Annotated in this window: 51 protein-coding genes and 1 pseudogene (2 of these 52 cut by a window edge); 30 read left to right on the forward strand and 22 right to left on the reverse strand. The window is 59.4% G+C overall.

All coding sequences use genetic code 11. The features are described 5' to 3' along the window. From B9Z34_RS10565 to B9Z34_RS10595, 6 genes are all read left to right on the forward strand, one after another. Positions 1-524 carry the end of a CHASE2 domain-containing protein gene (locus B9Z34_RS10565; RefSeq protein WP_108428082.1) on the forward strand. Its footprint begins 1,192 nt before the window's first position, so 524 of the gene's 1,716 nt are visible here — the last part of the coding sequence; its start codon lies off the left edge, out of view; the stop codon is at positions 522-524. Positions 525-569: 45 nt separating this feature from the next. After that, positions 570-1,382: a PP2C family serine/threonine-protein phosphatase gene (locus B9Z34_RS10570; protein ID WP_158268719.1), complete on the forward strand. Its 813-nt coding sequence runs from the start codon at positions 570-572 to the stop codon at positions 1,380-1,382. 452 nt (positions 1,383-1,834) lie between these two features. Continuing rightward, positions 1,835-3,601, forward strand: a complete 1,767-nt coding sequence (locus B9Z34_RS10575) for an FtsW/RodA/SpoVE family cell cycle protein (protein ID WP_158268720.1) — start codon at positions 1,835-1,837, stop codon at positions 3,599-3,601. Between the two features lie 79 nt (positions 3,602-3,680). Further along, positions 3,681-5,942, forward strand: coding sequence for a hypothetical protein (locus B9Z34_RS10585; protein WP_146179646.1), 2,262 nt, complete (start codon positions 3,681-3,683; stop codon positions 5,940-5,942). Beyond that, a complete protein-coding gene (locus B9Z34_RS10590; protein ID WP_108428087.1) occupies positions 5,939-6,241 on the forward strand; it encodes a hypothetical protein in 303 nt (100 codons plus the stop codon). The genes B9Z34_RS10585 and B9Z34_RS10590 overlap by 4 nt, the downstream gene beginning before the upstream one ends. A 106-nt stretch (positions 6,242-6,347) precedes the next feature. Next, positions 6,348-7,610 (forward strand): FHA domain-containing protein, encoded by a 1,263-nt coding sequence (locus B9Z34_RS10595; protein ID WP_158268721.1) that lies wholly within the window; start codon positions 6,348-6,350, stop codon positions 7,608-7,610. A gap of 2 nt (positions 7,611-7,612) precedes the next feature. Here the strand turns inward: B9Z34_RS10595 and B9Z34_RS10600 are convergent, their stop codons facing one another. Then, positions 7,613-8,227 carry a glutathione S-transferase N-terminal domain-containing protein gene (locus B9Z34_RS10600; RefSeq protein WP_108428089.1) on the reverse strand — a complete coding sequence of 205 codons (615 nt, stop codon included), beginning with the start codon at positions 8,225-8,227 and terminating at the stop codon, positions 7,613-7,615. A gap of 121 nt (positions 8,228-8,348) precedes the next feature. Between B9Z34_RS10600 and purB the strand changes: the two genes are divergently transcribed. Further along, the gene (gene purB, locus B9Z34_RS10605; protein WP_108428090.1) at positions 8,349-9,749 is read left to right on the forward strand and encodes an adenylosuccinate lyase; all 1,401 of its coding nucleotides are present in this window, start codon (positions 8,349-8,351) and stop codon (positions 9,747-9,749) included. Positions 9,750-9,876: 127 nt separating this feature from the next. Next, complete coding sequence (locus tag B9Z34_RS10610) at positions 9,877-10,437, forward strand: YaeQ family protein (protein ID WP_108428091.1); 561 nt, start codon at positions 9,877-9,879, stop codon at positions 10,435-10,437. 52 nt (positions 10,438-10,489) lie between these two features. On the opposite strand, the gene B9Z34_RS10615 is transcribed toward B9Z34_RS10610, so the two are convergent. Both B9Z34_RS10615 and B9Z34_RS10620 read right to left on the reverse strand, forming a co-directional pair. After that, positions 10,490-10,957, reverse strand: coding sequence for a DUF3717 domain-containing protein (locus B9Z34_RS10615; RefSeq protein WP_108428092.1), 468 nt, complete (start codon positions 10,955-10,957; stop codon positions 10,490-10,492). Between the two features lie 49 nt (positions 10,958-11,006). After that, complete coding sequence (locus tag B9Z34_RS10620) at positions 11,007-12,521, reverse strand: M48 family metalloprotease (RefSeq protein WP_369907640.1); 1,515 nt, start codon at positions 12,519-12,521, stop codon at positions 11,007-11,009. Positions 12,522-12,612: 91 nt separating this feature from the next. Here B9Z34_RS10620 and moaC point away from each other — a divergent pair, with 91 nt between their 5' ends. The 4 genes from moaC (at position 12,613) to B9Z34_RS14485 (ending at position 17,221) form a co-directional block, all read left to right on the forward strand. Beyond that, positions 12,613-13,098, forward strand: a complete 486-nt coding sequence (gene moaC / locus B9Z34_RS10625; RefSeq protein ID WP_108428094.1) for a cyclic pyranopterin monophosphate synthase MoaC — start codon at positions 12,613-12,615, stop codon at positions 13,096-13,098. An 81-nt stretch (positions 13,099-13,179) separates the two neighbouring features. Beyond that, positions 13,180-14,163, forward strand: coding sequence for an integrase (locus B9Z34_RS10630; RefSeq protein ID WP_108428095.1), 984 nt, complete (start codon positions 13,180-13,182; stop codon positions 14,161-14,163). A gap of 302 nt (positions 14,164-14,465) precedes the next feature. Continuing rightward, positions 14,466-16,643: an AAA family ATPase gene (locus B9Z34_RS10635; RefSeq protein ID WP_108428096.1), complete on the forward strand. Its 2,178-nt coding sequence runs from the start codon at positions 14,466-14,468 to the stop codon at positions 16,641-16,643. 128 nt (positions 16,644-16,771) lie between these two features. Beyond that, positions 16,772-17,221, forward strand: coding sequence for a hypothetical protein (locus B9Z34_RS14485; RefSeq protein ID WP_146179647.1), 450 nt, complete (start codon positions 16,772-16,774; stop codon positions 17,219-17,221). Between the two features lie 411 nt (positions 17,222-17,632). Here B9Z34_RS14485 and B9Z34_RS14815 read toward each other — a convergent pair whose 3' ends face one another. Next, entirely contained in the window at positions 17,633-17,863 is a 231-nt protein-coding gene (locus tag B9Z34_RS14815) for a helix-turn-helix transcriptional regulator (protein WP_199220111.1), read from the reverse strand. 1,206 nt (positions 17,864-19,069) lie between these two features. On the opposite strand from B9Z34_RS14815, the gene B9Z34_RS10660 reads away from it, so the two are divergent. The 6 genes and pseudogenes from B9Z34_RS10660 to B9Z34_RS10675 form a co-directional block, all read left to right on the forward strand. Next, complete coding sequence (locus B9Z34_RS10660) at positions 19,070-20,173, forward strand: hypothetical protein (RefSeq protein ID WP_158268722.1); 1,104 nt, start codon at positions 19,070-19,072, stop codon at positions 20,171-20,173. Between the two features lie 12 nt (positions 20,174-20,185). Further along, positions 20,186-20,503 (forward strand): hypothetical protein, encoded by a 318-nt coding sequence (locus tag B9Z34_RS14490; RefSeq protein WP_146179649.1) that lies wholly within the window; start codon positions 20,186-20,188, stop codon positions 20,501-20,503. A 59-nt stretch (positions 20,504-20,562) separates the two neighbouring features. Beyond that, positions 20,563-20,946, forward strand: coding sequence for a hypothetical protein (locus B9Z34_RS10665; RefSeq protein ID WP_146179650.1), 384 nt, complete (start codon positions 20,563-20,565; stop codon positions 20,944-20,946). Beyond that, a complete protein-coding gene (locus tag B9Z34_RS14495; protein WP_146179651.1) occupies positions 20,936-21,196 on the forward strand; it encodes a hypothetical protein in 261 nt (86 codons plus the stop codon). Before B9Z34_RS10665 ends, B9Z34_RS14495 begins: the two co-directional genes overlap by 11 nt. Before the next feature lie 109 nt (positions 21,197-21,305). After that, on the forward strand, positions 21,306-21,776 hold the full coding sequence (radC, locus tag B9Z34_RS10670; protein ID WP_108428101.1) for a DNA repair protein RadC: 471 nt from the start codon (positions 21,306-21,308) through the stop codon (positions 21,774-21,776). A 180-nt stretch (positions 21,777-21,956) separates the two neighbouring features. Further along, a pseudogene (locus B9Z34_RS10675) lies at positions 21,957-22,097 on the forward strand (cyclic pyranopterin monophosphate synthase MoaC); the annotation flags it as partial. Between the two features lie 128 nt (positions 22,098-22,225). On the opposite strand, the gene B9Z34_RS10680 reads toward B9Z34_RS10675, so the two are convergent. After that, the gene (locus B9Z34_RS10680) at positions 22,226-23,521 is read right to left on the reverse strand and encodes a solute carrier family 23 protein (protein ID WP_108428102.1); all 1,296 of its coding nucleotides are present in this window, start codon (positions 23,519-23,521) and stop codon (positions 22,226-22,228) included. 132 nt (positions 23,522-23,653) lie between these two features. On the opposite strand from B9Z34_RS10680, the gene upp reads away from it, so the two are divergent. Further along, positions 23,654-24,307 carry a uracil phosphoribosyltransferase gene (upp, locus tag B9Z34_RS10685; RefSeq protein WP_108428103.1) on the forward strand — a complete coding sequence of 218 codons (654 nt, stop codon included), beginning with the start codon at positions 23,654-23,656 and terminating at the stop codon, positions 24,305-24,307. A 49-nt stretch (positions 24,308-24,356) separates the two neighbouring features. Here the strand turns inward: upp and B9Z34_RS10690 are convergent, their stop codons facing one another. The 5 genes from B9Z34_RS10690 to sucC all read right to left on the reverse strand — a co-directional run bounded on the left by B9Z34_RS10690 (position 24,357) and on the right by sucC (position 29,363). After that, positions 24,357-25,835 carry a PglL family O-oligosaccharyltransferase gene (locus B9Z34_RS10690; protein ID WP_108428104.1) on the reverse strand — a complete coding sequence of 493 codons (1,479 nt, stop codon included), beginning with the start codon at positions 25,833-25,835 and terminating at the stop codon, positions 24,357-24,359. A gap of 61 nt (positions 25,836-25,896) precedes the next feature. Next, positions 25,897-26,379, reverse strand: a complete 483-nt coding sequence (locus B9Z34_RS10695; RefSeq protein WP_108428105.1) for a pilin — start codon at positions 26,377-26,379, stop codon at positions 25,897-25,899. A 65-nt stretch (positions 26,380-26,444) separates the two neighbouring features. Further along, the gene (locus B9Z34_RS10700) at positions 26,445-27,161 is read right to left on the reverse strand and encodes a TerC family protein (RefSeq protein ID WP_108428106.1); all 717 of its coding nucleotides are present in this window, start codon (positions 27,159-27,161) and stop codon (positions 26,445-26,447) included. A gap of 130 nt (positions 27,162-27,291) precedes the next feature. Beyond that, on the reverse strand, positions 27,292-28,188 hold the full coding sequence (sucD, locus tag B9Z34_RS10705) for a succinate--CoA ligase subunit alpha (RefSeq protein WP_108428107.1): 897 nt from the start codon (positions 28,186-28,188) through the stop codon (positions 27,292-27,294). A gap of 14 nt (positions 28,189-28,202) precedes the next feature. After that, positions 28,203-29,363 (reverse strand): ADP-forming succinate--CoA ligase subunit beta, encoded by a 1,161-nt coding sequence (gene sucC, locus B9Z34_RS10710; protein WP_108428108.1) that lies wholly within the window; start codon positions 29,361-29,363, stop codon positions 28,203-28,205. A gap of 186 nt (positions 29,364-29,549) precedes the next feature. On the opposite strand from sucC, the gene argC reads away from it, so the two are divergent. Further along, positions 29,550-30,473 (forward strand): N-acetyl-gamma-glutamyl-phosphate reductase, encoded by a 924-nt coding sequence (gene argC, locus B9Z34_RS10715; protein ID WP_108428109.1) that lies wholly within the window; start codon positions 29,550-29,552, stop codon positions 30,471-30,473. A 204-nt stretch (positions 30,474-30,677) separates the two neighbouring features. Here the strand turns inward: argC and recX are convergent, their stop codons facing one another. After that, a complete protein-coding gene (recX, locus tag B9Z34_RS10720) occupies positions 30,678-31,133 on the reverse strand; it encodes a recombination regulator RecX (RefSeq protein ID WP_108428110.1) in 456 nt (151 codons plus the stop codon). Between the two features lie 24 nt (positions 31,134-31,157). Beyond that, positions 31,158-32,195, reverse strand: coding sequence for a recombinase RecA (gene recA, locus B9Z34_RS10725; RefSeq protein WP_108428111.1), 1,038 nt, complete (start codon positions 32,193-32,195; stop codon positions 31,158-31,160). 140 nt (positions 32,196-32,335) lie between these two features. On the opposite strand from recA, the gene B9Z34_RS10730 reads away from it, so the two are divergent. The 3 genes from B9Z34_RS10730 to B9Z34_RS10740 all read left to right on the forward strand — a co-directional run bounded on the left by B9Z34_RS10730 (position 32,336) and on the right by B9Z34_RS10740 (position 35,131). Then, positions 32,336-32,839 (forward strand): MarR family winged helix-turn-helix transcriptional regulator, encoded by a 504-nt coding sequence (locus B9Z34_RS10730; protein WP_108428112.1) that lies wholly within the window; start codon positions 32,336-32,338, stop codon positions 32,837-32,839. Between the two features lie 103 nt (positions 32,840-32,942). Continuing rightward, positions 32,943-33,617, forward strand: a complete 675-nt coding sequence (locus tag B9Z34_RS10735; RefSeq protein WP_108406347.1) for a response regulator transcription factor — start codon at positions 32,943-32,945, stop codon at positions 33,615-33,617. A gap of 50 nt (positions 33,618-33,667) precedes the next feature. Further along, positions 33,668-35,131 (forward strand): sensor histidine kinase, encoded by a 1,464-nt coding sequence (locus B9Z34_RS10740; RefSeq protein ID WP_233249554.1) that lies wholly within the window; start codon positions 33,668-33,670, stop codon positions 35,129-35,131. Positions 35,132-35,202: 71 nt separating this feature from the next. Here B9Z34_RS10740 and B9Z34_RS10745 read toward each other — a convergent pair whose 3' ends face one another. From B9Z34_RS10745 to B9Z34_RS10760, 4 genes are all read right to left on the reverse strand, one after another. Continuing rightward, entirely contained in the window at positions 35,203-35,862 is a 660-nt protein-coding gene (locus B9Z34_RS10745; RefSeq protein ID WP_108428113.1) for a glutathione S-transferase family protein, read from the reverse strand. Positions 35,863-35,908: 46 nt separating this feature from the next. Then, positions 35,909-36,187: a hypothetical protein gene (locus tag B9Z34_RS10750; protein ID WP_108428114.1), complete on the reverse strand. Its 279-nt coding sequence runs from the start codon at positions 36,185-36,187 to the stop codon at positions 35,909-35,911. Continuing rightward, a complete protein-coding gene (locus tag B9Z34_RS10755; RefSeq protein ID WP_108428115.1) occupies positions 36,184-36,963 on the reverse strand; it encodes a biotin--[acetyl-CoA-carboxylase] ligase in 780 nt (259 codons plus the stop codon). Before B9Z34_RS10755 ends, B9Z34_RS10750 begins: the two co-directional genes overlap by 4 nt. Before the next feature lie 126 nt (positions 36,964-37,089). Beyond that, positions 37,090-37,776 carry an SET domain-containing protein gene (locus tag B9Z34_RS10760; RefSeq protein ID WP_108428116.1) on the reverse strand — a complete coding sequence of 229 codons (687 nt, stop codon included), beginning with the start codon at positions 37,774-37,776 and terminating at the stop codon, positions 37,090-37,092. Positions 37,777-37,872: 96 nt separating this feature from the next. On the opposite strand from B9Z34_RS10760, the gene B9Z34_RS10765 reads away from it, so the two are divergent. Next, positions 37,873-40,797, forward strand: coding sequence for a DNA topoisomerase III (locus B9Z34_RS10765; RefSeq protein WP_108428117.1), 2,925 nt, complete (start codon positions 37,873-37,875; stop codon positions 40,795-40,797). A 25-nt stretch (positions 40,798-40,822) separates the two neighbouring features. Here B9Z34_RS10765 and putA read toward each other — a convergent pair whose 3' ends face one another. After that, entirely contained in the window at positions 40,823-44,653 is a 3,831-nt protein-coding gene (gene putA, locus B9Z34_RS10770) for a bifunctional proline dehydrogenase/L-glutamate gamma-semialdehyde dehydrogenase PutA (protein WP_233249555.1), read from the reverse strand. Between the two features lie 197 nt (positions 44,654-44,850). Between putA and B9Z34_RS10775 the strand changes: the two genes are divergently transcribed. Next, entirely contained in the window at positions 44,851-45,324 is a 474-nt protein-coding gene (locus tag B9Z34_RS10775) for an Lrp/AsnC ligand binding domain-containing protein (RefSeq protein WP_108428118.1), read from the forward strand. Positions 45,325-45,347: 23 nt separating this feature from the next. Further along, positions 45,348-45,737 (forward strand): thiol-disulfide oxidoreductase DCC family protein, encoded by a 390-nt coding sequence (locus tag B9Z34_RS10780; RefSeq protein ID WP_108428157.1) that lies wholly within the window; start codon positions 45,348-45,350, stop codon positions 45,735-45,737. A gap of 10 nt (positions 45,738-45,747) precedes the next feature. On the opposite strand, the gene B9Z34_RS10785 is transcribed toward B9Z34_RS10780, so the two are convergent. Both B9Z34_RS10785 and gap (B9Z34_RS10790) read right to left on the reverse strand, forming a co-directional pair. Next, positions 45,748-47,055 carry a leucine-rich repeat-containing protein kinase family protein gene (locus B9Z34_RS10785; protein ID WP_108428119.1) on the reverse strand — a complete coding sequence of 436 codons (1,308 nt, stop codon included), beginning with the start codon at positions 47,053-47,055 and terminating at the stop codon, positions 45,748-45,750. A 112-nt stretch (positions 47,056-47,167) separates the two neighbouring features. Further along, positions 47,168-48,169: a type I glyceraldehyde-3-phosphate dehydrogenase gene (gap, locus tag B9Z34_RS10790; protein WP_108428120.1), complete on the reverse strand. Its 1,002-nt coding sequence runs from the start codon at positions 48,167-48,169 to the stop codon at positions 47,168-47,170. A 362-nt stretch (positions 48,170-48,531) separates the two neighbouring features. Here gap (B9Z34_RS10790) and B9Z34_RS10795 point away from each other — a divergent pair, with 362 nt between their 5' ends. Beyond that, positions 48,532-49,803 carry a hypothetical protein gene (locus B9Z34_RS10795; protein WP_108428158.1) on the forward strand — a complete coding sequence of 424 codons (1,272 nt, stop codon included), beginning with the start codon at positions 48,532-48,534 and terminating at the stop codon, positions 49,801-49,803. 249 nt (positions 49,804-50,052) lie between these two features. Here the strand turns inward: B9Z34_RS10795 and gap (B9Z34_RS10800) are convergent, their stop codons facing one another. The 3 genes from gap (B9Z34_RS10800) to B9Z34_RS10810 form a co-directional block, all read right to left on the reverse strand. Further along, positions 50,053-51,060, reverse strand: coding sequence for a type I glyceraldehyde-3-phosphate dehydrogenase (gene gap, locus B9Z34_RS10800; protein ID WP_108428121.1), 1,008 nt, complete (start codon positions 51,058-51,060; stop codon positions 50,053-50,055). Positions 51,061-51,199: 139 nt separating this feature from the next. Beyond that, a complete protein-coding gene (gene tkt, locus B9Z34_RS10805; protein ID WP_108428122.1) occupies positions 51,200-53,251 on the reverse strand; it encodes a transketolase in 2,052 nt (683 codons plus the stop codon). A 92-nt stretch (positions 53,252-53,343) separates the two neighbouring features. After that, complete coding sequence (locus tag B9Z34_RS10810) at positions 53,344-54,438, reverse strand: aromatic ring-hydroxylating dioxygenase subunit alpha (protein WP_108428123.1); 1,095 nt, start codon at positions 54,436-54,438, stop codon at positions 53,344-53,346. A gap of 123 nt (positions 54,439-54,561) precedes the next feature. Between B9Z34_RS10810 and B9Z34_RS10815 the strand changes: the two genes are divergently transcribed. The 3 genes from B9Z34_RS10815 to B9Z34_RS10825 form a co-directional block, all read left to right on the forward strand. Further along, positions 54,562-55,341: a nucleotidyltransferase family protein gene (locus B9Z34_RS10815; RefSeq protein ID WP_108428124.1), complete on the forward strand. Its 780-nt coding sequence runs from the start codon at positions 54,562-54,564 to the stop codon at positions 55,339-55,341. A gap of 63 nt (positions 55,342-55,404) precedes the next feature. Continuing rightward, on the forward strand, positions 55,405-56,793 hold the full coding sequence (locus B9Z34_RS10820) for an aminopeptidase P N-terminal domain-containing protein (RefSeq protein ID WP_108428125.1): 1,389 nt from the start codon (positions 55,405-55,407) through the stop codon (positions 56,791-56,793). A gap of 7 nt (positions 56,794-56,800) precedes the next feature. Further along, positions 56,801-56,976, forward strand: partial view of an MOSC domain-containing protein gene (locus B9Z34_RS10825; RefSeq protein WP_108428126.1) — the start only. It continues 430 nt past the right edge of the window; 176 of the gene's 606 nt are visible here — the first part of the coding sequence; its start codon is at positions 56,801-56,803; its stop codon lies off the right edge, out of view.

Consider the following 56,976-nt stretch of genomic DNA (forward strand, 5'->3'; position numbering starts at 1 on the left):
CGGCCAGTTACACCCATTACTTGATTGATCTGTCTGACAGCATGTCGTTTGGCTTGAGCGTGTTTGCGGCCATCAAATTGGTGCAAAGCATGGACGATCGTTGGTCACGTGCGCGTCCTGGCTTCCGCAAGGCGCGTCCAAGTCAGATCAAGGGGCAATTGTTGTTGCTCGGCTTTCTGGACCACCGCGTCAATGCCAGTCAAGTCAAGACATTACAAAACGCCGCAGAGCGGATTGTGGGCTTGCCCAATGTGGTGCGTGTGGATGATCTGTTTGGGGGGGAGAGTTTCATCAAGTCACAATGCGCACACTTCAAAGCCTTGTTGGTCAATGTTGCCGACAATCAGGCTGAAGCCATGCAATCGCTGCTGGCCTATGAAGACTATGCGAAAGTAGATGTGGCAACGTACGACATGACCCACATGTGGGACCCGGAAAACAAGGATTTCACTGCGGAAGTGGCACCGCTCATTTTGACCAGTGCGGCCAGGCTGCTGCACGTCGATTGGGCGACCAAGGCCTGAAGCTGTGGGGCATCCTTGAGAACACCTCACCGGTCAATCCATGCCTTGCAGGAACTGTCGCTGGGTCTACGGCAAAACCGTTTGCGTTTCAGCGCTGCGTCATTGCCAGGCCTGGGCGCTGCGCTCAACCAAGACAGTTATGCCTGCCGCGCGCCAGATTTTTTCGGGGTAGCTGATGGCGTCGGTGGTGGTGCTTTGGGTGAGGTGGCCAGCGCCATGCTGGTTCGACAACTTGGGCAGCTGCAAGCGCCACAAGCTGAAGTGGTTAATCAGGCCTTGCGAGACGCCGATCTGGCGATTGCACAACGGTTGACGCAAGAGCGTCAAGGTCCTGGAGCGGCTGTTTGTGCCGCGGTTTGGTTGACCGATGCCAAAACTTCGACATGGCTGGCCATGAATGTGGGTGATTGCAAGATCTTGGTGGCCAATTGGAGTGGGTCTGCCTGGCGCATTCGCTGGGCATCTACCAATCAGAGTTATGCACATTGCGGCATCACGCCACCTCTTGGCGTGTCTGTTGATGCGCCTGCCAACATGGTTGGTTGCGGCTTGCATTTGCCAGCCCAGTTTTACCCCATCACATTGGCAGCGGGTGAGCGACTGATCTTGTGCAGTGACGGTTTTTACAACGCGTTGAACGTCGAGGATATACAAAAAATTTTGAACGAAACCCCTCAGCCATTGAGCCTTTCCAGCGCACAAACCTGGTGTGAACGCGCTCAGGAAAATGGTGCACTCGATGATGTGACCGTGATCTTGGTGGAGCCTGTCGCCGTGCCTGCTGTCATATCGATGTGGTGGTGGACTGTGGCCTTCGTTTTGGCCATGGCGATCGCATTCGGATCGTGGGACTGGTGACGATGACATCGCGAATCGCCATGGGCAGAGCGGGGGCGTTTGGCGCTGTGACATGGGAGCGGATTTTTTTTGTACTGGCACTGCTGTTTGTGCTTTGGGTGGGGCAAGGTGTTCAGCAATATGCGCAGCAGGGAGAGTTGCGCTGGCAGAGGGATCGCCATGCAGGCATGGTCTTGGCGGACACGGCAATGCCTGAGCCCCTCACTGTTTTGTGGTGCCAGCGTGATACCGATTTCATCCGCCAAAATTTAGACTCGGTGGGCGAGGCGCGCTGCCGATCAGATGTTTGGAAATTTGTCTGGTCGTGGTTGAAAAATGCACCCGAAGTTCATGGAGGGGCTGCCGCAGAACCCCGACGAGTTTTGCAACTTTGGCAAAGAGAGGTGGCTCTGCGCACGCAACAGTGGCGACTTCGATGGTCTGCTCAGGATGCGGCCCAAATCAAGGCAGTCATGGCTGCAGAGGCACAGACGGTGACCGATACGTCTTCTGCTCCATCTCTGGGGACCGGTCAGGCAACAGTGTCGCTAGAGCAGGAGTTGCCTGCGGAAGTGGTGCGATTGCAGGCTTTGTCCAACGAGCGACTGATGCAATGGGATCAGTGGGTGAAAGACAGCATTGAGCCTCTGATTCAATCGCCCGTCACTGAAATTCAAGCCGAAGCTTTGTGGGCTGTGGCTCAATCGCTCGAAGGCTCAGGGTCTGATGTGGTAGCCCGTACGGTACGTCAGGCAGTCAAGGCGCATGACTATGCGACACGTGCAGGATATTTGCAAAATTTGATGACGCACTTGCCTTGGTTGTTGACGGGGCATTGGTTGTTGACTGTGCTGGTCACGTACTGGTTGCGTGCGCGTGTGAGACCTTTGCAACAATTGAATGGTTTGATCTTGATGGCGATGGTTTCTTGGTTGGGTGCATCTTCCTTGGGCGTTGCACCCTCGCCATTCAAGTATCCCGTTCTTATGATCATCTTGGGTCTGTGGATGGTGCTGTCATGGGTGACTGCACATTTTTATGCGCATGCTCTGCCTGCGCCGATTTCGGCTGAACCGGTCAATTCGAGCTGGCTGCCTGGATGGTGGCTGTTCACAGCTACAGGTTGTCTGCTTTTGCTGGACCAGTCATTGCATTTTCATGAACGGTTGAGGTTTTTGGCATTGGAGCAGTGGTGGGCTTGGTTCGTCAGTGCGCTGTTGTTGCCGCTGGCGGCCTGGGCTGCACCCTGGTTGCTGGGGGGCGTTCGCTGGCTGGGTTATGCCTTGTGGGGGCATCGCTCATATGGAGGTATTGCGTTGCGTTGGCTGGTGGGCGCTTTGCTGGTACTTGGTTTTCATATGGCCCATCGACTGAATATTCCCCAGCATGTGACGGGTGAGTTGTTGAAGGCGGTTTTTTTGGTCGCCTTATGCGGTTGGTGTGTCTGGAAAATGCCATTGGCAGCGCAGTTGTGGCACGCAGGGCATGCCCTTAATTCGGTGCGTTATCTGATGGGGGCCGTGACCTTGATGGTCTTGGTGGCCGTTGCGGCGTTTGCCACCTCGGACAAGGGCCCTTTGCTGGTCATGGCTTTGTTGATGGCGGTCTTGTTGGCGACGGTGTTGGGCTGGACCGGCGGTATGGGGCTACTCGTCTTGGGCTTTGGGACCATCTTTCTCATTGGTGTTGATCTCGACGTGGTGGGTGAGCGCTTGCAGGCTTGGCAGGACCCTTTCACGGCAGACCGCGATGACATGGCCCGTTTGATGTGGTTCCAGTCCGAAGCGGCCCGTTTCGCCTGGGGCTTTGGGGTGGGGCAGGTGCCCTGGTGTGGCAGTTCGCGGCTGGATGTGTGTCATGGCCTGCCCTTGCAGTTGCAAAGCGATTACACCTTCACCGCAATCATGGGCTGGTGGGGACCATGGGGCGCCTGGTCTTGGCTCTTGTTGTTCAGTGCGTATGCCTACCACGCCTTGATGTACTGTGCCAGGCGCAGTCCATCGATTCTGACACCAGGGATGCTGTTGCAACCGGGTTCTGTCAAAGAGGCTTTGGCCATGCACTTGCTCTTTTTGTTTGCGGTGCTGATGCTCATGCAAACATGGATCACCGTGGCCGGTAATTTAGGATGGCTGCCCCTCACAGGTTTGACATGGCCTTTGCTCAGCTATGGCAAAAGCAGTTTGTGGGTCAGTACCTTTTTTGCAGGTGCCTGGGGCATGCGGAGGCTGCATGCTTGAACAAGCCCGTTTCAGCTTGGCCAGGGCGGGTGTCATGGTGGGCTTGTGTGGTTTGGTCGTCTTGGGCGCCGGTTGGGTCATGAACAGCCGTGACGGTGTTAAAAACAAGGCGCCTGTGCATTTCAGTGCCCGCACCTGGCAGGATGTGCAGTGGGTCTTGCGTTACGTTACGCCGCTTGCTTCGCCGATTGAGACGACCATGTCAGAACTTTCGGGCCCAGGCTGCGCTGCTGGTCGGCCCGGCCATGAGCGCTTGCGAAAAGCGGTCGAGACGCTCAACCAGAATCTGGAACATTTGAACCGTACCAGCTTTGTCCGACAACACTACCGGTTGAATATAGACGGGCTGCTGTTGGATGCGGGTCGACCGGATCAGACTTGTGCGCAAATACACCGCCCAGTTCAATGGCTCAATGACCGGGTACGACAACAAGGTGTGCAATTCCTGCAATCCCTTGTTTGGAAAGAAAGGTCAGGAACGTCTGTACAGGCACGATTCGAAACCACTACTTGGGTCGCCTTGCCCAAGCAGATGCTCACATCCCGATCAGCCTGGTCGGGTTTGCCAGGCTGTATTTATGGAACCGATGCGATCACAGGACAGCGCGTGGTGGCCGACGGAGATTCTGTCGTTTCGAAGTTTTGCCAGACACAAGCTGCAGCGGATCAAGCCTTACGCTCCCCAGTTTCTTTGTGGGACCAAGTGCCTGGCTTGCCGTCTTTGCTGGAGCCCTTGGCGGCCTGGCGGCTGCCTCAGCATGTGCAATACAGCGACCGAGTGGGCGACGACAACCATGTCGTCGTGGCAGGTCGAAAACAGACAGTGGGGCAGCATGTCCAGCTCAGCATAGACCCGACTTGGCAGGCAGGCTTGCAAATCTTGGCCGAATGTTTCAGTGGCAAAGTGTCGCCTGTTTGCGCGGCTTATGCCACACAGGCAGAAGGTCGTTTTGAAAATGCCCGTGTACGCATGGCGGGGATTGCAGTGATCGATGTCGCGACCGGTCGCTTGGTGGCTGCAGCCAGCGCCAACAGTCCGTGTTATGCCCATGACAAAACCCGGGCAGGCGCGCGACCCTCAGACTGTCCGGCGGTGCCGGATGACACGGTGCACAGACCTCGTATTCCTCAAATGTTGAGCAATCATGCGCTTTTCACCCAGGCACCTCCGGGTTCTCTGGTCAAACCTTTGTTGATGACGGGCATCGTGTCGTATGTGTCCCCCCAGACCAGTCTGGCAGGACTCGAACAGGCCTTGCAAAGATCTGATTCCCAGCAATTTCTGGATGCTTTTCTGTGTCGTCAAAAACTGGGACAAGGTGGGTTCGCGGCACGCTGTGATCGGCCCGCGCTCACACAAAAAAATGCCCATCAATTGGGCTGGAACAGTGGATGCGATGGCCTGTCCGATCTCGCTCGCTCCCAATGTGGCATGGTTGATTTGATCGAAGGTCGACCATTGGTGCAAAAACCTGCCCATCAAAACGCCCCGGGCACTGCGGCGCGGCATTCACCAGCCTTGCCCGTTTTGATGGGGCAGACCTTGGTCATGCCTTATCGATCTGGCTCGGGCGTATCGGGTTACCAGGACATGCCCTGGCCTGATAGCCTGCCCGGCGTTGAACAACGCCAAACCTGCGCCCAGTCGGGCGTCAAAGGTTATGTGCGCTGCGGCGGTCCACAGATGGCGATCATCAGTGAGGCCTACGGTCAAGGCAATTCTCTGACCACGCCTGCAGGTGTGGCCAGTTTGCTGGCCACATTGGCCAATTCAGCGCAGGGCCAGGTGACGCATTACCCCCATGTTTTGGTCGATCGGGTGCGTTCTGATGGTCAGAGTGATTCCAGCATCGAGATCATGATACGCGCAGCGTCATCACAAGGTCCTGAAGGTGTCGATTCTGTGGTGGCACGTCGGGTGCTGGGCGCCATGGAAAGAACCCTTCTGCCCGGCGGAACAGCCCATGCCGCTTGTGTTCGTGCCTTCGGGGCGGCGGGTTGCCTGATCCCTCGGGGTGTAGCAGGAAAGACAGGCACCCCTGGCGATGCCGATGAGCGAAGTCTGTCGCAGGTGGTACAAGACATGCGCTCACGCGCACAATGCTCAACGCGTTCATCAACAGACTGTGCCCGACAGTACCCTTTGCCCAGACCGCGTTACCGTTGGTATGCCGCCGTTTTCAAGTCTCAGGGCTCGGACCGTTACGACAAAGCCATTGCGGTGCTGGTGCACAGCAATTGGCGTCGATCTGACGGACGCTATGCGGACGATCATAATGCCGCTGCAGAAATAGCCATGCTGGCCATTCGGCAATTTCAGACAGCGCCTTTGAAACCATGATTGCCAACGTGCACCAAATGGAAGTTTTATTGCCCTGGGCACAGGCTTGGGTGCAAATGCAGTGGGAGATTGCCTTCTGGGTCGCAGAGCACGGTGATCGGGCTCGGATTCAGGTGGTTTGGAATGAGGAGCGTCTGAGCGCCGAGGTGGATGTTGCAGAATTTCAGGCGACCACGACACCCTTTTACAAAGCCTTGCAGCAACGCTTGGCAGATGGTTGTCAGTGGCAATTCAAAAAACAGGAGGGATCGACCGGGCACCGGTTGGTCCTGGGTCTATCCGCTTCGCAAGGGGCATGACTGAGCGCAGACGATGAAACAATACTGGACGCCTTTGGCCAAATGGTTGGGCATGTCAAAAGCACACAGCGACAGCGAGTCGATAGTTGATACACCTGCTGAACCCATGGGTTTGTCCGCTGCTGATGTTGTGCACAGTCCTTGGCCGGATCTTTACAAAGCCCTGCGTGAACATGCACAGAGCGAGTGGGTGGTGCGCAGTCAGCGCCATGCCGATATCAATCCAGATGAGCGATTGGCCGTGACGCGTTTGGAAATTCGTGCGACATCGCATGTGCTGGATACACAGCTACAGCAATGGTTTGCTGAAAGCGATGTGCCTCATTTGATCCAGTGGATGGCGCGTGGACCTTTGAAAACGGCCGCCATTGAGCGCTGGGTGGTGCTTGACACCTTGAGCAGTCTGGACGTGTTGCCTTTACCTCAGGCAGCAGGCCAACCCGTCAGTCCCTACGATGTTGCGGCTACGGCATCGAAATCGGAGACAGGCGGTTACGAATTTGTGGCTGAAACCCGATGGGTACCTAAGCCTGCAGGGGCAGACAATGCACAAACCTTGCCGCCTCTGGAGTTGCAGATTCATGATGCTTTGGGTGAACGGCGCGTTCATGTGATGCAGACGCTGGTGGTGTTGGGCGCTGAAAAAACCCTGAAAGCACCCGATGGTCAAAAGATCCGTTTGATTGACCAAAGTCCTGTGCCATGGCAGGGCGAAACAGCCTGGTTTGTGGCCCTTGCTGCGCAGCATGTATCAGGCATGCACCTGGTTTTGCGCTTGCATGAACACGGTGTCGATTGCCTGGACGCTGGCTCGACCAACGGCAGCTATGTGAACGGAAAAAGGCTGAATCCCGGCAACTGGCATGAGGTCAAGCATTTGGAGACGGTGTTCCTGGGTGGGCCTGAAAGTGATCCCCGCAGTCACACCGCTTGTGTTCAATTGCGTGTCGGTCATCAAGCCGTGGCCTGGGTAACGGACAAAACGCCTTTGCGCACGGCAGCGTATGAGAACATGCCACCCAAGCTGGTGCTACAGCCCTTGGAGGCTTCGGGCATGGCATCTGTGCCCGTGCATGCCCTGCCTTTCACCATTGGACGCGAGGCAGATTGTGACTGGGTCATCCCGGCCCGTTTTGAAATGGTTTCCCGTCAGCATCTGGTGATCGAAGCGGTGGACACAGCGCTGCAGCAAGTGAAGTTGCGTGACCTCAGCCGTCAGGGATTGACCGAGAGCCGTGAAGGTTGGCGTGGATCGGCTGCTCAAGGAGTCTGGGTGTCCTGCGCGGACACCATCACCTTGGGTAAAAGCTCTCGCCATCCAGGCTTGAGCTTTGGGTTTTCAGGACTTTTCCCAACTCAGACGAATTGAGTTCAGCCCGGCAAGCTGTCCACAAAGCTGGGCCGTTGCGCCAGTTTGTCGTACAGCTTGTGCAGATTGGGATAAGGCGTGCGCCAATCGATCTGTGGGAAGCGGAAGTCCAGATAGCCCAGCGCACAGCCCAAGGCGATATCGGACAGGCTCAGGTGGATGCCGGAGCAAAAGGCCTTGTCACCGAGACCGTGGCTCATGGCCCGCAGCGCGTGCTGGATTTTGTCCAGCTGGCGGTCGATCCAGGCTTGGCTGCGCTGGTTGTCTGCGCGTTCGGTCCATACCGCTTCCATGCGAGCAAGCAAGGCGGCGTCCAGCAGACCATCGGCCAGGGCTTCCCAGGTTTTGACTTCAGCGCGTTCGCGCCCGGCCGAGGGGATGAGTTTGCCGACAGGCGACAAGGTGTCCAGGTACTCCACGATCACACGCGAGTCGAACACCGCTTCTCCACCTTCCATGATCAGGCAAGGCACCTTGCCCAGAGGGTTGGATTGGTGGATGGTGGTCTGCGCCGACCAGACATCTTCCGTCACGTGCTGGTAGTCCAGCTTCTTCTCGGCCATGACGATGCGCACTTTACGGACATAGGGACTGGTGTAGGAGCCGATGAGTTTCATGGTGTGGAGAATGTCTGAACAGAATGGCTGCTGATTCTAGAGCTTACAGGGTGCTCGATGCTGACAGCCATCCCGATCGCCCTTGTCCTGGCGGTTTGACCCTGCCAATTACAATCACAGGATGAATTTCACCCCCATTTCCGCCCTGTCGCCGCTGGATGGCCGTTACGCCAGCAAACTCAATGCCCTGCGTCCGCTCATGAGCGAGCAGGGTTACATGCACCGCCGCGTTCAGGTCGAAATCGCCTGGTTCATCGCCTTGTCCGATGCCGGGTTTGCCGAATTCAAACCCCTGTCGCCCGGTGCACGCAGCTACCTGACGGGTTTGGTCAAGAACTTCAGCGAAGCGGACGCGGTGGCCATCAAGGAATTTGAAAAGACCACCAACCACGATGTGAAGGCCGTGGAGTACTGGATCAAATCCAAGTTCAAGGACCGCCCTGAACTGGAAAAAGCCGCCGAGTTTGTGCACTTCGCCTGCACCAGTGAAGACATCAACAACACCAGCCATGCCCTGCAACTCAAGGGCGCACGCGCCCAGGTCATCCTGCCGGGACTTGACGGCCTGATCGCCAAGCTGCGCGAGATGGCCCACGCGTTTGCCGAGGTGCCCATGCTCAGCCGCACCCATGGCCAAACCGCCAGCCCCACCACCGTGGGCAAGGAAATGGCCAACGTGGTGATGCGCTTGAACGGTTGCCGTGAAAAGATTGCCGCCGTCAAACTCATGGGCAAGATGAACGGTGCCGTGGGCAACTACAACGCCCACCTGTCGGCCTGGCCTGACTTTGATTGGGAAGCCTTTGCACGCCAAGTGGTCGAGACCCCCGAGCTGGGCGAAACCCAGGCCAGCCAATGGGGCTTGGGCCTCACGTTCCAGCCTTACAGCATCCAGATCGAGCCGCACGACTACATGGCCGAGTTGTTTGATGCCGTGGCGCGCAGCAACACCATTTTGATCGACCTCTCGCGTGACATCTGGGGTTATGTGAGCCTGGGTTACTTCAAGCAGCGCTTGAAAGCCGGTGAGATCGGTTCGTCCACCATGCCGCACAAGGTCAACCCCATCGACTTTGAAAATGCCGAAGGCAATCTGGGGCTGGCCAACGCCGTGCTCAAGCACCTCTCCGAGAAGCTGCCGATCAGCCGCTGGCAGCGCGATTTGACCGATTCCACCGTGCTGCGCAACATGGGCGTGGGCCTGGGTTACACCGCGCTGGCCTATGCCTCGCTGATGACTGGCCTGAACAAGCTCGAACTCAACGAAGAAGCGCTGGCCGCCGACCTGGACGCCGCCTGGGAAGTGCTGGCCGAGCCGATCCAGACGGTGATGCGCCGCTATGGCGTGCAAGGTGCTTACGAAAAGCTCAAGGAAGTCACCCGTGGCAAGACCGTCACGGCGGCCGACCTGCATGGCTTGATTGCGGCGCTGGAGATCCCGCAAGCTGACAAGGACCGCTTGCTGGCCATGACGCCGGGCAGCTACATCGGCAAAGCCGCCAAGCTGGCCCGCCGGGTTTGAAGTCGTCGTCTCAAATTTTTTTATCACCCCCGTGAAAACGGGGGTTCATGCCTGCTTCCAAGATGGATCCCCGCATTCGCGGGGAAGACATCCAACAGGTTCTCACCGTGTTCTGGACGTCCTCACCATGGCCCTCAAATCCACCATCTACAAAGCCAACCTGTCGATTGCCGACATCGACCACAGCTATTACGAAGACCACCAGCTCACGCTGGCGCGGCACCCGAGCGAAACCGATGAACGCATGATGATCCGTCTGCTGGCGCTGGCCATCAATGCCTACAAGCTGCAAGCGGTGTGCAACGGCGACGGTAAGCTGGCTTTTGGTGCGGGCTTGTCAGACCCGGACGACCCGGACGTCAGCCTGCGCGATTTCACGGGCCAGACTCGCATGTGGATCGAAGTCGGCCAGCCCGAAGACAAACCCATCATGAAAGCCTGCCAGAAGGCCGACGAGGTGCTGTTGTATTGCTTCAACCACGCCGCCGAAGTCTGGTGGAAAGGCATCGAGACCAAGCTGACGCGCCTGGACAAGTTGCAAGTCTGGCGCGTGCCTACCGAGCGCTCACAAGAGCTGGCCCAACTGGCTGAGCGCAGCATGCAGCTGCAAGCTACGGTGCAGGAAGGCGCCGTCACTTTCAGCAGCGACAAGGGTAGCGTGCACATCGAGTTGCAACGCTGGAAGTAAAGCAAACCCACAAGCGCTACAGCTCATTCCGGACTGGATCCGGGGGCATGGCTCAATCCGCAGCTTTCAGGTCCAGCTTGCTTTGCGCATCTGCCGCTGCTTTGGCCCATTGGCGATCTTCCGCGGCGCGTTCGGCATACCGGTTGAAGCGCCATGAGGTGCCGTCAACCGTGATGCGTCGCCAGACGGCCCGCTTTTCTCCGGCGCTCATCTCGGTCCACAACTGCACTTCCTCAAAGCTGCGGCCGCAACCTTTGCAGGTTTCATCGCCCTGGCTGGTCGAGCAAATGGCAATGCACGGCGTATCGGGGGTGCTGGCGTACCAGTCCTGCCAGGCTTCTGCCGCGGCCAAAGGCAGGGTGAACTCGTCGGCCAACTCTTGTTTGTAATAGACCATCAGGCCATACACCTCGGCCAGTGCACGCAATTCACGTGGCAAGGTGACCCCGTCGGGCGAGGGGTTCTTGAGGCGCCAATGGTTGATGGCGGCTTCGATGTCGGTGATGTGGATTCCGGCCATGGTGTGTCTGCAGAAGGAGCGCGATCATAGCGCCTTCGGGGCGAGCGGCTCAGCGTTCGGCTTGCATGTCCCGTATTTGCGCTTGTGCCAGCCGCAAACGGGTGTCCACAATCGAGGCCTCGATGTGGTCGCCAGCTTGCAAGCGGTTGTTTTTGGCCCAGTCTTGTGCGGCCCGAAAGCGGTCGACCGCCCCGGTCCAATCCATCCGGGCCATTTGGGCTTCCCCTTCGGCTCGCAGTGAGGCCAGCGTCTGCCCCTGCAAGGCCAGCATGCTGGCCAGGGTGTTCCAGGCCTGCGCATCGTGTGGGGCTTGTGTGACTTGTTCACGCAGTTTTTGGGTGATGCTGGCGCGTGCCGGATGCGGTGGCAGGCGCAACAGGGCTTGTGCCGTGGCGATCAGTTCGGGTCGTGGCAATTGGGCCTGGTTCAAGCCCTCGAGCACTTGCAGTGCCAGGGCAAAACGCTCTTGCTTGGCGGCCACCTCGGCCTGCAGCAAAAGCGTCAGCCGTTTGGCTTCGGGTGTGGACGACGTCAACTGCGACAGCCGCTGCCAGCTGCGCTCAGCCGCTGCCATGTCCCGCAGCTGCAGGTGCGCCAGCGTGGCCGCATACAGGGCCCCCGCCTGGGCTTGTGGCGATGTGGCTTTGCCATCTTGGGTCCAGGCTTTCAAGGCTTCCACGCTGTTTTGCGACATCACCCGGGCGCGAGCGGCCAGCATGGCTTGCACCATGTCACCGCTTGCACGTGGGCTGGCGCTGTTCAGCTGCAAGCGCGCCTGCATGTCGGCGATGCGTTCGGTGGTCAAAGGGTGGCTGCGCAGGTACGGAAAAGCGCCGTTGTCGTTCACGCCTGCAGCCTGCTGCAGCTTGGCAAACATGCCTACAAAGCCTTGTGGGTCATAACCCGCGTCGGCCAGGATGCCGTAGCCCACCCGATCGGCCTCACGCTCCATGTCGCGTGAATAGCTCAGTTGCGATTGGATAGCCGCCGCTTGTCCGCCCACGATCAGTCCTTGCGCGGCCTGCGGGTTCTTGCTGACTGCGATGGCGCCCAAAATCATCGAGCCGATCACCCAGGGCGTCATCTTGGCCTGTTCGTCGATCGAGCGGGCGATGTGGCGCTGGGTGACGTGGCTCAGTTCGTGCGCCAAGACCGAAGCCAGTTCGTCGTGGGAGGTGACCACCGCGATCAGGCCTAAATGCACCCCCAGATAACCACCGGGCAAGGCAAAAGCGTTCACCGAACGGTCGCGGCCGAGCAAGATGCGCCAGGCAAAGCGCTCTTGCAAATCGGTGGTCAGCTCTCCACGGGCAGCGGCCGCTTTGATCAGCGGGGCCCACAAGCGCTGGATGTATTCGTCCAGAACCGGGTCTTCAAGGTAATCCGGGTCGCGGTACAACTCCCGTGCAATCCGGTCGCCCAGTTTGCGTTCGGCCCCCAGGGAAATGCCCTCGCTGTTGCCCAAGGACGGCAAAGCCTTGGACTGGGCCCAAGCCGGCTGCAGGCCCAAAGCGCCCAGCAGCAAGAACAGCATCAGTTGGGAAGGTCGCAAGAGGTGTTTCAAGGTGATCGATGTCCTGTGAATGGGTCGGTTGATGGCCGTATGATGCGCCATTCTTGTCAACCTTTTGTAAATGGTTTTAACCAGCACAGCCATGACCCCCTCTACCGATGTCTTGACCCATTTTGACGCCCAAGGCCAAGCCCACATGGTGGACGTGGGGGGCAAATCCAGCACGCGGCGCATCGCGGTGGCTACCGGCCGCATCGAGATGCTGCCGGCCACGCTGGCACTGATCGAGTCGGGCACCGCCAAAAAAGGCGATGTGCTGGGCATCGCCCGCATCGCCGGCATTCAGGGGGCCAAGAAAACTTCGGATTTGATCCCCTTGTGCCACCCGATTGGCCTGACCCGCGTGGCGGTCGAGTTTGAGGTCTTGAGCGCCCAATCGACCGTGGTCTGCACCGCCACCGCCGAAACCATCGGCCAGACGGGCGTCGAGATGGAAGCCCTCACGGCCGTGCAAGTGGCCTTGCTGACCATTTACGACATGTGCAAAGCCGTCGACCGCGGCATGACCATCAACGGCGTGACCTTGCTGGAAAAGCATGGGGGTAAGTCGGGGAGCTGGACTGCGTGATAGTTGGCACTGACAAATCAATAGCTTAGGAGCACGGAAAACAGTCGTTTGTCCAAGTCCTGTCCAACTGAGGAACAGGAAATGGCTTCTTTTAGGCAACGTGGCGGCAAGTGGCAGGCGCGTGTCCTGCGTAACGGATATCCCGATCAGACCAAAACCTTTGAAACCAAGGCCGATGCAGAAAAATGGGCACGGTCGATTGAGTCCGAAATAGACAAAGGGCAGTTCGTCAACGTCAACGAGGCCCAGCGCACAACCTTAGGTGATCTGATCAAGCGGTATCTGGCGGAGGTGACGCCCTCAATGAAGGGGGCAGCGGAAGACACGATTCGGCTCAAAGCCATCATGCGCAAACCAATCGCACAGTGGAGCATGGCGAACCTGAGCGCAGCTCGCATTGCAGCGTATCGAGACGAGCGACTTAAAGAGGTCAGTGCGGGAACAGTTATCCGGGAACTGGCTTATCTGTCAGCCATCATCAATCACGCTCGGCGAGAATGGGGGATCAATGTGCTAAACCCTGTGCAGATGGTGCGAAAGCCTCAAAGCCCTCAAGCGCGGGCACGGGTGTTAACCGACGAGGAAGTTGAAAAGCTGTTGCTGGCACTTGAACCCGCAGGGCGCAGGAGTCACTGGACCAAACCTGCTGTGCAGCTTGCGCTGGCAACGGCAATGCGTCGAGGTGAACTGCTGTCTATTCGGTGGGAGCATGTTGACTTGCAAAATCGGACGGCGTTCCTGTCAGACACTAAAAACGGGGAGTCGCGGACAGTGCCCCTGTCCACTGCGGCGGTGCAAGTGTTGGCGGAGTTGCCAAGGCATATCAGTGGTGTTGTGATCCCGGTGAAGTTCTTCACGTTAGATGCTGCATTTAAACGAGCTCGAAAACGTGCTGGGCTTAATGATTTGCGGTTTCATGACTTGCGGCGCACCGCTATAACACGCATGGCGGAAAAGCTTCCGAACGTGATCGAGTTGGCTGCCGTCAGTGGGCACAAGAGCTTGATGGTCCTGAAGAGGTACTACCGTCCGACGGCGGCGGAGCTGGCGCAAAAACTGGGATAAGCACGGAAAGGCCTTGCATTGCTTGTGCGGCTTCATTTATCATTGACATTGCCTTGCGACGATTAGCGAGCTGGACCGTGATGTGCCGCACACGGAGACCATAGCCAAAATCGTTGGTTCTTAAGGCCAATACCGACCGTACCTTCACCACTAGCGGCAAGTGGTGTCCTTAAGGTAGCTGGAGTCTTGACTGTAGCGTGTAAGAACGCTGGGTCGAGGCTCGCAAATTCTTCCCGGTAATTTCCTTCTCATACTGAGGGGGTGCTCTTGCACGTTGGCTTCCATGAATTTTGGAGATAACGATGCTTACAACCGAAAAAACCGACTCAGATGGGCAGTCTAGGAGGTGGCAGGCCCACTTCGCGAGTTACGAAAATTTGGTGGCTGGTCTGAGGGCGTTTGCTGGGAAGACGCAATTTTCAACTTGGAAATTGATTCAACAGACTGGCAAGGCCAAGCCCAGTAAGGTGCCTTTCACGCGGGATGGGAAACGTTTAACTGGCAGCTTCAGTGATCCTATGTTGCCTGCGAATCTGATGAACCTTGAGGAAGCAATCGCAGCTGTGCAGCATCGAGGGCACCATGGAGTTGGTCTTGTTTTTACGCCGAACTGCGGGATCGTTGGACTTGACCTTGATGCTTGCATTGTCGCTGGGCAGTTTATTGGAACGCCCACACAGCAGGAAGCCCTAGCTGTTTTTGAAGCGCACTCATTTGTGGAGCATTCACAGTCAGGCAACGGATTGCATGCTGTTGCACTTGGCAACGCTGCTACCAACAAACATGACGGTGAACTGGAGTTGTTTGGGGATAAGAACTTTCTTGCTTTAACAGGCTTGAATGGGCGTGGCATGGCAAGTGAAATACCTGCTTCCACTATCGACTTAGTGAACTCGTTGGTTTGCCATTTGAAAGGTAATAAACAGCGAAATCGTGTTCTAGATGCGAACTTGAATTCGGATTTGACAGCCCACCTAAAGGGTTCGGAGGGGCAGGCGTCCATTGACACTGTTATGTCAGCGCTGCACCACCTCGACCCCGGGATGCCTCGAGATCAGTGGCTTATTATGGTTTGGGCTGTTCGGCATGGATTGGGTGACACCGATGAAGGTGTGGACTTGGTCGACCGCTGGTCACAGGGCGATTTTTCGGCTGAGGGCAAGATGCCTGATAACTACTCAGGCCGTCCAGATGTCGAGCAGGTGTGGAATTCATACGACCCCAACCACCTAGATCGGGTTACGGTGGGCTCCTTGTTCAAGATGGCGACTGACAATGGGTGGGTCGGACCGGGCCATACAAAGGAAGACTGCAGTGACCGTTCCCAACATCAGTCAGAGTCTGCAACTGAATGCTCGGGCGCTTTTAAGTTGACAGACGGGGATGTCCAAATCTCGCAAACGCCTCCGGCCAAGCGTAGTTATGTTTTTGCTGACACCGTGACAGCAGGTACTTACAACGTATTAGCTGGATCAGGCGGCACCCTTAAAACGATGCTCATGCTGATTTCCGCAGCTTCTATGGCAGTGGGTGATGACTTCGGTGATGTGCGAATCGCACAAGGTGCTGCAATGCTTTTTCTCGGTGAAGAGGATCGTCCCGAAATCAGCCGTCGCCTCAGCGCAGCAAGCATGCACTATGGATTTGACCCTGCTGTGGTTAGTCGACTTGTGAAAGCATTTCCTGCTGCTGGAGTTGATCTACGCCTTACCCGGGAGGTGAGCGGATCGATTGATGAAAGTGCGCTTGTACAAAATGTGATCAGTTTGGCTCAACAGCACGCACAAACTTGTGGTTGCCCCGTACGCTTGATTGTGTTTGATCACGCGAGGTTGGTTATGGACGGCGACCCTGATGCTGCTGCAAATGTAACGCAACTGACTAGGGTTCTAACGCAGATAGCGGTCACAACAAAGGCTGCAGTCTTTCTGCTGGCACACAGCCCAAAAACAGTTTTGAGGCAGCAGGCAAAAGAGATGAGCATCGCAGACGTGGCGGGTTCCAGTGCTTTTTCGGACAATGCCCGAGCGGGTTTCATCATGTACGGGATGCGGGACGATGATGCAAAAGCACTTCAAATACCTGACGCTGAACGCAAAAAGTACATCAAGCTCGAATGCGCTAAAGCCAACTATGGCCCACAAGGCACGGAATGGTGGTTTGAGAAGGTCACGTTGGATGACTGGCAAGTACAAGTTCTCAAGCCTGTGTCTTTGATCAAGCCGATGTTCAAGCCAGGACAGGCTAAGCAGCAACTGCGTCAGCGGATTTTGGATTTGCTCACTAGTGCACCTCTATCGGCCAGAGCCATACGCGACCGTGCAGGTCAACGCAGGTCACTTGGTGCGTCAGAAAAAGAGGTGCTATCTGCGGTTACCGCCTTGCTGGAGGATGGCCGTATTGAGCGGCGTAAGCCTGTGCCAGCTGAAGTGCAGCAGTACCGGTTGCAAAAAGGGCGAGAGTTTTTATTCATCGCCTGACCTACCTTGAAACAGTGGTGTGGGGAAATCCACACCACACCGAGCACCGGAAAAGTCTATGTAAATCAACAAGTTACGCACTTTGATGTGGCGTCGAATTTTGACGTTAAAAAACAAGGAATTCTTCAATGAAATCAGCAACTTACGTGGAGTTTTACTCCCCCCCGTCCCTATCGGGACCTTTGGGTGTCCCGAAGGATAGTGACACCACAGTAGCTGTCAAATCAAAAAAGATCTTGCCGCCACCAACCTCAGGGCATGTACCGTTGCGTGTGCAGCTTGAACAATTAAGGCGAAATACAGAACGGGGTATTCATACCAAGCAAGTTCGGTATGCAGATCGTTTGCGTGAGCAGATCAAAACATGGGCTGAATCCATGACGCCAGATCAACTCACTCGCCGGTTTTCGACAGAAGAGATCGAACGTTTAGCTGGACTTGTTGGCAAGCACGGCGGTCGTGCTGCTCACCATCACATGGCGCAGGCCCTAAGGGCTATTGGTTTTATCTCATGCCGTGACTGGACCGTTGCCGGTCGAAACAAACGTTTTTGGAAATTTTCAGGAGAAATGAAATGACCGCTCCCTTGTCAACTCAAATGTGCGTTCTTATCGACGAAGCCATACAACTTGAAATCGCTTGCGATTGGTACGATGACCTTGATCTCCAGTATGGGGGGCCACCGAATAAAGACCAATTATCGACAATGGCCTCGCGCCTTAGGACTGCATACATGAACATGGCGCTCCTCACAGGGGTAGACCCGTGCGAACAACTACCGTCAACGAAGGATCGACTGAAGCGAATAAGAAGTGCCAAGGGTGCTTAGTGATGAGCAAGCAGGGCTAATGCTCCAACGTTAGCCCGCTCAAACTCAACAAGGGTACCCTGGTGCAACTCGCTCAAAATCAGGGTCATGCACGAACGTATTTTCATGGCATCCATCTGCCAAAGATTTTGAATCGAGTAGGTGTATGTAGGCTGCGCAGCTAGGCCGCGCAATCGCTAAGTAAGTCGATCAGCGTCAAGTCTAATGCGTCGGCAACCTTGCAAAGAACTGTAAGTGAGGGGTTTGCTATGGCGCGCTCCAATTGACTTGCATATGTGCGGTCAATTCCGGCACGGTCAGCTAGCTCTTCTTGCGTGATGCCCATGGCTTTGCGCTGCACCTTGATGGCGCGGGCTATGTTTTGAGCGATGTGGGCTGCTGTTGAAGACACCCAGTGAGAGTGCTAGGATTGAGACCACTAATCCACCGACTATTTTCTACAAAAAGTATTGTTTGCGCATCACCGTGATTTGGGAGCGGTCCACTGTGTGATCAAAGGAGCAATGTTCTATGAAGATCAATGAAGAGCAAATTAAGAATAAGTACAAATATTACAAAACCGATATGCTTCTATCTGTTTTGAAAGAAAATAAAAAACTTTTATCAGAAGAGGTGGCAATAATTCAGGGAATAATTAATGAGAAAAACCTCCAAATCAATTCTGACAGAGAAAATAAAGACAGAATAATTTACGGCGTCTTAAAAGATAAAATAATAATAGCCACGTGCTGGCATATATTGATATTTGCAGTCAGCATTTTCGTCTCCTTTTTATACAGGCAGAGAGATTATCCATGGCACTGGATTGAGGCATTTGTTGCATGCCTTACAGTTCTAGTTTTTGGTCTCTTTAGTGCATTCATGATGTTGATTTTTTTCACAGAGAGATCCAAAGGCTTGTTCTACAAAAACTACATTAGATTCTCATTGATTGGTGTCGTAGTTCTTTGGATCACCTATTGGAATCATTGCAGAATTAGTTACACATGCAATTAAAAACGTACTTGAACCTCTAAAGAAGTGCTCCTGATTTAAGTAAATTTCTTTTTAGAAAGGCGCTCCACTCAACCCATAGGGCCCCACGACTCTTCTGTCGTTATCGGCATTAGTCCCTATCGGTCAGGCATGTCTAGCTGTAGCCTGATTACGGTTGATCAAAGACGAAAATGAAACATCTCTATATCAAAGAGGCCCTGAAATTGCTGGCTTGTGATACACGGCAGACCGATAGCTACGTGCGCCATAAAGGGGGTGTAGTTCAGTCTTAATCACAAAGAGTTCCCAAATACCAGCAGGCATATTGCGATCGCCTGCCTCCCATAATTGCCAAGCGCGCAGACTGCAATGGACCATCTCTGCAGATTCTTTCTGAGTGAAGCCCAGAGCCTTGCGCGTTACTTTGACTTGATCCGGTTGTGGCGATTTGAGCATACGCGGTAAATTATACGAACACTGTTCGTAAAGTAGCGGAGCAACCAGTATGGTGAAGTCATAGGTGACCTCGATTACCAAGGTTGCCTAGACGGAAACCCCTTGTTTTGCCATTCATTCCGAGAGCCGGAAATTTGGCTGATTGCACACTACAAAAGGAAAATTTATGCTGCCAGGCCCGTCCTACGTCTATCAATGCGAGTCATGTGAAGGTCTCTTTGAACGCCGGAGCATTTCATCTGGAAACACCAGTCGGGCCAAGTTCCGATCTGATGGACAAATGAGTGCTCCAATGTTGCCAACAACGCCGCTACTGGCAGCTTGTCCTCATTGCAAATCTTCAATTTTCTGGCCCACTGCAAAAGAAGTTGATTCGTACGAAACGTATGACATGACGGGTTTTTTCGACGTGGGCCTGATAAGCCCTGAGAATCTGGCAATTAGGGCCGAGAAGAAAACGAAAAAGCTCAAGTACAAAGATGTGGCCAGGTATGAGCAGGCTTCTCCCGAGCAGATTGTTGAGGTCATTCAAGGAGGTCGTTTTGACAGTTCGTACGAATTGCCATTGCGCTTGCTGTTTTGGCAGCGTTGCAACGATGAACGCTTAGAGGTTGGACGTGTTGGATTGAAGTTCGATGAGCGGGAGAACTTGCAAAAATTGTTGCTGTTAATCGATCAGAACACTGATTCGCATCTGTTGCTTAAGGCTGAAATTTTCAGACAGCTTGAGCAGTTCGATGAAGCTCGCTTCATGTTGGATCATGACTTTGATGAAGAGATGGCCCCCCGTGCTGAGCAATTAATGCTCGCCATTGAGAGGAAAGACACTTTGCCTTTCCAGTTCGTCGGACGCGATGATGAATATGACTATGAGACAGCTTGGCTAGCTCGAAGGTATGCGCCTGAAGACCCCACAAAGTTCAATTTTGCGGAACTGACTCCACCAGTTTTTAAGATCAGCAACCGTGATTGGTGGGTCAAGGTACTTGGTATGTTGCGCCATAACTGGGCGCTGATCGAGAGAAATGATGACGACACTGCAACCGTTTACTTTTTCCAAGATCAAGGTGGCAAAGACCGTCCGGCCATCATCGATTCACTCAGCTTCGCGGATGTCAGGGAAGCCAGGCAGGGGCTGAAAGAAAATGGGTTTGAATTATTGAAGACTTATCCGGGGCCATGGATGGGTTGCGAACCCAAGGGCTTCATCTATGATAACCGTGGCGCTGGTAATTTTGTTTATTCACAACGTGGATTTTGGGTCAAATAAAAGGAGCTGATCATGCGAGTTGGTAGTGCAATTTTTGCAGGGATAGTTGGAGCCCTTGTTGGATTTTTCGCTTCCCTAATTGGTTCTGGCGTGGCTACAGGTGTCCTTGTTGGTGCTATTGCAGGGGCAATAATTGGATTTTTATATTCAATCCCACCTCGAGATTTTGATGCTCCAAGTATTGCGATTGAGTCACTGTCGCCTGCAGGATTTGTGGCTGGTATTGCTGCGTCCGCTGCATGTGGTACGGGTTTATTTTGGGGGGCATTTTTTGCTGCTATGGGATGGATTTTTGGAATAATTATTATTGCAATTATTCAAAATTTATAATTAAAGGAAAATAAATGATTGATTTTTCTAAATTTTTTAATTAAAGGATTAAGATGTCGATGTTCGGTTTTTTAAAAGAATGGGGTTCTGGAGCTGCGCGAATAAATAACTCCGATAGAATTATTGAAAATCTTGTCGGGGTTAACCCAAAGTCATATCATCCCGATATATACAAGGGGATATTGCAAGAGGCTCTCAATTATGAAAGTTCGGAGATTAGTGATGAGAAGCTCAATGCTGTGGAATTTTCTGCTGTCAGGATGGGTTTGTTTGCGTTGATCGCGGAAAATGCAGAAGATTACGAGGTGGTGAAAATATATGCAAAGGCCCTTGGAAGGCTTTCCAGAACTTGTTCGAATGAAATCAGTTCAAAAGTCCGTGTAAAAATATTGAAATTTACAGATGATTTGAGTTTTGGAAATTATTTTTTCGATGAAAATTAATAAATTACAAAAGAAAATCATCGCCATTGCCGCTTTGATTATTACCTTGATGCTAATATTTCCGCCTTACAGAATCTATGGGTTTGGAGCTAGTAGTCAAGCCGTACTCGAAACAGGCTATTCATTAATATTTGAACTCCCGATGAGAGCATCTATTGATGGAGTGACATTAATTGTTCAGTGGCTAGGAGTATGTTTAGTCGGAGGGCTAATTTACAAAGTTTTTGATGGTGATGAAAGCAGTAGGTGACATACACACGTCTTGAAAAATTGCTCACTCACTGAGAGGCACTGGTCCAATGTGCCCCCACCCCCCCACCCCCGTGGGGGGCCTCCCCGGGGGGTAGCAAGCCAGCCATATGTACAACCTCAAAGGAGTACGAATGGCCAATTACGCGGAGCACCCCATCATCCGGCAAGCCCTGGAATTGCTTGCTTGTGAAATTCAACATACCGACACACTTCAGTCACCAGATGCCGTCAAAGACTATTTGAGATTGAAGTTGGGCGACCGACCTCATGAAGTCTTCGCCGTTGTGTTTATGGACTCACAAAACCGAGTCATTGCATACGAAGAGCTTTTCAGGGGTACTTTGACTCAAACCTCTGTCTATCCGAGAGAGGTAGTGCTGGAGTCGTTGAAGCGGAACGCTGCCGCAGTCATCTTGTGTCACAACCATCCAAGTGGTTCACCTCAACCATCAAGGGCAGATGAAACACTCACACTGACTCTGAAAAGTGCGCTTGCGTTGGTGGATGTGCGTGTACTTGATCACATGATCGTCACACGTTCTAAGGTCCTGAGCTTTGCAGAGGAGGGTTTAATCTGAACGTACGAACCGATTTTGAGCTTTATAGCCTCACTTGGCCTATACCGCATCATAAATGCGTGCGGCAACATCGAGGTAAACTGAAGTGGGCAAGAATTTTTGTCCAAATTTTGTCCAACTAAACACACAGGATCAGGCTAAACGATGGCATGCCGTGTGCTGTAACTTGTTGATTTGTATGACTCCCTCACGGCCGTGCAAGTGGCCTTGCTGACCATCTACGACATGTGCAAAGCCGTCGACCGCGGCATGACCATCAACGGCGTGACCTTGCTGGAAAAGCATGGGGGCAAGTCGGGGAGCTGGGTCAGCGAAACCTGAAGCCTTACTTGGCTGTTCCCCCCTGTGTCGTCATGGCCTGACTTGATCGAGTCTGGGGAAATGGATCCTCGGGTCAAGCCCGAGGATGACAAATCACAAGCGCCTGAGATGACCACAGGGCGTGAATCTCAGCGTGAAGAGCGGCCGCGAGAGAGCAAGGCGTACAGCAGGATCGCCCCAAAGGTGGCGGTACCGATGCCGCCCAGCGCAAACGGGCCGAACTTGAGGGTGAAGTCCCCTGTGCCCAGCACCAGTGTGATGGCGGCGACCAGCAGGTTTTTGTTGTCTGAAAAATCCACCTTGTTGTCCACCCAGATCTTGGCACCGGCCACAGCGATCAGGCCGAACACCACGATGGACACGCCGCCCATCACGGGCAGCGGAATGGCTTGGATGAGTGCACCGAATTTGGGCGAGAAGCCCAGCAGGACGGCCATCAGCGCTGCGACCAGAAAGATCGCGGTGGAGTAGATGCGTGTGGCGGCCATCACGCCGATGTTTTCGGCATAGGTCGTCACGCCAGTGCCACCGGATGCGCCGCTGACCATCGTGGCCACGCCGTCGCCGATGAAGGCACGGCCCATGTAAGCGTCCAGGTTTTTGCCCGTCATGGCGGTCACCGCTTTGATGTGGCCCAGGTTTTCGGCCACCAAGATGATGGCCACAGGCGCGATCAGCAGCATGGCGCGGCCGTCGAACACCGGTGCGGCGAACGTGGGCAGGCCGAACCAGGCGGCGTTCGCCACACCCGAGAGGTCCAGTGGTTTGCCCAGGCCCAGGCCATTGGTCAGGACGGCGTAGATGATGCTGGCAAGAATCAATCCCACCAGCATCAGCAGGCGCTGCACCATGCCGCGTGAATACACCGCAACCAGGCCCACGCTGACAAAGGTGACCAGCTGCATCCAGGCATCAAAGTCGCCCGCAGCCATGTTCTTGATCGGTATGCCTGCCAGATTCAGGCCGATCACGGCCACCACCGCACCAGTGACCACTGGGGGCATCATCCGCTCGATCCAGCCGGTGCCAACCGCCTGCACGACCAGGCCGATCAGTGTGTAGAGCGCGCCACAGGCGATGATGCCGCCCAACGCTACGCCCATGTTGGCGTTTGGCCCTTTACCTGCGTACGCGGTGGCCGCAATGACCACGCCGATGAAGGCAAAGCTCGAACCCAAGTAGCTGGGCACCTTGCCGCCGGTGATGACAAAGAAGATCAGCGTGCCGATGCCGCTCATCAAAATGGCGATGTTGGGGTCAAAGCCCATCAGGATGGGGGCCAGTACGGTGGCACCGAACATGGCAATGACGTGTTGCACGCCCATGGCGGCGGTGTGCGGCCAAGGCAGGCGCTCGTCGGGGCCGATGGTGCCGCCTTGCAGCAGCACATCGGGGCTTTGCGTTTTCCATTGAAACATCGACATACCAATCTCCCTGAGTGAAATGTGGGGGCCATGCTAACGCAGTTTGGCGCCTCATTCCGATGCCTTGGTGACCCGGTGCTGCAGGCACAATCGTGCCTGTCTGTTTCCCATATTGCGAAGAAGGAACCCGGAATGACCGCCATCAACCCCGCCGAACGCGGCCAAGTGCACCTGATTGATCACCCGCTGGTGCAGCACAAGCTCACGCTCATGCGCAAGAAGGACGCCAGCACCAGCAGCTTTCGACGCTTGCTCAATGAATTGGCCAGTCTGATGATTTACGAAGTTTGCCGCGACATGCCCTTGCAGGACGTGCAGATCGAAACCCCACTGGAGACCATGACCGGACGCGTGATCGACGGCAAGAAGCTGGTGTTCGCCAGCATCCTGCGCGCTGGCAACGGCATTCTGGACGGGGTGTTGTCGGTGGTGCCTGGCGCACGTGTCGGTCACATCGGCTTGTACCGAGACCCGAAAACGCTGCAGGCGGTGGAGTACTACTTCAAAATGCCCAAGTCCATGAGCGAGCGTGATGTGGTCGTGGTCGACCCCATGCTGGCCACTGGCAATTCGGCAGCTGCCGCGATTGCGCGGCTCAAGCAGTGTCAGCCGCGTTCAATCAAGTTCCTGTGCCTGTTGACCTGTCCCGAGGGCATCAAGACCTTGCACCGCGAGCACCCCGATGTGCCGATTTACACCGCCGCCATCGACCGCGAACTCAATGACCACGGCTACATCTTGCCCGGCTTGGGTGATGCGGGGGACCGTATTTTCGGGACGCAGTGAGCGCGTCGACCTGCGGGCATCTGTTCATGCCAGGTGCCCGCTGAGCGCTTTAAAGGGTCGGCAGGGGTGCTGAAGGGAAAGCCGCCCGCCACCTTGCCGAGTGAAGCGCCACCAAATCCTGCCTGCCCAGCATGTGGGCGCTCAAGATCAGCTGCCTCACCACTTGGGGCTCGGGTGAGTAGTGCAGCATCTCCAGGCTGGTGGCCAGCACCCATGGGGCGTTGTCCGGGGTCACGCGGGTCAGCGTCAACTCGGCAAAGGTGGCCGATCGCTGAAAAAACCAGCTGCTGCGTGCCGCGCCCAGTGGGTCGTCACGCCACACAGGCCAGCGTTGTGCAGCGGGCATGTAAATTTGCCGCACGCGGGCATAGTCTGCGCCCACCAGGCAGACGGTAGCCAGCAGCAAGCCGCCGATCAGCGGCAAGCTGCGCGATGAACGAGCTTGCCAGCCTGTGCTTGGCATCCGCAGCAACACGCCGCACAAAAGCACAGCCATCTGAAACGGACCGTACCAAAGCGGAAACTCCAGCAGGCTGTGCAGGCCGATCACCGCCAGCACCGACCAGGCCAGCTGATGGGTTGGTGATGCACTGGTCCAGGGCTGCGCCCAAGCCAGTGCGGCCAGCAAGGCCAAACCCAAAGCGGCGGTGACCGGGAGGCCCAGCGTCACGGCCAGGTGCAAGGGCAAGTTGTGGGCATTGCCCAGAATCTCGCAGAACCTTTTCTCGGGACCACCCTCGTATGCGGTGATGTAGTGGGCGTATTTAAGCTCGCCCCAGCCCCAGCCCGTCCAGGGCTTTTGACCGATCAGCTCGACCACGTTGGCCCACAGCACACGGCGGCTGCCACAGCCTTCGTTGTGACCCATGCGGGTCAGGGCGTCGATGACGTCTTGCCCGGTCAGCAGGCCCAAGCACCAGGGCAAGCCCCAGTTGGCCAACAGGTACATCGCCAGGGTCCAACATGCCAGACGCGGGGACAGCCTTGGCATGGGCGAACGGCTGCGCCAGGCCCAGAACATGACCAGACCGCAGACCAGCAGCATGTGCAGCAAACCGGTGCGTGATGTTGTGGCCGCATTGCCGATGGCCAGCAAGGCGAGCATCCACAGCGCGTGCCGGGTCCGCAGCCCGTGGGCTTGCCACCACAGCACCGCCAGCATCCCGATGGCGAGCAAAGTGGCAAGCTGGTTGCGTTGGCGCAAGTTGGCGTTCGCTTCGCCCAGTGCCGCCACATGCAGCCAAGGATTGAAGGCTTCGGCGGCCCCAAAGTATTGGATGAGCCCCATGACGCTGCTGACCAAGGCTGCCACAGCCCACGCCCGGGCCACGTCCAAGGCTTGCAGGCGCGGACTCCACAACAGCAGCAAGCCGATGCAGGCCCAACTGACCAGCAAGGGCACCGTGTTGGGTTGCGGCGAAGGCGACCAGGGTGCAAGCCAAGGCAACACCAGCAGGACACCCAGCGTGAGCTCGGGTCCCCACGCAGGCGTGCTGACGGGGCGGCGTCCGGTGGTGTTCAAACCCATGTAACTGCCACCAAGAAAAACGCCCTGGGTTCAGCAGGGCGTCGGGGTGTGCGAAAGACGTTCAGGACGCTTTGCATGAAGCGGGCAGATACTTGACCGGCAAGCCGTTGCTGCTGGCCGGACCGCAGCGCCAGCCGGAGATGGTCTTGCCGCCGTCGGTGCTGCCGTTGACCGGGGTGTCGCCGGTTTGCAGCGGGGTCAGGGCAATGGCATTGGCCGATGCGCTGGTGCTGCCGCGCAGTGCTTCATGCTTGCCGACCACAGTGATCACGCCATTGCCATCCACGGCCACGCTGGCGACGTATTTGCTGGTCTGGCTCTCACAGACTTTGGGCAAAGCCGCCGACACATTGGCATCCGACGATGAGCTGAGCGCCTCGTTGACCGCGGTCTTGCAGCCATTGGCCGCCAACAGCATTTCGGACACTTTGGCCCGGATGGTGTAGTCCTGGTAAGCCGGCAAGGCCAGCGCACCCAAAATGCCGATGACCGCGATCACGATCATCAGCTCGATCAATGTCAAACCTTGTTGGTTTTTTGGCATGGTTTTCCCCCTGGTGAATGGCCCTCGATGGTAAATCATTCACCCACCAAAGGCCTGTTTTCAGCTCAAGAGGCAGCGTTGTCGCTGTGTGCAGGACGGCGGGACATGATGAATTTGCCCAGTGCCAGCACCAGCAAAGCGCCTGCAATGCCCAAACCGTAGCCCCAGGCCTTGTCTTGCGGCAGGTAAGCCACTAGGCCAGGATCGGTCTGGATCATGGTGCCTGCGATCCAGCCCAGCAGCATGCCACCAGCAGTGATGATGATCGGGAAGCGGTCCATGAGTTTGAGCACCAGCTGACTGCCCCAAACGATGATCGGGATGCTGACCAGCAGGCCGAAGATGACCAAAGGCATCTGGTGGTCGGCGTTGCCCGAAGTCTGGGCGGCACCGGCGATGGCGATCACGTTGTCCACGCTCATGACCAAGTCAGCAATGATGACGGTTTTGACCGCGCCCCAGAGCTTGTCGCTGCCCTGGATGTTGCTGTGGTCGTCTTCCTCATCGGGGGTCAGCAGTTTCACGCCAATCCAGATGAGCAAGACCGCTCCCACAAACTTGAGGAAGGGGATGGCCAGCAAAGTGAGCGCAAAAAAGATCAGGATGACGCGCAACACGATGGCACCAGCGGTGCCCCAGATGATGCCTTTGGTGCGTTGGTGGTCCGGCAGCTGGCGGCAAGCTAGCGCAATCACCACGGCGTTGTCACCGCCCAGCAAGATGTCGATCATGATGATCTGGCCGACGGCGAACCAGAAAGCAGGGGTCAGAAATTCTTCCACGGTATTCCTTTGGTCACAGGCATGAAGCCGGTGAAGCATGAGTTCAAAAAAACGGAAAGCCGGATTGTCCCGCAGGACATCCGGCTTTGGCATTGTGGCTAACCACAGCCGCCCGTAAGCGGCCTGAAGTTTACTTCAGCTGGGCTTTGAGCAGTTTGCCCAGCTCAGACGGGTTGCGTGTCACCACGAAACCGCACTCTTCCATGATGGCCAGCTTGGCGTCGGCTGTGTCGGCGCCGCCGCTGATCAGCGCACCGGCGTGGCCCATGCGCTTGCCGGGAGGAGCCGTCACACCGGCGATGAAGCCGACAACGGGCTTCTTCATGTTGGCCTTGCACCACTGAGCGGCTTCGGCTTCGTCCGGGCCACCGATTTCACCGATCATGATGACGGCGTCGGTGTCTGGATCGTCGTTGAAAGCTTTCATCACGTCGATGTGCTTCAAACCGTTGATCGGGTCGCCACCGATACCGACGGCGCTGGACTGGCCCAGACCCACTTCGGTCAACATCGCCACGGCTTCATAGGTCAAAGTGCCCGAACGGGACACCACGCCGATGCGGCCTTTGCGGTGGATGTGACCGGGCATGATGCCGATCTTGATTTCGTCAGGGGTGATGAGACCTGGGCAGTTGGGGCCCAGCAGCAGGGTGCGCTTGCCGCCTTTGGCTTCCTTGGCCTTCATCTTGTTGCGCACTTCGAGCATGTCACGCACGGGAATGCCTTCGGTGATGCAGATCGCCAGGTCCAGATCGGCTTCCACAGCTTCCCAGATCGCATCGGCTGCGCCTGCTGGGGGCACGTAGATCACGGACACGGTCGCGCCGGTTTGCTGGGCGGCTTCCTTGACGGTGGAATAGATCGGGATGTTGAAGATGGACTCGCCCGCCTTCTTGGGGTTCACACCCGCGACGAAGCAGTTCTTGCCGTTCGCGTATTCCTGGCACTTCTCAGTGTGGAATTGACCGGTTTTGCCGGTGATGCCTTGGGTGATGACTTTGGTGTCTTTGTTGATATAGATCGACATGTGGTTCTCCTGGCTTACTTAACAGCAGCAACAATCTTGGTGGCTGCTTCAGCCATGGTGTCTGCAGCAATGATGGGCAGACCGGATTCGGCCAACAGCTTCTTGCCCAGCTCTTCGTTGGTGCCCTTCATGCGCACGACCAGTGGCACGGACAGGTTCACGGCCTTGCAAGCGGTGATCACGCCGGTGGCGATGGTGTCGCACTTCATGATGCCGCCGAAGATGTTGACCAAAATGCCTTTGACATTCTTGTTGCCCAACATGATCTTGAAGGCTTCGGTGACCTTCTCGGCTGTCGCGCCGCCGCCCACGTCCAGGAAGTTGGCAGGCTCGCCGCCGAACAGCTTGATGGTGTCCATGGTGGCCATGGCCAAGCCAGCGCCGTTGACCAAGCAGCCGATGTTGCCGTCCAGGCTGATGTAGGCCAGATCGAACTTGGAAGCTTCCACTTCCGCGGGATCTTCTTCGTCCAGATCGCGGTAAGCCACGATTTCGGGGTGACGGAACAGGGCGTTGGAGTCGAAGTTGAACTTCGCGTCCAGAGCCATCACGTTGCCTTTGCTGTCGCGGTTCAGTGGGTTGATTTCCACCAAGGAAGCGTCGGTTTCCATGTAGCACTGGTACAGCTTCTTGAAGATGTCCACGGCTTGCGCGGTGGAGTCAGCAGGCATGCCAATCGCATCAGCGATCTTCTTGGCTTGGGCATCGCCCAGACCGGTTAGGGGATCGATGAACTCGGTGATGATTTTCTCGGGGGTGGAGTGGGCCACTTCCTCGATGTCCATACCGCCTTCGCTCGAAGCGATGAAAGCGATCTTTTGTGTGGCGCGGTCGGTGACCACGGACACGTAGTACTCTTTGTTGATGTCAGCGCCGTCTTCAATATAGAGGCGACGGACTTTCTGGCCTTCGGGGCCGGTCTGGTGGGTCTTGAGCTGCATGCCCAGGATCTCGCCAGCCAAACGCTTGACGTCGTCGATGGTTTTGGCCACTTTGACGCCGCCGCCTTTGCCACGGCCACCGGCGTGGATCTGGGCCTTGACCACCCACACTGGGCCGCCCAGTTTTTGAGCGGCTTCAACAGCCTCTTGAACGGTGAATGCCGGGATGCCGCGAGGAACGGGCACACCGAATTGACGCAAGATTTCCTTGCCTTGGTACTCGTGAATCTTCATGAGGTCTTCTCTCAGAGGGGTGGTAATTCGACCGGTCTGCCGGGGTGCCTGAATCAAGCCGGGCACGTCAGCAGGCTCTGGACACTGCAGCCTGCGACTGTATCATGCTGCAATGCACCAATCCTGAGCCTTGCGTCTTACATTGACTTGACGTGCAGGCCCGGAATTCTTCAGAAAGTAATACCCATGGCCAAAATATTCATCGATGGCGAAGCCGGAACGACCGGTCTGCAGATCCGCGAGCGGCTGGCATTGATGCCCCAGATCGAGGTGCTCAGCATCGACCCGGCCCGTCGCAAGGACCCCGAGGCCAAACGCGAGTTGATGGCCGCGGCCGATCTGGTGGTGCTGTGCCTGCACGACGATGCGGCCATCGAATCGGTGGCCATGATCGACAGCCTGCCGGGTAAAAAACCGCGCATTGTGGATGCCTCGACCGCGCACCGCTGCCATCCCGACTGGGTCTTTGGCTTTTCTGAACTGGCCGCCGACCAACTGGCCGCCGTGCAGAAGGCCGAGCGGGTGGCCAACCCCGGCTGCTACGCCACGGGCGCGATCGCCATCTTGCGGCCTTTGGTCGACGCCGGGCTGCTGCCCCATGATTTTCCGGTGTGTCTGCCTTCAGTGAGTGGTTACTCCGGTGGCGGCCGCAGCATGATCGAGGACTACGAAGCCGGACGCGCACCCTTGTTTGAGGCCTACGCCCTGGGCCTCAAGCACAAGCACATCCCGGAAATCATGCGCTACACCGGGCTGACTTGCCGCCCCTTGTTTGTGCCGGCGGTGGGCAATTTCCGCCAGGGCATGCTGGTGCAACTGCCCCTGCACCTGGACAGCTTGCCGGGCAAGCCCGCAGCGGCTGACCTGCACGCGGCCTTGCAGGCGCACTACGCGGCCAGCCAGGCTTCAGGCGGCTGGGTGAGCGTGTTGCCGCCCACGGACAACCTGAAACTGGACGCCACGGCCCTGAATGACACCAACCAGCTGGAGATCCGGGTGTTTGCGAATGAAGAGGCTCGCCATGCCGTGGTGATCGCTCGCCTGGACAACCTGGGCAAGGGTGCCAGCGGCGCGGCGGTGCAAAACATCGCGTTGATGCTGGGCTTGTGACGGGTGAGATGCAGGCTGTGTGACACAACACACCGTCACGCCCCGAATTCTTCAAGATACTGAAGCCATCGACAGAGCCCTCTGGCGGCTCTCTCCAGCTTGAAGTGCCCCTTCGGGAGCAAGAGAAAGCAAGGTGGTTTCCCTGGTATCAGGGAGGTTCATTGGGGGGAGCCCTCAGAGGGCTTTGTGGGCTGTGCCTTCAATTCAGTCTTCGTCGGCGCCTTGCACGATCTTGCGCACCACCTCGGCGTTGAACCCGCGGGTCATCAAAAAGCGAATTTGTCTGGCCCGCTCGTTCGGGTCGACGGCTGGGCGGTCAAACTTTTTACGCCAAACGGCCAAGGCGCGGCTGAACTCGGTTTCGCGTAGGCCCTCCATCGCGGCGCTCACGGCCTCACCCGACAAACCTTTTGCAGCCAGCTCTTGCTTGACCCGCGCCGCACCCAGTTTGCCCGCACGGCGGTGGACCACCGACTCGATGGCGCGGCTGTCGTTGATGAAGTCCCGCGCCTGCAACTCATCGAGGGCTTTGGCCAGCTCGCCGGGCACTTCTTCGTGCTGTGCCAGCTTGCGCTCCAGCTCGGCACGCGAGTGTTCCCGCTGGCTCAAAAGCCGCAGGGCGCGGCCTTTGAGCGAGGGCTGAAAGCCGGGCTTGTTCAAGGCTTGTCTCCGCGCAATGGCCTTTTATTCGCCTTTGGGTTCGGCAATCGCCGATTCGAGCAAACGGATGCCCAGCGATTCGCGCACCTTGTTCTCGATCTCGCGGGCCAGGGCCGGGTTCTCGCGCAAAAATTCGCGGGCGTTGTCACGGCCCTGGCCAATTTTTTCGCCTTGGTAGGCGTACCAGGCGCCCGATTTGTCGACGATCTTGGCGGTCACACCCATGTCGATGACCTCGCCTTCGCGGCTGATGCCCTCGCCAAACAGGATGTCGAACTCGGCCGTCTTGAAGGGCGGAGCCACTTTGTTCTTGACCACTTTGACTTTGGTCTCGTTGCCGATGGCGTCGTCGCCCTTCTTGATGGTGCCGGTGCGGCGGATGTCGAGGCGCACCGAGGCGTAGAACTTGAGCGCGTTGCCGCCCGTGGTGGTTTCGGGGCTGCCGAACATGACGCCGATCTTCATGCGGATCTGGTTGATGAAGATGACGGTGCAGTTGGTTTTCTTGATGGTGGCAGTCAGCTTGCGCAGGGCCTGGCTCATCAATCGCGCTTGCAGGCCAGGCAGGCTGTCGCCCATATCGCCTTCGATTTCGGCCTTGGGGGTCAGGGCTGCCACCGAGTCGACCACCACCAGGTCCACCGCACCCGAACGCACCAGGCTGTCCACGATTTCGAGGGCCTGTTCGCCGGTGTCGGGTTGGGAAATCAGAAGATCTTGCAGGTTGACGCCCAGGTTCTGGGCGTATTGCACGTCGAGCGCGTGTTCGGCATCGACAAAGGCGCAGGTGCCGCCCAAGCGTTGCATTTCGGAGATGACTTGCAAAGTGAGTGTGGTTTTGCCCGACGACTCGGGGCCGTAAATTTCGATCACACGGCCGCGCGGCAGGCCACCCACGCCCAAGGCGATGTCCAGACCCAGGGAGCCGGTCGAGACGACCTGGATGTCTTCGATCTGCTCACCTTCGCCCAGACGCATGATGGTGCCTTTGCCAAATTGTTTTTCAATCTGGGCCAGGGCGGCTTGCAGGGCTTTGGACTTTTCGCTGTTGTCGTCGATCATGGGAATCTCCTTGAATATCAATGGGTTGGGGCACCGGTTTCAGCGAGAAGCTGTGCTTACTGGATGCGTAAACAGTACTGTAAACGAGCTGTATAAATATGTAAACACTATTTTTGGTCAGTTTGCCTTATCATTTGAGCATGTCAGAAAACACCCATTCAACCGCCTTGAGCAGCCCGGCGCTGCAGGATGACCGCTGGCGGCAGACGCATCTGGGCCGTTTGCTGGGCCATGCGATGCGGCGTTTTGACGAGCGCGTGCTGCATCTGATGGCGGGCAACGAGGGGGTGCCTTTGGCTTTGGCCAATCTGGCCTCGCGTGACCAGATCAGTGCCGCGCATGTGCACATCACGCGCCACCTGGCGCTGGACGGCTCTCGGCTGACCGATCTGGCCCGCGCTGCCGGCATGAGCAAGCAGGCCATGGGCGATCTGGTGGACCAGTGCGCCGCCTGGGGTTTGGTGCAGCGCGAAGCCGACCCGCTGGACGCGCGGGCCCGGCGCGTGGTGTTCACGCCCGTGGGGCTGGCTTGGCTGCAAGCCTTCAAGGACGCGGTGGCCCAAGCCGAGACCGAGTTTCGCGAGGCGGTGGGCAAGGACGTGGCCACGGTGGTGGCCCTGGGGCTGGAGGCCTATGCGCATTGAGCGGTTGTGCTGGCGAATGGGCTGGCCAAGCGCAAACCTGACACTAGAATCACAAAGCCGGGACAGAGCGCCCGCGCTGCAGCCACAACAACAGGAGACAGACATGCGCATTCTGATAGCCGAAGACGACCAGGTGCTTGCCGATGGTTTGTTGCGCACATTGCGCAGCGCGGGGGCGGCGGTCGACCATGTGGCCAGCGGCAGCGAGGCCGATGCGGCCTTGATGACCAACAACGAATTCGATCTGCTGATCCTCGATCTGGGCTTGCCCAAAATGCACGGTCTGGAAGTGCTCAAGCGATTGCGCGCCCGGGGCTCCACCCTACCCGTGCTCATCCTCACCGCGGCCGACAGCGTGGAAGAACGCGTCAAGGGCCTGGACTACGGCGCCGACGACTACATGGCCAAGCCCTTCAGCCTGCAGGAACTCGAAGCCCGCGTGCGCGCCCTCACCCGTCGGGGCATGGGGGGTGCCACCTCGCAGATCAAGCACGGCCCGCTGATCTATGACCAGTCCGGCCGCGTGGCCACAATCGACGGCAAGATGGTCGAGCTGTCGGCGCGGGAGCTGGGTCTGCTCGAAGTGCTGCTGCAACGCGCGGGCCGTCTGGTGAGCAAGGATCAGTTGGTCGAGCGCCTGTGCGAATGGGGCGAAGAGGTCAGCAACAACGCGATCGAGGTGTACATCCACCGCCTGCGCAAGAAGATCGAGAAGGGCCCGATCCGCATCGCCACCGTGCGCGGTCTGGGCTATTGCCTGGAAAAGATCCCGGGCTGATCAGCTGACGGCTTGAAGCTCGAGCAGCCTGAACGCCGCACCATCAACCCATGAAATCCCAAGGCTGGAACGTGCGCATTTTCAAGCGCGAGCAACGTTCATTGTTCGGGGAAATCCTGGACTGGATGCTCACCCCGCTGCTGCTGCTCTGGCCCATCAGCCTGGCCCTGACCTGGCTGGTGGCGCAGGGCCTGGCCAACAAGCCATTTGACCGGGCACTGGTCTATAACGTGCAAGCCCTGGCGCAACAAGTGCGTCTGGGCGTGGACAACCGAGTGCAGTTCAGCCTGCCCCAGCCTGCCAGCGAATTGCTGCGGGCCGACGAGACCGATCTGGTTTACTACCAGGTGCGCGGTGGGCGTGGCGAGCACCTCAGCGGTGAACGCGATCTGCCCATGCCCCCGCTCGATGAAGACAAGGGCAGCAGCTATGAAGTGCACATCCGCGATGACGAGATGCGTGGGTTGGAAGTGCGCGTGGCTTACACCTGGATCCGGCTGGATGCCGAGGGCAAAAACCCGGCCCTGGTGCAGGTGGCCGAGACACGAGAAAAGCGCTCGGTGCTGGCCGCCGAGATCATCAAAGGCGTGATGTTGCCCCAGTTCGCCCTTTTGCCTTTGGCTGTGCTGTTGGTCTGGCTGGCGCTGGTGCGCGGCATCAAGCCGCTGTCTGAACTGGAAGAGCGCATCCGTGCCCGCAAGCCCGACGACCTGAGCCCCTTGGACGACAAAGCCGTCCCCATGGAAGTGGCGCCGCTGGTGGTGTCGGTGAACGATTTGCTGGACCGCTTGAAGGACTCCATCGTCACGCAAAAACGCTTTTTGGCCGATGCCGCGCACCAGCTCAAAACGCCTCTGGCAGGTTTGCGCATGCAGGCCGATCTGGCGCAGCGCTCTGGCTCCAGCGAAGAGGAGCTGAAAAAATCGCTGCAGCAAATTGGCCGTGCCAGCGTGCAGGCCACACACACCGTGAACCAACTCTTGTCGCTCGCCCGTGCGGAAGGTGGCGGGGTGCACTTGACGCAACAAAGCTGCGACATGGTGGTGCTGGCCCAGGAAGTGTTGCAAGACTGCCTGCCCCGTGCCATGGACAAGGGCCTGGACATGGGCTACGAAGGGGTCGATCCCGACACAGCGGGCGCACAAGTGCAGGGCAACCCGACTTTGCTCAAGGAAATGCTGCGCAACCTGGTCGAAAACGCGGTGCATTACACCCCCAGCACGCCAGAGCGCCAAGGCGTGGTCACCGTGCGCGTGTTGGTGGACCCGTACAGCAAAGCCCTGGTCATCCAGGTTGAAGACAACGGCCTGGGCATTCCGGTGGCCGAGCGCGATCTGGTGTTTCAGCCTTTTTACCGGGCGCTGGGTACCAACGTGGACGGCTCAGGCCTGGGTTTGCCGATCGTCAAGGAAATCGCCCAGCAGCACGGGGCATCGATCACGGTGGATGCCGCCCACCCCGGACAGACCCCACCGGGGGCTTGCTTCACGCTGCGGTTCAACGCAACTGCTTGAGCACCCGCGCTGCCCAAGACTTTGTGGGAGGCTGCCCCTGCGGCCGAATGCCTGAAGGGGCGTTGTGCGCCTTAAGCGGGCTTGCCCATGTTCAGCTGCAAACGTTCGCGCTCCATCACGCGTGCCACGGCAGGTTCAGCGGCCACTTTTTGCACAAAGACCCACAACTCGGGGTGTTCTTCGGGCGCGATACCGGCAATCGTGCCCCAGCGGGTGAGCGTGAGGCTGTAGGCGTCCAGAGGGCCGAAGCGTTCGCCGCTCAACCAGGGCTGGCCCTTGGCAGCAGCGGCTTTCACCAAAGCTTGCAACTCGCCGAGCATGCCCCGGAACAATTGGGTGTTGTAGGGCTTGAGCGCCGCTTGCACTTCGGGTTGATCCGAAAACTTCTGCGGCATGAAGATGTGCGTGAACGTCGGGTGCACCGTGTTGTTCATCCAGGCCAGCGTCGAGAGGGCTTGTGCGCGGGCCAAAGCTTCTGTGGGCAAAAAGCCCATCTGCGGGAAGAGCTGGTCCAGGTGCAGGACGATGGCCACAATTTGCGTGATGGGCTGGCCGTTGTTCACCAGCACGGGCACCTGACCGCGTGGGTTGATGGCTTTGTAGTCGTCGCTGTTTTGCTCGCCTTTATGCAGCTTGACCATGCTGGGTTCAAATTCGGCACCGCTCATTTCCAGCAGCACGTGCGGCACAAAAGAACAGGCGCCGGGGGCAAAGTAAAGTTTCAGGCTCATGGGTGGGGTCTCCAGAAAAAAATCAAGGGTGAGCGGTTTTCGGCGTTTAGCCTGCGTCAGGGACAGCAGCACCACTGACCGGGGCAGTCGGCTCAGCGGCTGCAGGGGGCGTCGCTGCAGAGGGGCTGGCTGCAGACGAGGCTTCAGCTGGCAAGGGTGCCGGTGGGATCTCTATTTTCAGGGCTTCGGGCCGTATCTGTTTGCGCAGGCGTTCAGGTTCCTGCTGGGTGTGCGGGCCCCAACCCCAGCGGGCAAAGGCGTCCCATTGCCAGGCGAGTGTGGCCAGGTTCAGAACCAGCAGCAAGGCGATCAGCCAACGCATCATCGGGACGTCTCCTGCACCCCAAACGGGCGAACGCTGATTTCGGCGCTGTGGATGTCCTGCACGCCTGCATCGGTTTGCAGACGCAAAGCCCCCTGTGGGCTCACGTCCAGCGCTATGCCTTGTTGGCCGTCGCTGGTGTGCACGCGTCGGCCTTTGAGCGCATCGCGTGCTTCAAAGCGGGCTTGCAGCGGTGCGAAGCCTTCGCGCTCAAAGGTCAGCAAGGTCTGGACCAGTGGCAAGGCCACGCGAAGCAGGGCTGCCGGGGCGGTCAAGTCGGGCAACAGCTCGGTCAGGGCTGCTGGCGCTGTGTTCAGACCTTCTGCAGGACGTGCCCGGATGTTGAGGCCCACACCCACCACCACCTGGCTGCGGCAGCCCATGCTGGCCGCCTCAACCAGGATGCCGCCGAGCTTGCGGTCCTGGAACCACAAATCATTCGGCCACTTCAGGCCCACATCGGGGTGCAGGCTTTCGGCCAGGCTCAGGCCCACGGCCAGCGACAGGCCGGACCAATCCTTGGGCTGGAGGGACAAGCTGAGAGAAAAAGTGAGCGAGTCGCCAGGCTGGCTTTGCCAGACGCGCCCCATGCGGCCCCGTCCTGCGGTCTGGCGCTCGGCCACGAGCAGCGTGGCTTCGTGCTGGCCTGCGCGCGCCCGGCGCATGAGCTCGCTGTTGCTCGAATCGATCTCGGGCAACACCTCGACTGTGAATTCGGGCAGCAGCGGGCACACCTGCTCCCAAACAGCTTCAGCAGGCCAAGCGGTGGGCGTGATCATGGTGGCGGTGGCTCAACGGGCTTGTTGTGGGGGCGAGCCCCTGCTCGCGAATGACTGCCGGAGCCATTTCCACATTCGGCCGCAGGGGTGGCCTCTTACAGGGGTAACGCTGCAGGCCAGCATGCGTCAGCCTTTTGGGGTGCCCGCCTTCTTGGGCTTGCTTGCCTTTTTGGCTTTCTCCGCTTTCACGGGCTTGGCCGCCTTGGGCGCTTTGCCCTTGGCTTTCACCTTGGCATCGGCCTTGGCCTTGTCTTTGGCGGACTTGTCCTTCGATTTGGCCTTGGCATTTTTCTGGCTTGGAATCTTGGGCGTGTCCTTGCGCTCTTTGGGCGACAACAGGGTCCCGCGGCAATTGGCGCTGCCGCACCAGCAAGGGTATTCGGCCTTGAGTTTCTTGGTGTAGGGTTCGTCGATGATCAGGCCGTAGTCGTAGCTCAGTTCTTCGCCCGCCTTGATGTTGCGGATGGCCTTGATGAAAATTCGGTCGTTTTCTTCGTCGGCTTCGCAGTTGGGGTCGCAGCTGTGGTTGATCCAGCGCGAAGAGTTGCCGCCGTGCAGAGCGTCGATCACCCGGTCTTCGTTCACATGGAAGTAGAAGGTGTGGTTCGGGTCGTTCGGGTCGTGTGGGTGGCGGTCCTGTGCTTCGTCCCAGCTGATGATTTCGCCCACGTACTCGATGACGGTCTCGCCTTCGGCCAGGTCTTGCAGGGCAAAGACGCCCTTGCCGTGCACGCCGGAGCGGCGGACCTGGATGCGTTTGCCGGAAGCGCTCGGTGCGGTGCGGCTGGGTGAAGAAACAGGGGTTTTGGCCACGGCGTTAAAAATTTGTTATGGTGAATTCATGTGGGCGTGCGCGTGAGCGCGTGCCCGGGCGCGTGCGCACACGCGAGACAACGGGATTGTAATGACATGAAGACATTGGTAATTGCAGAGAAGCCTTCGGTGGCTCAAGACATCGTCAAAGCCTTGACGCCGACCTCGGGCAAGTTCGAAAAACACGACGACCATTTCGAGAACGACCGCTATGTGGTCACCAGCGCCGTGGGCCACCTGGTGGAGATCCAAGCCCCCGAGCAGTACGACGTCAAGCGCGGCAAGTGGAGCTTTGCCAACCTCCCCGTCATTCCGCCCCACTTTGACTTGAAGCCGGTGGACAAGACCAAGAGCCGGCTGAGTGCCGTGGTCAAGCAGGCCAAGCGCAAAGACGTGGACGCCCTCATCAACGCCTGTGACGCGGGCCGCGAGGGTGAGCTGATCTTCCGCCTGATCGAGCAGTACGCCGGGGGCAGCAAACCGCTGAACAAGCCCGTCAAGCGCCTGTGGCTGCAGTCCATGACACCGCAGGCCATCCGCGACGGCTTTGACAGCCTGCGCAGCGAGCAGCAAATGCAGGGTTTGGCCGACGCCGCCCGCAGCCGCTCCGAGGCCGACTGGTTGGTGGGCATCAACGGCACCCGCGCCATGACCGCATTCAACTCGCGCGACGGCGGCTTTTTCTTGACCACCGTGGGCCGGGTGCAAACGCCCACGCTCGCCGTGGTGGTCGAACGCGAAGAGCAAATCCGCAAGTTCGTGAGCCGCGACTATTGGGAAATCCACGCCGAGTTCGCCGCCGCTGCCGGGACGTATCCGGGCAAGTGGTTCGACCCGGCCTGGAAAAAAGAAGAAGACGCCGAGAAGAAAGCTGACCGCAAATGGACCGCCGCCGAGGCACAAGCCATCGTCGACGCGGTGCGCGGCCAGACGGCCAGCGTGACCGAAGAGGCCACGCCCACCACGCAAGCCAGCCCCGGCCTGTTTGACCTGACCAGCCTGCAGCGCGAGGCCAACGGCAAATTTGGTTTCTCGGCCAAGACCACGCTGGCGCTGGCTCAGAGCCTGTACGAACGTCACAAGGCCCTGACCTACCCGCGTACCGACTCGCGCCACCTGCCCGAAGACTATGTGCCCGTGGCCAAACAAACCTTCGAGATGCTGGCCGACAGCGGCATGCGCCACCTGGCCCCGCACGCGCTCACGGCGCTGAACAACAACTATGTGCGCAAGATCCCGCGCGTGTTCGACAACAAAAAGGTGTCGGACCACTTCGCCATCATCCCCACGCTGCAAGCGCCGAGTGGCTTGTCTGAGGCGGAACAAAAGCTGTACGACCTGGTGGTGCGCCGCTTCATGGCGGTGTTCTTCCCCAGCGCCGAATACCAGGTGACCACCCGCATCAGCGTGGCCGCAGGCCACAGCTTCAAGACCGTGGGCAAGGTGCTGGTCAAACCCGGCTGGCTCGCCATTTACGGCAAGGAAGCGGCCAACGAAGTGGAAGACGCCAAAGACGGTGACAAGGGCCAAAACCTGGTGCCGGTGCAACCGGGTGAGCAGGTGGGTGTCGAGTCGGTCGAAGCCAAGGGCCTGAAAACCCGCCCCCCCGCACGCTATTCAGAGGCCACGCTGTTGGGCGCCATGGAAGGCGCAGGCAAGCTGGTGGACGATGACGAGCTGCGCGAAGCCATGCAGGAAAAAGGCCTGGGCACGCCAGCCACCCGCGCCGCGATCATCGAAGGCCTGCTGAATGAAAAATACATGCTGCGCGAAGGCCGCGAGATCATCCCCACAGCCAAGGCCTTCCAGCTCATGACGCTGCTGCGCGGCCTGCAGGTGGAAGAACTCTCGCGCCCCGAACTCACGGGCGAGTGGGAGTACAAGCTCGCGCAAATGGAGCAAGGCAAATTGAGCCGCGCCACCTTCATGGCCGAAATCGCGGCCATGACCGAGCACATCGTCAAGAAAGCCAAAGAATACGACCGCGACACCGTGCCCGGTGACTACGCCACCCTCTCCACGCCCTGCCCCAACTGCGGCGGCGTGGTGAAAGAAAACTACCGCAGGTATACCTGCACGGGCGCCGACGGCGCGAGCGAAGGTTGCGGCTTCTCGTTTGGTAAGTCGCCTGCGGGCCGCACCTTTGAGCAAGCCGAGGTCGAGCAGTTCATGCGCGACAAGAAGATCGGTCCGCTCGACGGCTTCCGCTCCAAGGCGGGTTGGCCCTTTGTGGCCGAAATGGCGCTCAAGTACAACGAAGAAGAAAAGAACTGGAAGCTCGAATTTGACTTCGGTGACGACAAGAAAAACGAAGACAGCGGCGAGATCGTCGAGTTCAGCGACGAGGCCTTGGGCGCTTGCCCCAAGTGCGGCAGCCCGGTGCACGAGCACGGCAGCAACTACGTGTGCAGCAAAGCTGTGCCGACCCACTCACAGCCCACCCCGAGTTGTGACTTCAAGACCGGCAAGCTGATCTTGCAGCAGCCGATCGAGCGTGATCAGGTCGTCAAACTTCTGGCCAGCGGCAAAACCGATGTGCTCGACAAGTTCGTCAGCAACCGTACCCGCCGCAGCTTCAAGGCCATGCTGGCCTGGAACCCTGAAGAGGGCAAAGTGACGTTTGAGTTCGAGCAGCGCGAAGGCGGCAAGAAATACCCGCCGCGCAAGACGGCGGCCACCAAGACGCCGTTTGGCAAAGTCGCCGCCAAAAAGACGACCGCCAAAACGGCCAAAGCCCCTGCGGCCAAAAAAGCCGCCAAGACCGCCGCTCCCAAAGCGCCTCGCAAAGCCGCTGTGGGCACTTTGAAGCCTAGCGCCGCATTGGCCGCGGTGATCGGTGACGGCACCTACGCCCGCACCGAGGTGGTCAAGAAAATCTGGGACTACATCAAGGCCCAGGGCTTGCAAGACCCGGCTGACAAGCGCTCGATCAAGGCCGACGGCAAGTTGCAGGCCGTGTTCGGTAAAGACAGCGCCACCATGTTCGAGCTGGCTGGCATCATTGGCAAGCACCTGAGCTGAGCCTACCAGCCCAAAGGCTGGCTGATCACAAGCTCAGTGTCATCAGGCTGGCGTTGCCGCCTGCGGCGGCTGTGTTGGTGCTGATGCTGCGCTCGCTCACCAAGCGGGCCAGCGGCACGGCTGTGTCGCCCGGGCGCATGGCCGTGAGCGTGACGATAGCCCCGGGGCGCTGCGCCAGTTGCTTTTGCCAGTGCAGGGCAGTGGCTTCGTCGGCGTGCAGCAGTGCCGCGTCCACCGCTTCGCCTTGCGCAAGGTCTTGCAGCGTCACCTGGCTTTGCACCCCAGCAGGCAGCTGCGCATGCAGCGCCTGTGCAGACAGCGGCCATACCGCGTGGCTGCCCACGGCCAGCACGGCGGCCAGCTGGGTCAGGCGGTCGGCATCGGCGCTGGGCTGATCGCCCGTGAGACACAGCACCTGCGCACGGGCCTGCACGCGGTAGACATTGCGCTCGCCCGTTGGGCCTCTCAGGGTGGCTTGCAGGCCTGCCGGGCTGGCCGCCGCGAACTGCGCACAGGCATGCGCCAGGGGCAAACGGCCTTGCGCCACCGCCCAGTCGTGCAGGGCTTGCAGCGCAGGGGTGGGCTGCGGCAATGCCGCTGCACCGCTGGCCTGCACACTGCGTAAAGCCGCATCGGGCGGGCAGTGCGCCAGCAGGCGCAACAGGTAAAGCGGCCCACCTGCCTTGGGGCCGGTGCCTGAGAGGCCTTCGCCACCAAAGGGCTGCACGGCCACCACCGCGCCGACCATGTTGCGGTTCACATAGACATTGCCCGCGTGGGTGTGGCCCACGACTTGCGCGATGGTTTCTTCGATGCGCGAGTGCACACCCAGCGTGAGCGCGTAGCCGGTGTCGTGGATGCTTTGCAGCAACTGAGGCAATTCACTGCGGGCATAGCGCACGATGTGCAGCACCGGGCCAAACACTTCGCGCTTCAGTTGGGTGATGCGGTCGATCTCGATCAGCGTGGGTTGCACATAGGTGCCTGCGGGCAAGGTGTCCGGCGCTTTGGCGCGGTGGATTTGGCAGCTGCGTTGCGCCATGGCGCTCACATGCGCTTCGATGCCCTCACGGGCCCGTTCGTCGATCACCGGACCCACGTCCACCGCCAGTTGCGCGGGCGCACCCAGCGTGATTTCGGCCATCGCGCCTTGCAGCATCTCGACCAAGCGGTCCGCCACATCGTCCTGCACGCACAGCACACGCAGGGCCGAGCAACGCTGGCCTGCGGCTTCAAAGGCCGAGGCCACGGCATCCTGCACGACCTGTTCCAGCAGGGCCGACGAATCCACCACCATGCAGTTTTGGCCACCCGTCTCCGCGATCAGGGGCACCACCTGGCCATGCGCGTTCAGGCGCTCGGCCAGCGCCGCTTGCAGCACGCGGGCGGTCTCGGTGGAGCCGGTGAATAGAACGCCTTGCACGCGGGCATCGCGCACCAGCTGCAGGCCCACCTCACGGCCCTCACCCGGCAGCAGTTGCACAGCGGCCCGGGGCACGCCCGCTTGCCACAAGGCCTGCACCGCCAGCGCGGCCACGGCGGGTGTGGCCTCGGCGGGCTTGGCCAGCACCGGGTTGCCTGCGGCCAATGCAGCGGACACCTGCCCCACAAAAATCGCCAGCGGAAAATTCCACGGGCTGATGCAGGCCACCGGGCCCAGCGGCCTGTGGGTGCTAGGGTCAAAGTCGCGGCGCACCTGCGCGGCGTAGTAGCGCAAGAAGTCCACCGCCTCGCGCAGCTCGGCCACGGCATGGGCCCAGGTCTTGCCTGCTTCGCGCACCAGCAAAGCCATCACGCGGGGCTCGTCCGCTTGCAGCACATCGGCGGCACGCTCCAGCATTGCAGCGCGTTGCGCGGGGGGCGTGGCGGCCCATGCGGGGGCGAAATCGGCGGCGGCTTGCAGCGCGGCATCCACATCGCTGGCGCTGGCGTATTGCACTGTTCCCAGCACATCGCTGTGGTCGGCGGGGTTGCGCAGGGTGATGCGCTCAACGCCTGCAAAAGGGGCCGCCATCAGTGGGGTCACCGTCACAGCTTGCACATGCGTCTGCATATCCAGCGCCAACTGGCGCAGTGTGGGTTCGTGCGCCAAATCCGGCCCGCTGGAGTTGCGTCGCGCCGCGCCATACAGCTGCGCGGGCAGCGCGATTTGCGGGTGAGGCTGGCCTGGGGGGCTGTCTTCGCGCTGGGCATCTTCTTCGGTGCGCGCCACCGGGTCTTGCACCAGGTCGCCAATGGACACGCTGGCGTCGGCCATGCGGTTCACAAAAGAGCTGTTGGCCCCGTTTTCGAGCAGGCGGCGCACCAGATAAGCCAGCAGGGTTTCGTGTGTGCCCACGGGCGCGTAAATGCGGCAAGGCCGCTGAAACGGTGTACCCCCACGCAGGCTCACTTCGTGTAGCCCGCTGCCCCCCGAGGGGGTGCTCGCGCCTTGGGACGGCCCGGCGGCGCTCGCTCGCCCCACCACCTGCCGGTAAAGCGGCTCGCCCATGCCGTGCAGGCACTGGAACTCATACTGGCCTGGCGCATAGTCGCCGTGCAGGTCTTGCGCCAATTGCACGACGGCCGCCAGCGTGTGCGCGTTGTGCGTCGCAAATTGCGGGTACACCGCATCCGGCGCGGCCAGCAGCTTTTGCGCGCAGGCCAGGTAAGACACATCGGTGTGGTGCTTGCGCGTGTAGACCGGGTAGTCGCTTTGCCCATCGAGCTGGGCGCGTTTGATCTCGCTGTCCCAATACGCGCCTTTGACCAAACGGACCATCAAGCGGTGCTGGGTGCGACGCGCCAGATCAACCACGAAATCGATCACGAAGGGGCAACGCTTTTGGTAAGCCTGGATCACAAAGCCGATGCCGTGCCAGCCCTGCAAGCTGGGCGCGTGGCACAGCGCTTCGAGCAGGTCGAGCGAGATGTCCAGCCGGTCCACTTCTTCGGCATCGATGTTCAGGCCAATGTCGTAGTGCCGGGCCAGCTCGGTCAGCTTCAACACGCGGGGCAGCAACTCGCCCATCACACGCTGGTGCTGGGCACGGCTGTAGCGCGGGTGCAGTGCCGACAGCTTGATCGAGATGCCCGGGCCGTGGATGACGCCCTGCCCGTTCGATGCCTTGCCTATCGCGTGGATGGCGTTTTCATACGAGCGGAAATAGCGCTGCGCATCGGCTTCGGTCAGCGCCGCTTCGCCCAGCATGTCGTAGGAGTAGCAAAAGCCTTGCGCTTCCATGTCGCGAGCGCGGTGCAGCGCCTCGTCAATCGTCTCGCCCGTGACGAACTGCTCGCCCAGCATCTGCATGGCCAGTTGCACGCCCTGGCGGATCAGCGGTTCGCCGCTCTTGCCGATCAAGCGGGTGAGCGAGGCCAGCATCGCGCCCTCGCTGTGCGTGGCCACCAGCTTGCCTGTGAGCAGCAGGCCCCACGATGCGGCGTTCACAAACAGCGAGGGGCTGCGGCCCACATGCTGGTGCCAGTCGCCCTGGCCAATCTTGTCGCGGATCAGCGCGTCACGGGTTGCGGCGTCGGGGATGCGCAGCAGCGCCTCGGCCAGACACATCAGCGCCACGCCTTCTTCGCTGGACAGCGCGTATTCCTGCATCAGGCTTTGCACGCGGCCGGCACGGCCGGCCTGCTGTGGACCCTCGCGCATGCCTTGCACCAGTTGGCGGGCCAGCGCGTCGGTGCGTTCGGCTTGCGCGGGGCGCATGCGGGCGGCGGCCAGCAAGGGGGCCAGGGCCTGCGCTTCGGGCAGCCGGGTGGCGCGGGCGATGGCTTCGCGCAGGGCGCTGCGCTCGGGCAAGGGGCCGCCGGGGGTGAAATGGGCACCTGTGGGCGAGGTGTTTGGGGTCATGCGTGCGTTCATGGGGGTGGCCTTGCGGATTCAATCGGGGTGGTGCAGCGGTCATGTCGGGGCTGAAGCCGCCGACCTATGGAGACAGGTTCTTGTAGGTCGGTGGCTTCAGCCCCGACATCTTTCCGGAACTACATGAATCGCTATCATCCGGATATGAGACTGAATATTTCGCCAAAATAGAATCAATCGACCGGATAAAAATCAATATGACCACCGAAACCCCGGACATTGACCGAACTGACCGACGCATCCTGGATGTGCTGCAACGCGACGGCCGCATTAGCAATCTGAAGTTGGCCGAAAGCGTGGCGCTGTCCCCCACGGCGGTGCTGGCGCGGGTGCAGCGCCTCACGCGTGAGGGCTTCATCCTGGGCTACGAGGCGCGCCTGAACCCGCTCAAACTGGGCGCAGGGATGATGGTGTTTGTGGAAATCCTGCTCGACCGCACCAGCCCCAATGTGTTCGAGCAGTTCAAGGCGGCGGTGCAGGTGCGCCCCGAGATCATGGAGTGCCACATGGTGGCCGGGGGTTTTGACTACCTGCTCAAGACCCGCGCCGCCGATATGAACGCCTACCGCGAATTTGCGGGCACTGTGCTGTGGCAACTGCCCGGCGTGCGCGAGACGCGCACTTATGCGGTGATGGAAGAAGTCAAGAACACAACGGCGTTGGCGCTGTGAACATGCCCGCTTCAACCCCCAGTTTGATCGTGGTGTTTGACGGGCAGTGCCTGCTGTGCAACGCCTGGGTGCGGTTTTTGCTCAGGCACGACCAGCGCGGTGTGTTTCGCTTCGCTGCCATTCAGGGCCGCACGGGTCAGGCCTTGCTGCAGCAAGCGGGTTTGCAGCTCGAGGGGCTGCAAACCCTGTTGCTGGTCGATGGCGCCAAGAGCTGGCAACACACGGCCGCGATCTTGCGCATCCTGCACCACCTGGGCTGGCCTTGGCGTGCCGCTTGGCTGGGCTGGCTGGTCCCCGCCGTGCTGCGCGATGCGCTGTACCGCTGGGTGGCCCGTCACCGTTACCGGATTTTTGGCTGGTCAGACCGTTGCATGGTCCCGTCACCCGATGTGGCCACCCGATTTCTGGACTGAGCGCAGCGACTCAAGCTGCCAAGCCATCGGCCAGCGACTGGCACTGCGCGGCCACGGTGGCCATGTCAGGTCGGTCGCTGGGCATGGGCAACAGGCAGTTCTGCGCCACTGCATGGAGCGCTTGGCTGGCGGGCGCTGAGGTGTGTGCGGCCAGCTCCTCCAGCAAACAACCCATGGCCCGCACTTCGAGTGCCAACAAACGGCGGCGCATTTCGGGCGGATGGTCAGGCAGTCGGGTGGCCGCGCCCAAGTCGCCCAGCTGCGCCTGGCCGTGCACCGGGTCGATCAGGATGTTGTGCGCATACAGATCGCCGTGCATCACGCCACGCTGGTGCAAATGCGCCACCGCATTGGCCACATCACGGGCGATGCCCAGCGCCAGAGCTGCAGGCAAACTGAATTCGGGTGGGTACACATCGCGGGTGCAGGTCTGCAAACTCGGGGGCTCCGCCAGATTCGCATGCCCGGGCGGAATGAGGGGCATCAACAAACCTTGCGCTTGCCCGGGGTGGCCGGTCAGCCGGGCCACGGGCGTGGTTAGGTTCGGGTGTTCACCCGCGGCCAGGCACGCGGCCAGTTCGTCTTCGGGCAAGCCATCGCTGGTCACTTCGCCTTTGAACAGCTTGAGTGCCAACGCTTGCGGCCAGCCAGCAGCCTGCACCCGGTGGATATGACCCGAAGCGCCCTCCCCCAGCAGCTGGCCCAGGGTGATGGAAGCCCAGGACACTTCGGGCAAGGCTGGTTCATGGGCCAAAGTCCAGCCCATGGCATTGCCCGCCAGTGCCAGCCAGGACAAGCGGGGCAATTCGGTCAACCAGACAGGCACTTCGGTCAGGCGGTTGGCCGAAATGCGCAGCAATTCCAATTGCAGTGCGCTTTGCAGGCTGTCAGGCAAAGCCTGCAGCTGGTTGCCTGCCAGCATCAGTTTTTGCAGGGCGTGGCATTGGCCCAGTTCGGCAGGCAAATGGCCAATCGCGTTGTCGGTCAGCGTCAACCAGCGCAAAGCACGCGGCAGCGAGGCAGCGGGCACATCCGCAATGCGGTTGGCCTTGAAGCCGATCATCTGCAAAGCCGGGCAGTCGCCCAGCACTTCGGGCAGCACTTCAAAGTCGTTGTCCGAGGCAAACAGCACCCGCAGCTTGTGCAAACGGCTCAGTTGGTGCGGCAAGTGGCGCAGCCGGTTGCCACTGAGGTTGAGCACTTCCAGTGTGTCGGCCAAGGTAAAAATTTCGGCGGGCAGCTCGGTCAGGCCATAAGCCAGGTCCAGGCGGCGCGTGCCCGCCAAGGTGCCGCTGCGCAGTTGTTCAAGGGTGTGCATGGGGGTCTCAATCAGCCAATGAAAACGCCCATGAAAAGCATGGGCGTTGTCTGCAGATTGTCGGGCATGCACGGAGCGGAGAACCAGCCCCCTTCAGCACGCGTGCGCGGGCTTATGCCTTGCCCACCACCCGAGCCATCTCCAGGCACTTGTTGGAGTAGCCCCACTCGTTGTCGTACCAGGCCATCACCTTGACGAAAGTGTTGTCCAGGGCCATACCGGCTTCAGCGTCGAACACGCTGGTACAGACTTCGCCCCGAAAGTCGGTGGACACCACTTTGGCTTCGGTGTAGCCCAACACGCCTTTCAGCGCCCCTTGGCTTTGCGCTTTCATCTCGGCGCAAATTTCGGCATAGGTGGCCGGGTTGTTCAGCTCGGCCGTCAAATCCACCAGCGACACATCGCTGGTGGGCACACGCACCGCCACACCCGTCAATCGGCCTTTGATCTCGGGGATCACCACGCCTACCGCTTTCGCCGCGCCCGTGCTGCTGGGGATGATGTTTTCCAGAATGCCGCGCCCACCGCGCCAGTCCTTGTTGCTCGGGCCGTCCACGGTTTTTTGGGTGGCGGTGGTGGCGTGCACGGTGGTCATCAGGCCGCGTTGGATGCCCCATTTGTCGTTCAGCACTTTGGTGATGGGGGCCAGCGCATTGGTGGTGCAGCTGGCGTTGCTGATGATGGCCTGGCCCGCGTAGGACGCATGGTTCACCCCATAGACAAACATTGGCGTATCGTCTTTGGAGGGCGCCGACATCACCACCTTTTTGGCGCCTGCGCTCAGGTGCTTGCCCGCGCTGTCCTTGTCCAGAAACAGGCCTGTGGCTTCGATCACCACGTCCGCGCCCACCTCGTTCCACTTCAGGTTGGCGGGGTCGCGCTCTTGCGTGAGGCGAATGCGTTGGCCATTGACGATCAGGGTGCTCCCCTCGACCGACAGCGTGCCCTGAAAACGGCCATGCACGCTGTCGTACTCCAGCATGTAGGCCAGGTAATCCGGCTCCAGCAGGTCGTTGATGCCGACGATCTCGACATCCTGGAAGTTCTGCACCGCTGCACGCAGCACCATGCGGCCAATGCGGCCAAATCCGTTGATACCGATCCGAGTGCGCATGTCTGTCTCACTTTCGTTGAGGGTTTAGGCCGCAGTCCATCTGTGAATGATGAACCGCAGATGTAACCATCGTATGCCAAACATTGAAATTTTGTTACAAAACCCCGGCCGACTATCGGTTTGTTCCGGTTTTGTAACCCGATGTTTGTTCCGTGTGCGGGCGGACAGAGCGTCCGTTGACGTCTGGGAAGAATGGGTTGGTAAATCAGGTGCACATGGTTGACAGGTCTTTTCATTCATCATTTCCAAAATGGGTACACACATGACACGCGACACCAAAGCCGCTGAGCATCTGAATCTGGCATGTCCGCGTATCGAGTTGGGTGGACAATCCCGTCATGCCCTTTGTCAAAAGCCATCTTGTGAACACCACACACATCAACGCCGACAACTTCAACCGCGAATGTTTTTGCATCAGCCTGGACGAAGCCGCCTTGCGCCGCAGCATGGCGGCAGACATTGGCGACCCGGCTCTGTTCGAGCTGGTGCAGGACCGTTTGCCTTCCTTGTTTTCGGCACGGCCCGTGGTGCTGTCACAGGCCCAGGTGCGGGGCATGGCGCAGCTGATTTCGGCGCTGGAGTCGGTGGTGGCTTTGCCCGCTTACCGCGAGGAGGTTTTGTCACGTTCAACGCCGATTGCGCGTCACCCGACGAGCGCCAAAAGTGTCTTCATGGGCTATGACTTCCATGTCAACGCCACGGGTCTTGGCCTGATCGAAGTGAACACGAATGCGGGCGGTGCATTGCTCAATGCCTTGTTGGCCCGGGCGCAGCGCGCTTGCTGCGACGAAATCGAAACGCTGGTGCCCACCAACGCCCAGGTGGACGCCCTGGAGGCCGTTTGGGTGGCGATGTTCGAGCGTGAGTGGCGGCTCTGTCAGCCGGGTCGTCCTTTGCGCACGGTGGCCATTGTGGACGCCTCACCCGAGCAGCAATACCTGTACCCGGAGTTCTTGCTGTTCCAGACCTTGTTCAGGCGCCACGGCATTCAAGCTTTCATCGCAGACCCGGCGCAACTGGACTGGCGCGATCAGCGGCTTTGGTGCGACGGTGTGGCCATCGATCTGGTTTACAACCGCCTGACCGACTTTGCCCTGAGCGAGCCCCAGCACGCCCATTTGCATGAAGCCCATGTGCAGGACGCAGTGGTGTTGACACCCCATCCGCAAGCCCATGCGCTGTGGGCCGACAAGCGCAACCTGGCGCTGCTGTGCAACCCGAGCATGCTCCAGGCCATGGGCGTGTCCGAAGCCACGCAAGCGGTGTTGCTGGCGGGCATTCCGCACACCGAGGTGGTGACGCCCGCCAATGCCGAACGCTTGTGGACTGAGCGCAAACATTTCTTTTTCAAACCTTTTGCAGGCTACGGTGGCAAGGCCGCTTACCGGGGTGACAAATTGACGCACCGCGTCTGGGCCGAGATCGCGGCGGGCGGCTACATCGCCCAGGCTTGGGTGGCCCCGGGTGAACGCACCATCTCGGGTGGCGACTCGGCGCAAGTGCTCAAGTTCGATGTGCGCAACTATGTGTATGACGGCCAAGTGCAGTCTCTTGCCGCCCGTTTGTACCAAGGGCAAACCACCAACTTCAGGACACCGGGTGGCGGGTTCTCTCCGGTTTACATTGCGCCTTGAGGCACTTGTGAGAGGCTGCCCCTGCGGCCGAATCTCAGTGGGCCAGTCAGCCCATTCGCGAGCAGGGGCTCGCTCCCACTTGGTTTTGTGCCTATGAAAAAAGCGCCCTAAGGCGCTTTTGTGTGAATACCATGACTCAGATGCCAGTGCCCCGTCGGGGCGATGTGGCAAAGCGAAGCGCCTCTGAGCCCTGGCGGGGCACTGGCATCTGCGTCTGCCGCAGGCACCTGACGCCCCATTAGAGGCAGCTCACTTCTTCTTGGCTACCACCCGCACCATCTCCAGGCACTGCTTGGCATAACCCCATTCGTTGTCGTACCAGGCCACGATTTTGACGAAACTCTTGTCAAGGGCAATGCCGGCCGTCGCGTCGAACACGCTGGCGCAGGGCTCACCCCGGAAGTCGGTAGAGACCACTTTTTCGTCGGTGTAACCCAGCACGCCTTTGAGGGCGCCTTCGCTTTGCGCTTTCATTTCGGCGCAGATATCGGCGTAGCTGGCATCGCTGTTCAGCTCCACGGTCAGGTCGACCACCGACACGTCAGAGGTGGGCACGCGGAAGGCCATGCCGGTGATCTTGCCCTTGATTTCGGGGATGACCACGCCCACGGCCTTGGCCGCGCCTGTGCTGCTGGGGATGATGTTTTCCAGAATGCCGCGTCCGCCGCGCCAGTCTTTGCGCGACGAGCCGTCCACCGTCATTTGGCTGGCGGTGGCGGCGTGCACCGTGGTCATCAAACCGCGCTTGATGCCCCATTTGTCGTTGAGCACCTTGACCACGGGGGCCAGGCAGTTGGTGGTGCACGAAGCGTTCGAGATGATGGCTTCGCCTGCGTATTTTTTGTGATTCACGCCGTAGACGAACATGGGGATGCTGTCTTTGGACGGGGCCGAGATCACGACTTTTTTGGCGCCCGCGGCCAGGTGCATCTGGCTGGTGGGCTCGGTCAGGTAGTGGCCGGTGCATTCGAGCACGATGTCCACACCCATCTGGCCCCAGCGCAGGTTGTGCGCGTCGCGCTCGTGCGAGAGTTTGATCTTCTTGCCGTTGACGATCAGGCTGTCTTCGGTGAAGTCCACCGTGCCATCAAAGCGGCCGTGCACGCTGTCGTACTTGAGCATGTAGGCCAGGTAGTCCGACGGCTTGGGGTCGTTGATGCCGACGATCTGGATGTCGTTGAAGCCGTGTTTGAGTGCAGCGCGCAGGGCTAGGCGGCCAATGCGCCCGAATCCGTTGATACCCAACTTGATGGTCATGGTGAAAGCCTCGGGATAAAGTTACTAAACCGTTACGTAACCGGATTGGAAATCAAAACCCTTGCATGGGCCTGATCACCTGAACCTGGTTTCAGCGCAGCCCGCGCTGAAACCGTTCAGTGCCGGTCAATGGCCTGAATTAGGCCTTGAGCAGCGCAGCGTGGACCGCGTCGGCCACGTTTTCGGCGGTGAAGCCGAAGTGTTTGAACAGCACAGGTGCGGGGGCCGATTCGCCGTAAGTGTCGATGCCCACCACGGCGGCGCAGCCGTATTTCCACCAGCCGTCGGTGGAGCCCATCTCGACCGCCACGCGGGGCAGGCCTTTGGGCAACACGCTTTGCTTGTATTCGGTGTCCTGGCGGTCAAACACGTTGGTGCTGGGCATGGAGACCACGCGCACACCGATCTTGCGCTCGGCCAGCAGCTTTTGCGCGGCCAGGGCCAGCTGCACTTCAGAGCCGGTGGCGATGATCACGCCGTGGGTCTTCTTGATGCCGACGTTTTCGGGCTCGGACAGCACATACGCGCCACGGCTGATGTCGCCCAGATCGCTCTTGGGCGAGTAGGCCAGGTTCTGGCGGCTGAGCAGCAGGGCCGAAGGACGGTTGGCGTTTTGCAGGGCCACGGCCCAGGCCACGGCGGTCTCGGCCGTGTCAGCGGGACGCCACACGTCCAGACCGGGGATCAGGCGCAGGCTGGCGGCGTGCTCGATCGACTGGTGGGTCGGGCCGTCTTCGCCCAGGCCAATGGAGTCGTGGGTGAAGACATGGATCACGCGCTGCTTCATCAGCGCGGCCATGCGGATGGCGTTGCGTGAATAGTCTGAGAAGGTCAGGAAAGTGCCGCCGTAAGGGATGTAGCCACCGTGCAGGGCCACGCCGTTCATGATGGCGGCCATGCCGAATTCGCGCACGCCGTAGTTGATGTGGCGACCAATCTTGGAGGCCCCTTCGGTAGCCGAGCCTTCAGCTGTCTTGACCACATCACCAGCCAAGTCCACGCGGAAGGCGGCGGTGCTCTTGGTGTTGGTCAGGTTGGAGCCGGTCAGGTCGGCCGAGCCGCCCAGCATTTCGGGCAGGGCGGCGGTGAAGGCTTCCAGCGCGATCTGGCTGGCCTTGCGGCTGGCCACGGTCTCGGCCTTGGTGTGGGCGGCGACCACGGCGTCGAACGCCACCTGGTTGAAGTTCTTCGGCAAGTCGCCCTTCATGCGGCGCACGAACTCTTTGGCTTCGGCCGGGAAGGCGGCTTTGTAAGCGGCAAAGGCGGTGTTCCAGGCGGCTTCACGGGCTTTGCCTGCGGCTTTGGCGTCCCAATCGGCATAGACCTCTTTGGGGATCTTGAAGGGCTCGTGGCCCCAGCCCAAGGCTTCGCGGGTGAGCTTGATTTCTTCAGCGCCCAGCGGTTCGCCGTGGGCCTTGGAGGTGCCCGCGCGGTTGGGCGAGCCTTTGCCAATTGCCGTCTTGCAGACGATCAGGGTGGGCTTGTCGGCGCTGTGCTTGGCCGAGGCAATCGCTTTGGAGATGGCAGCAGCGTCGTGGCCATCCACGGCGTCGATCACGTTCCAGCCGCAGGCGGCAAAGCGCTGGGGCGTGTTGTCGATGAACCAAGGGGCCACTTGGCCGTCGATGGAGATGCCGTTGTCGTCGTACAAGGCAATCAGCTTGTTCAGCTTCCAGGCGCCGGCCAAGGCCACGGCTTCGTGGCTGATACCTTCCATCAGGCAGCCATCACCCAAGAACACATAGGTGTGATGGTTGACGATCTTGTGGCCATCCTTGTTGAATTCGGCGGCCAGCATTTTTTCGGCCAGCGCCATGCCCACGGCGTTGGTGATGCCCTGACCCAGCGGGCCGGTGGTGGTTTCCACGCCGGGGGTCACGCCCACTTCGGGGTGACCGGCGGTTTTGCTGTGCAGTTGGCGGAAATTCTTGATTTCTTCGATCGGCAGTTTGTAGCCGGTCAGGTGCAGCACCGAATAGATCAGCATCGAAGCGTGGCCGTTGGACAGCACAAAGCGGTCGCGGTTGGCCCAATGCGGGTTGGCAGGGTTGTGTTGCAGGTGATCGCCCCACAGCGCCACAGCCATGTCGGCCATGCCCATGGGGGCACCGGGGTGACCGGAGTTGGCTTGTTGGACGGCGTCCATTGCGAGGGCGCGGATGGCGTTCGCCATTTGCTGTGTATTGGCCATGAGGGGACAACTCCGGTGATGAATTCGGGAAAACCCGTGATTTTAGCGGTTGTCCATCGTGTGGCGCTGCGCTTGCAGCGCGTTCGCCGGTCTCAGGGTTGGGCCTCGCTTTGTTGCCGCGCCAGCACGTAGCGGCGCATGGCCACAGCGGGAGCATCAGCGGCCACTGAAAATTCGTACAAATCCTCAGCCGGTGTGTTGGCCAAGGCAAGTTCCTGCAAGGCCAGGCCGTCCACGTCTTCTTGAAAAGCCATAAACAGCTGATCGTGCATGAAGCGTGTGGTGGCCGTGTCCTCCAAAGCAAAATCACGTCCGTGCACGATGAAGTAATGGGTGCTGGTGGCGGTTTCGGGCGTGGGCATGTGTGCGGTGCGGATGCGAAATTGCGGGCGTTCGGTTTCGGGCAAATGACAGTCGTAGAAGGTCACCGAGACTTCATGCAACCCGAGGCTGCGGAACTCTGAGCGCACGATGCGGGCAGCCTGGCCCTGTCCGGTCAAGCCTGTGGGAATGGCCCATACCGGGGGCAAGGTGGTGGGCACCACGTTGCGCAACAAGGCAAATTGACCATCACCGATGACGCTTTCAAAGGTCGCTTTGGCGTAATCGGGCGTCCCAAAACTTTTGGCGTGCAAAAAGCTCAAATGTGTCAGGTCCAGCAGGTTTTCGTGCAAGCGCACATAACTGCCTTGAAGGCTCAGATAGCCTTGTGAGCGCTCCCACTCGGCACTTTCCATCCAGTCTTGTGGCGGCAGCTTGGACAGGTCGGCATGCTCGGCCTCGCCCATCCAAACCCAGACCACTGTACCGCGCTCGTGGGTGCGGTAGGACCGGATCCCCACGTTTTTGGGGCAGTTGGCTTGTGACGGGACTTCGATGCAATCGCCTTCGGCGTTGAAGCGCAGTCCGTGGTAGCCGCACACGATGGCGTCTTGGTCCAGCGTACCGGCCGACAATGGCATGGAGCGGTGCGGGCAGCGGTCTTCGAGCGCCACCACGCGGCCGTCGCTCGCGCGGAAAAAAACCAAACGTCGGCCCAGCAGGGTGCGGGCAAGCAGCTGGTCTTTGATCTCCTCCCCAAAGGCGGCCACGTACCAGTCGTTCATGACAAATGGTGTGTGCCGATCGGCCAGGCGCTGTGAGGCGTTTTGTACGGCGGTGATGACGTTGATGTGGGGGCGTGTCATGGGGTTTGTCTCCTGGAGGCGGCCTGGCGCATCCGCTGCGACCGGCCTGCATGTTGAAGTTTAGATCGTGGTATCTGACTTGGGCTGTCCCGGGAGCGCCCGCTGCCGTGGCAACATCCGGGGATGTCGTCCTCATTTGCCTCCCCGCCGCCAGCCCCCTCGCTCAGCGCCAAACCACCCGCCCAGGCCATGGTCCTGGCCGCAGGCCGGGGCGAGCGCATGCGTCCCCTAACCGACGCCACCCCCAAACCCATGCTGCCCTTGCGCGGCCAGCCGCTCATGCAGTGGCCCATGCAAGGCCTGGCGCGTGGCGGCTTCACCCGCCAGCTGGTCAATACCGCCTGGCTGGGCGAGCAGATCCCGGCGTACTTTGGCGACCGTGTCACCTGGCCCGGCTTGCCCGAGGTGCAGATCAGCTACTCCCATGAAGGCCAGGACTTTGGCCAGGCGCTGGAGACCGCAGGCGGCATCGTGCGTGCCCTGCCCCTGCTGGATGAGGTGTTTTGGGTGGTGGCGGGGGATGTGTTCGCACCCGACTTTGTGTTCACGGCGCAGGCGGTGCAGCGTTTTGCCGCCAGTCCGGCGCTGGCCCATCTGTGGCTGGTGCCCAATCCGACGCACAACCCGGGCGGCGACTTTGGCCTGTCGGCCACGGGTCAGGTGTTTAACCTGCCCAAAGGGGCGGCGGGCCGTGACCACACCTTCAGCACCATCGCACTCTACAAACGGGCCTTTTTTGACGATTGCGGCCTGCCTGCGGGCAACCCCCAAGGCGTCGCGCTGGCGCTGGCGCCCTTGCTGCGTGAGGCCATGGACCGGGGGCAGGTGACGGGCGAGGTGTATGCGGGCGACTGGACCGATGTGGGCACGCCGGAGCGGTTGGCGCAGCTCAACCAGAGCTAGGTCAGCCTCCCACGCGACACATGCGGGTGTCTCCTGTTGTGGGCGGCCTCCTACAATGTTCTGATGACCTCCAACACGATCTACTCTCAACGCCGTGCCCGCCTCGCTGCCCAATTGGGCGCAGGCGGTATCGCCATCATCCCCACCGCGCCCGAGCGTCAGCGCAACCGCGACAGCGATTACCTGTACCGGCACGACAGCTACTTTTATTACCTGACCGGTTTCACCGAGCCGCACGCGACTTTGGTGATCACGGCCGAGGGCGAGTGCACGCTGTTTTGCCAGCCCAAAGATCTGGAGCGCGAAATCTGGGACGGCATACGCTTGGGGCCAGACGCGGCACCCGCTGCTTTGGGCGTGAACCGGGCCTTGCCCATTGGCGAGATGGCCGCGCAGATGTCCAAACTGCTGGAAAACCGCAGCACCGTTTGGTACCCCTTTGCCATCCACACCGGGCTGGAAAGCTTGGTGAACGGCTGGCTGCAGTCGGTGCGTGCGCGGGTGCGTTACGGCGCTTTGTGCCCCGAGCAGCAACGTGACCTGTGCAGCCTGCTCGACGAGATGCGCATGGTGAAAGACGCGCACGAGCAGGACATCATGCGCCGCGCCAGCGCCATCAGCGCCCGCGCCCACATACGCGCCATGCAGCGCAGCGCCGCCATGCTGCGTGCGGGGCAAGAGGTGCGCGAATACCACCTGGACGCCGAGTTGCTGCACGAGTTCCGCCAAAGCGGCTCGCAGTACCCGGCTTATGGCTCCATCGTGGCGGGCGGTGCCAATGCCTGCGTGCTGCACTACCGTGCCGACACGGCTTTGATCCAAAACGGCGACCTGGTGTTGATCGACGCCGGTTGTGAACTGGATGGTTACGCCAGCGATATCACCCGCACCTTCCCGGCCAACGGCACATTCACCGGGCCGCAGCGCGCTTTGTACGACCTGGTGCTGGCCTCGCAAGACGCGGCCGTGGCCGCCACCCAAGCGGGCGCCCGTTTTGTCGATCCGCACGAGGCCACCGTGGCCGTGCTGGCGCAGGGACTGCTCGATGTCGGCCTGCTCGACAAGAACAAGGTCGGCAACGCGCAAGATGTCATCGCCAACCGCAGCTACTTCCAGTTTTACATGCACCGCACCGGCCACTGGTTGGGCATGGATGTGCACGATTGCGGCAGCTATGTGGAGCCCTCGCAGGTGGGCCAGATCAACGAACGCCAAGACCCGCTGAGCGGCGAGATCATCAAGGACCGCCCCAGCCGCATTCTGCAGCCGGGCATGGTGCTGACCATCGAGCCGGGCTTGTATGTGCGCCCGGCACCCGGCGTGCCCGAAAAGTTCCACAACATCGGCATCCGCATCGAAGACGACGCCATCGTGACCGCCACGGGCTGCGAGTTGATCACGCGCGGTGTGCCGGTCAAGGCAGACGAGATCGAAGCCTTGATGCGGGGCTGAGCGGCCCATGCCGCCGAGTTCGCCGCCGGGTTTTTCAGGCACGCTGCTTGCCATCCAGACCGGCCGGGTGCGCCCGCTGGTGGTGGGCGGGCGCAAGCTGATGTCGGCCATTGGCAAAACCACCGTCGCAGGCCCCATCGAGGTCGGGGTGCTGGGCTTGGCCGGTGACGAGCAAGCCGACTT

Origin of the sequence: Limnohabitans sp. Hippo3, from assembly GCF_003063665.1 — a bacterium.
Classification (GTDB): Bacteria; Pseudomonadota; Gammaproteobacteria; order Burkholderiales; family Burkholderiaceae_C; genus Limnohabitans_A.

Bases quoted from the DNA above. Each gene is read 5' to 3' on its own strand.
- B9Z34_RS10575 (WP_158268720.1), top strand. From the start codon at position 1,835: ATGGCTGCAGAGGCACAGACGGTGACCGATACGTCTTCTGCTCCATCT.
- B9Z34_RS10585 (WP_146179646.1), top strand. From the start codon at position 3,681: ATGAACAGCCGTGACGGTGTTAAAAACAAGGCGCCTGTGCATTTCAGT.
- B9Z34_RS10590 (WP_108428087.1), top strand. From the start codon at position 5,939: ATGATTGCCAACGTGCACCAAATGGAAGTTTTATTGCCCTGGGCACAG.
- B9Z34_RS10595 (WP_158268721.1), top strand. From the start codon at position 6,348: ATGGGTTTGTCCGCTGCTGATGTTGTGCACAGTCCTTGGCCGGATCTT.
- B9Z34_RS10600 (WP_108428089.1), bottom strand. From the start codon at position 8,227: ATGAAACTCATCGGCTCCTACACCAGTCCCTATGTCCGTAAAGTGCGC.
- purB (WP_108428090.1), top strand. From the start codon at position 8,349: ATGAATTTCACCCCCATTTCCGCCCTGTCGCCGCTGGATGGCCGTTAC.
- B9Z34_RS10610 (WP_108428091.1), top strand. From the start codon at position 9,877: ATGGCCCTCAAATCCACCATCTACAAAGCCAACCTGTCGATTGCCGAC.
- B9Z34_RS10615 (WP_108428092.1), bottom strand. From the start codon at position 10,957: ATGGCCGGAATCCACATCACCGACATCGAAGCCGCCATCAACCATTGG.
- moaC (WP_108428094.1), top strand. From the start codon at position 12,613: ATGACCCCCTCTACCGATGTCTTGACCCATTTTGACGCCCAAGGCCAA.
- B9Z34_RS10630 (WP_108428095.1), top strand. From the start codon at position 13,180: ATGGCTTCTTTTAGGCAACGTGGCGGCAAGTGGCAGGCGCGTGTCCTG.
- B9Z34_RS10635 (WP_108428096.1), top strand. From the start codon at position 14,466: ATGCTTACAACCGAAAAAACCGACTCAGATGGGCAGTCTAGGAGGTGG.
- B9Z34_RS14485 (WP_146179647.1), top strand. From the start codon at position 16,772: ATGAAATCAGCAACTTACGTGGAGTTTTACTCCCCCCCGTCCCTATCG.
- B9Z34_RS10660 (WP_158268722.1), top strand. From the start codon at position 19,070: ATGCTGCCAGGCCCGTCCTACGTCTATCAATGCGAGTCATGTGAAGGT.
- B9Z34_RS14490 (WP_146179649.1), top strand. From the start codon at position 20,186: ATGCGAGTTGGTAGTGCAATTTTTGCAGGGATAGTTGGAGCCCTTGTT.
- B9Z34_RS10665 (WP_146179650.1), top strand. From the start codon at position 20,563: ATGTTCGGTTTTTTAAAAGAATGGGGTTCTGGAGCTGCGCGAATAAAT.
- B9Z34_RS14495 (WP_146179651.1), top strand. From the start codon at position 20,936: ATGAAAATTAATAAATTACAAAAGAAAATCATCGCCATTGCCGCTTTG.
- radC (WP_108428101.1), top strand. From the start codon at position 21,306: ATGTACAACCTCAAAGGAGTACGAATGGCCAATTACGCGGAGCACCCC.
- B9Z34_RS10680 (WP_108428102.1), bottom strand. From the start codon at position 23,521: ATGTCGATGTTTCAATGGAAAACGCAAAGCCCCGATGTGCTGCTGCAA.
- upp (WP_108428103.1), top strand. From the start codon at position 23,654: ATGACCGCCATCAACCCCGCCGAACGCGGCCAAGTGCACCTGATTGAT.
- B9Z34_RS10690 (WP_108428104.1), bottom strand. From the start codon at position 25,835: ATGGGTTTGAACACCACCGGACGCCGCCCCGTCAGCACGCCTGCGTGG.
- B9Z34_RS10695 (WP_108428105.1), bottom strand. From the start codon at position 26,379: ATGCCAAAAAACCAACAAGGTTTGACATTGATCGAGCTGATGATCGTG.
- sucD (WP_108428107.1), bottom strand. From the start codon at position 28,188: ATGTCGATCTATATCAACAAAGACACCAAAGTCATCACCCAAGGCATC.
- sucC (WP_108428108.1), bottom strand. From the start codon at position 29,363: ATGAAGATTCACGAGTACCAAGGCAAGGAAATCTTGCGTCAATTCGGT.
- argC (WP_108428109.1), top strand. From the start codon at position 29,550: ATGGCCAAAATATTCATCGATGGCGAAGCCGGAACGACCGGTCTGCAG.
- recA (WP_108428111.1), bottom strand. From the start codon at position 32,195: ATGATCGACGACAACAGCGAAAAGTCCAAAGCCCTGCAAGCCGCCCTG.
- B9Z34_RS10730 (WP_108428112.1), top strand. From the start codon at position 32,336: ATGTCAGAAAACACCCATTCAACCGCCTTGAGCAGCCCGGCGCTGCAG.
- B9Z34_RS10735 (WP_108406347.1), top strand. From the start codon at position 32,943: ATGCGCATTCTGATAGCCGAAGACGACCAGGTGCTTGCCGATGGTTTG.
- B9Z34_RS10740 (WP_233249554.1), top strand. From the start codon at position 33,668: ATGAAATCCCAAGGCTGGAACGTGCGCATTTTCAAGCGCGAGCAACGT.
- B9Z34_RS10745 (WP_108428113.1), bottom strand. From the start codon at position 35,862: ATGAGCCTGAAACTTTACTTTGCCCCCGGCGCCTGTTCTTTTGTGCCG.
- B9Z34_RS10750 (WP_108428114.1), bottom strand. From the start codon at position 36,187: ATGATGCGTTGGCTGATCGCCTTGCTGCTGGTTCTGAACCTGGCCACA.
- B9Z34_RS10755 (WP_108428115.1), bottom strand. From the start codon at position 36,963: ATGATCACGCCCACCGCTTGGCCTGCTGAAGCTGTTTGGGAGCAGGTG.
- B9Z34_RS10765 (WP_108428117.1), top strand. From the start codon at position 37,873: ATGAAGACATTGGTAATTGCAGAGAAGCCTTCGGTGGCTCAAGACATC.
- putA (WP_233249555.1), bottom strand. From the start codon at position 44,653: ATGAACGCACGCATGACCCCAAACACCTCGCCCACAGGTGCCCATTTC.
- B9Z34_RS10775 (WP_108428118.1), top strand. From the start codon at position 44,851: ATGACCACCGAAACCCCGGACATTGACCGAACTGACCGACGCATCCTG.
- B9Z34_RS10785 (WP_108428119.1), bottom strand. From the start codon at position 47,055: ATGCACACCCTTGAACAACTGCGCAGCGGCACCTTGGCGGGCACGCGC.
- gap (WP_108428120.1), bottom strand. From the start codon at position 48,169: ATGCGCACTCGGATCGGTATCAACGGATTTGGCCGCATTGGCCGCATG.
- gap (WP_108428121.1), bottom strand. From the start codon at position 51,060: ATGACCATCAAGTTGGGTATCAACGGATTCGGGCGCATTGGCCGCCTA.
- tkt (WP_108428122.1), bottom strand. From the start codon at position 53,251: ATGGCCAATACACAGCAAATGGCGAACGCCATCCGCGCCCTCGCAATG.
- B9Z34_RS10810 (WP_108428123.1), bottom strand. From the start codon at position 54,438: ATGACACGCCCCCACATCAACGTCATCACCGCCGTACAAAACGCCTCA.
- B9Z34_RS10815 (WP_108428124.1), top strand. From the start codon at position 54,562: ATGTCGTCCTCATTTGCCTCCCCGCCGCCAGCCCCCTCGCTCAGCGCC.
- B9Z34_RS10820 (WP_108428125.1), top strand. From the start codon at position 55,405: ATGACCTCCAACACGATCTACTCTCAACGCCGTGCCCGCCTCGCTGCC.